The 51,519-nt window shown below is 54.4% G+C and carries 78 protein-coding genes (1 of these 78 only partly in view); 30 read left to right on the top strand and 48 right to left on the bottom strand.

All coding sequences use genetic code 11. The features are described from left to right. The 31 genes from B5F76_RS09310 to B5F76_RS09175 all read right to left on the bottom strand — a co-directional run. On the bottom strand, window positions 1-177 hold the 5' end (the start) of the coding sequence (locus tag B5F76_RS09310) for a DUF2612 domain-containing protein (RefSeq protein WP_087353610.1). It extends 600 nt beyond the left edge of the window; only the first 177 of its 777 coding nucleotides appear in the window; its start codon is at window positions 175-177; the stop codon falls past the left edge of the window. Window positions 178-179: 2 nt separating this feature from the next. Then, window positions 180-734, bottom strand: a complete 555-nt coding sequence (locus B5F76_RS09305) for a hypothetical protein (RefSeq protein WP_087353608.1) — start codon at window positions 732-734, stop codon at window positions 180-182. Next, the gene (locus tag B5F76_RS09300) at window positions 734-1,978 is read right to left on the bottom strand and encodes a baseplate J/gp47 family protein (RefSeq protein WP_087353606.1); all 1,245 of its coding nucleotides are present in this window, start codon (window positions 1,976-1,978) and stop codon (window positions 734-736) included. The genes B5F76_RS09305 and B5F76_RS09300 overlap by 1 nt, the downstream gene beginning before the upstream one ends. Next, on the bottom strand, window positions 1,965-2,279 hold the full coding sequence (locus B5F76_RS09295; RefSeq protein WP_144268448.1) for a hypothetical protein: 315 nt from the start codon (window positions 2,277-2,279) through the stop codon (window positions 1,965-1,967). Before B5F76_RS09295 ends, B5F76_RS09300 begins: the two co-directional genes overlap by 14 nt. 32 nt (window positions 2,280-2,311) lie before the next feature. Then, the gene (locus B5F76_RS09290; protein ID WP_087353599.1) at window positions 2,312-2,992 is read right to left on the bottom strand and encodes a hypothetical protein; all 681 of its coding nucleotides are present in this window, start codon (window positions 2,990-2,992) and stop codon (window positions 2,312-2,314) included. Beyond that, window positions 2,993-3,937, bottom strand: coding sequence for a baseplate hub protein (locus tag B5F76_RS09285; RefSeq protein WP_087353596.1), 945 nt, complete (start codon window positions 3,935-3,937; stop codon window positions 2,993-2,995). Between the two features lies 1 nt (window position 3,938). Beyond that, a complete protein-coding gene (locus B5F76_RS09280; RefSeq protein WP_087353594.1) occupies window positions 3,939-4,292 on the bottom strand; it encodes a phage baseplate plug family protein in 354 nt (117 codons plus the stop codon). A 10-nt stretch (window positions 4,293-4,302) separates the two neighbouring features. Then, window positions 4,303-4,866, bottom strand: a complete 564-nt coding sequence (locus tag B5F76_RS09275) for a phage baseplate protein (protein WP_087353592.1) — start codon at window positions 4,864-4,866, stop codon at window positions 4,303-4,305. Window positions 4,867-4,869: 3 nt separating this feature from the next. Beyond that, window positions 4,870-6,996 (bottom strand): hypothetical protein, encoded by a 2,127-nt coding sequence (locus tag B5F76_RS09270; RefSeq protein ID WP_087353590.1) that lies wholly within the window; start codon window positions 6,994-6,996, stop codon window positions 4,870-4,872. After that, on the bottom strand, window positions 6,993-7,142 hold the full coding sequence (locus B5F76_RS14910) for a hypothetical protein (RefSeq protein ID WP_162608789.1): 150 nt from the start codon (window positions 7,140-7,142) through the stop codon (window positions 6,993-6,995). The genes B5F76_RS09270 and B5F76_RS14910 overlap by 4 nt, the downstream gene beginning before the upstream one ends. A gap of 11 nt (window positions 7,143-7,153) precedes the next feature. Then, window positions 7,154-7,612, bottom strand: a complete 459-nt coding sequence (locus B5F76_RS09265; RefSeq protein WP_087353588.1) for a phage tail assembly chaperone — start codon at window positions 7,610-7,612, stop codon at window positions 7,154-7,156. A 10-nt stretch (window positions 7,613-7,622) separates the two neighbouring features. Then, the gene (locus B5F76_RS09260; RefSeq protein WP_087353586.1) at window positions 7,623-8,072 is read right to left on the bottom strand and encodes a phage tail fiber protein; all 450 of its coding nucleotides are present in this window, start codon (window positions 8,070-8,072) and stop codon (window positions 7,623-7,625) included. Window positions 8,073-8,084: 12 nt separating this feature from the next. After that, window positions 8,085-9,596 (bottom strand): DUF3383 domain-containing protein, encoded by a 1,512-nt coding sequence (locus tag B5F76_RS09255; RefSeq protein WP_087353584.1) that lies wholly within the window; start codon window positions 9,594-9,596, stop codon window positions 8,085-8,087. A 9-nt stretch (window positions 9,597-9,605) separates the two neighbouring features. Continuing rightward, complete coding sequence (locus tag B5F76_RS09250; protein WP_087353582.1) at window positions 9,606-10,169, bottom strand: phage neck terminator protein; 564 nt, start codon at window positions 10,167-10,169, stop codon at window positions 9,606-9,608. Beyond that, on the bottom strand, window positions 10,157-10,591 hold the full coding sequence (locus tag B5F76_RS09245) for a phage collar protein (protein ID WP_087353580.1): 435 nt from the start codon (window positions 10,589-10,591) through the stop codon (window positions 10,157-10,159). Before B5F76_RS09245 ends, B5F76_RS09250 begins: the two co-directional genes overlap by 13 nt. Next, window positions 10,588-11,070, bottom strand: coding sequence for a hypothetical protein (locus tag B5F76_RS09240; RefSeq protein WP_087353578.1), 483 nt, complete (start codon window positions 11,068-11,070; stop codon window positions 10,588-10,590). The genes B5F76_RS09245 and B5F76_RS09240 overlap by 4 nt, the downstream gene beginning before the upstream one ends. A 4-nt stretch (window positions 11,071-11,074) precedes the next feature. Next, a complete protein-coding gene (locus B5F76_RS09235) occupies window positions 11,075-11,491 on the bottom strand; it encodes a DUF4054 domain-containing protein (protein ID WP_087353577.1) in 417 nt (138 codons plus the stop codon). A 1-nt stretch (window position 11,492) separates the two neighbouring features. Continuing rightward, window positions 11,493-11,936, bottom strand: a complete 444-nt coding sequence (locus B5F76_RS09230; protein WP_087353575.1) for a hypothetical protein — start codon at window positions 11,934-11,936, stop codon at window positions 11,493-11,495. A gap of 418 nt (window positions 11,937-12,354) precedes the next feature. Then, window positions 12,355-13,371 (bottom strand): major capsid family protein, encoded by a 1,017-nt coding sequence (locus B5F76_RS09225; protein ID WP_087353573.1) that lies wholly within the window; start codon window positions 13,369-13,371, stop codon window positions 12,355-12,357. Between the two features lie 14 nt (window positions 13,372-13,385). After that, window positions 13,386-14,093 carry a structural cement protein Gp24 gene (locus B5F76_RS15145; protein ID WP_087353571.1) on the bottom strand — a complete coding sequence of 236 codons (708 nt, stop codon included), beginning with the start codon at window positions 14,091-14,093 and terminating at the stop codon, window positions 13,386-13,388. A gap of 11 nt (window positions 14,094-14,104) precedes the next feature. Continuing rightward, window positions 14,105-15,520: a DUF2213 domain-containing protein gene (locus B5F76_RS09215; protein ID WP_087353569.1), complete on the bottom strand. Its 1,416-nt coding sequence runs from the start codon at window positions 15,518-15,520 to the stop codon at window positions 14,105-14,107. A 1-nt stretch (window position 15,521) separates the two neighbouring features. Beyond that, window positions 15,522-16,319 (bottom strand): phage head morphogenesis protein, encoded by a 798-nt coding sequence (locus B5F76_RS09210; RefSeq protein ID WP_087353567.1) that lies wholly within the window; start codon window positions 16,317-16,319, stop codon window positions 15,522-15,524. Further along, a complete protein-coding gene (locus B5F76_RS09205) occupies window positions 16,312-17,826 on the bottom strand; it encodes a phage portal protein (RefSeq protein WP_087353565.1) in 1,515 nt (504 codons plus the stop codon). Before B5F76_RS09205 ends, B5F76_RS09210 begins: the two co-directional genes overlap by 8 nt. Window positions 17,827-17,882: 56 nt before the next feature. After that, on the bottom strand, window positions 17,883-19,379 hold the full coding sequence (gene terL / locus B5F76_RS09200; protein ID WP_087353563.1) for a phage terminase large subunit: 1,497 nt from the start codon (window positions 19,377-19,379) through the stop codon (window positions 17,883-17,885). Between the two features lie 4 nt (window positions 19,380-19,383). Further along, window positions 19,384-19,797, bottom strand: coding sequence for a hypothetical protein (locus B5F76_RS09195; protein ID WP_087353561.1), 414 nt, complete (start codon window positions 19,795-19,797; stop codon window positions 19,384-19,386). Window positions 19,798-19,807: 10 nt separating this feature from the next. Further along, window positions 19,808-20,653, bottom strand: coding sequence for a GREB1-related protein (locus B5F76_RS14535; RefSeq protein ID WP_144268447.1), 846 nt, complete (start codon window positions 20,651-20,653; stop codon window positions 19,808-19,810). 3 nt (window positions 20,654-20,656) lie between these two features. After that, window positions 20,657-21,421 (bottom strand): ParB N-terminal domain-containing protein, encoded by a 765-nt coding sequence (locus B5F76_RS09190; RefSeq protein ID WP_087353558.1) that lies wholly within the window; start codon window positions 21,419-21,421, stop codon window positions 20,657-20,659. Between the two features lie 12 nt (window positions 21,422-21,433). Further along, a complete protein-coding gene (locus B5F76_RS09185; RefSeq protein ID WP_162608788.1) occupies window positions 21,434-21,832 on the bottom strand; it encodes a hypothetical protein in 399 nt (132 codons plus the stop codon). Between the two features lie 268 nt (window positions 21,833-22,100). Continuing rightward, a complete protein-coding gene (gene lysC / locus B5F76_RS15585) occupies window positions 22,101-22,328 on the bottom strand; it encodes an Rz1-like lysis system protein LysC (RefSeq protein ID WP_446717632.1) in 228 nt (75 codons plus the stop codon). Further along, window positions 22,243-22,602 carry a hypothetical protein gene (locus tag B5F76_RS09180; protein WP_087353554.1) on the bottom strand — a complete coding sequence of 120 codons (360 nt, stop codon included), beginning with the start codon at window positions 22,600-22,602 and terminating at the stop codon, window positions 22,243-22,245. Before B5F76_RS09180 ends, lysC begins: the two co-directional genes overlap by 86 nt. After that, entirely contained in the window at window positions 22,599-23,183 is a 585-nt protein-coding gene (locus tag B5F76_RS09175) for a glycoside hydrolase family 108 protein (RefSeq protein WP_162608787.1), read from the bottom strand. The genes B5F76_RS09180 and B5F76_RS09175 overlap by 4 nt, the downstream gene beginning before the upstream one ends. A 245-nt stretch (window positions 23,184-23,428) precedes the next feature. Between B5F76_RS09175 and B5F76_RS14905 the strand changes: the two genes are divergently transcribed. Continuing rightward, window positions 23,429-23,593 carry a hypothetical protein gene (locus tag B5F76_RS14905; RefSeq protein ID WP_162608786.1) on the top strand — a complete coding sequence of 55 codons (165 nt, stop codon included), beginning with the start codon at window positions 23,429-23,431 and terminating at the stop codon, window positions 23,591-23,593. A 41-nt stretch (window positions 23,594-23,634) separates the two neighbouring features. Here B5F76_RS14905 and B5F76_RS09165 read toward each other — a convergent pair whose 3' ends face one another. From B5F76_RS09165 to B5F76_RS14895, 17 genes are all read right to left on the bottom strand, one after another. Beyond that, window positions 23,635-23,859, bottom strand: a complete 225-nt coding sequence (locus tag B5F76_RS09165) for a hypothetical protein (RefSeq protein ID WP_087353548.1) — start codon at window positions 23,857-23,859, stop codon at window positions 23,635-23,637. A gap of 536 nt (window positions 23,860-24,395) precedes the next feature. After that, entirely contained in the window at window positions 24,396-24,662 is a 267-nt protein-coding gene (locus tag B5F76_RS09155) for a DUF6378 domain-containing protein (protein WP_087353544.1), read from the bottom strand. 44 nt (window positions 24,663-24,706) lie between these two features. Next, window positions 24,707-24,880 carry a hypothetical protein gene (locus B5F76_RS14900; protein ID WP_162608785.1) on the bottom strand — a complete coding sequence of 58 codons (174 nt, stop codon included), beginning with the start codon at window positions 24,878-24,880 and terminating at the stop codon, window positions 24,707-24,709. A 9-nt stretch (window positions 24,881-24,889) separates the two neighbouring features. Next, window positions 24,890-25,156 (bottom strand): hypothetical protein, encoded by a 267-nt coding sequence (locus B5F76_RS09150; protein ID WP_087353542.1) that lies wholly within the window; start codon window positions 25,154-25,156, stop codon window positions 24,890-24,892. Further along, the gene (gene thyX / locus B5F76_RS09145; protein ID WP_087353540.1) at window positions 25,156-25,809 is read right to left on the bottom strand and encodes an FAD-dependent thymidylate synthase; all 654 of its coding nucleotides are present in this window, start codon (window positions 25,807-25,809) and stop codon (window positions 25,156-25,158) included. Before thyX ends, B5F76_RS09150 begins: the two co-directional genes overlap by 1 nt. Then, entirely contained in the window at window positions 25,809-26,132 is a 324-nt protein-coding gene (locus B5F76_RS09140; RefSeq protein WP_087353537.1) for a hypothetical protein, read from the bottom strand. The genes thyX and B5F76_RS09140 overlap by 1 nt, the downstream gene beginning before the upstream one ends. An 82-nt stretch (window positions 26,133-26,214) precedes the next feature. Next, on the bottom strand, window positions 26,215-26,595 hold the full coding sequence (locus B5F76_RS09135; protein ID WP_087353535.1) for a hypothetical protein: 381 nt from the start codon (window positions 26,593-26,595) through the stop codon (window positions 26,215-26,217). Between the two features lie 142 nt (window positions 26,596-26,737). Continuing rightward, complete coding sequence (locus tag B5F76_RS09130; protein ID WP_144268446.1) at window positions 26,738-26,989, bottom strand: hypothetical protein; 252 nt, start codon at window positions 26,987-26,989, stop codon at window positions 26,738-26,740. Continuing rightward, window positions 26,976-27,839, bottom strand: coding sequence for a hypothetical protein (locus tag B5F76_RS14530; RefSeq protein ID WP_144268445.1), 864 nt, complete (start codon window positions 27,837-27,839; stop codon window positions 26,976-26,978). The genes B5F76_RS09130 and B5F76_RS14530 overlap by 14 nt, the downstream gene beginning before the upstream one ends. Before the next feature lie 708 nt (window positions 27,840-28,547). Beyond that, complete coding sequence (locus B5F76_RS09120; RefSeq protein ID WP_087353528.1) at window positions 28,548-28,985, bottom strand: VRR-NUC domain-containing protein; 438 nt, start codon at window positions 28,983-28,985, stop codon at window positions 28,548-28,550. 19 nt (window positions 28,986-29,004) lie between these two features. Then, on the bottom strand, window positions 29,005-29,337 hold the full coding sequence (locus tag B5F76_RS09115; RefSeq protein ID WP_087353526.1) for a hypothetical protein: 333 nt from the start codon (window positions 29,335-29,337) through the stop codon (window positions 29,005-29,007). A gap of 177 nt (window positions 29,338-29,514) precedes the next feature. After that, window positions 29,515-30,258, bottom strand: coding sequence for a hypothetical protein (locus B5F76_RS09110; RefSeq protein ID WP_162608784.1), 744 nt, complete (start codon window positions 30,256-30,258; stop codon window positions 29,515-29,517). Between the two features lie 198 nt (window positions 30,259-30,456). Continuing rightward, complete coding sequence (locus B5F76_RS09105) at window positions 30,457-31,746, bottom strand: hypothetical protein (protein ID WP_087353522.1); 1,290 nt, start codon at window positions 31,744-31,746, stop codon at window positions 30,457-30,459. Further along, window positions 31,746-32,192 (bottom strand): hypothetical protein, encoded by a 447-nt coding sequence (locus B5F76_RS09100; RefSeq protein ID WP_162608783.1) that lies wholly within the window; start codon window positions 32,190-32,192, stop codon window positions 31,746-31,748. The genes B5F76_RS09105 and B5F76_RS09100 overlap by 1 nt, the downstream gene beginning before the upstream one ends. Window positions 32,193-32,249: 57 nt before the next feature. After that, window positions 32,250-33,587 carry a Rha family transcriptional regulator gene (locus B5F76_RS09095; RefSeq protein ID WP_087353518.1) on the bottom strand — a complete coding sequence of 446 codons (1,338 nt, stop codon included), beginning with the start codon at window positions 33,585-33,587 and terminating at the stop codon, window positions 32,250-32,252. A gap of 39 nt (window positions 33,588-33,626) precedes the next feature. Beyond that, entirely contained in the window at window positions 33,627-33,851 is a 225-nt protein-coding gene (locus B5F76_RS09090; RefSeq protein ID WP_087353516.1) for a hypothetical protein, read from the bottom strand. Beyond that, on the bottom strand, window positions 33,823-34,077 hold the full coding sequence (locus B5F76_RS14895) for a hypothetical protein (RefSeq protein ID WP_162608782.1): 255 nt from the start codon (window positions 34,075-34,077) through the stop codon (window positions 33,823-33,825). The genes B5F76_RS09090 and B5F76_RS14895 overlap by 29 nt, the downstream gene beginning before the upstream one ends. 96 nt (window positions 34,078-34,173) lie before the next feature. Here B5F76_RS14895 and B5F76_RS09085 point away from each other — a divergent pair, with 96 nt between their 5' ends. The 29 genes from B5F76_RS09085 to B5F76_RS08940 all read left to right on the top strand — a co-directional run bounded on the left by B5F76_RS09085 (window position 34,174) and on the right by B5F76_RS08940 (window position 51,276). Continuing rightward, entirely contained in the window at window positions 34,174-34,590 is a 417-nt protein-coding gene (locus tag B5F76_RS09085; RefSeq protein ID WP_087353514.1) for a hypothetical protein, read from the top strand. A gap of 128 nt (window positions 34,591-34,718) precedes the next feature. Next, window positions 34,719-35,810, top strand: coding sequence for a type I restriction enzyme HsdR N-terminal domain-containing protein (locus tag B5F76_RS09080; RefSeq protein WP_087353512.1), 1,092 nt, complete (start codon window positions 34,719-34,721; stop codon window positions 35,808-35,810). Between the two features lie 187 nt (window positions 35,811-35,997). Further along, window positions 35,998-36,432 (top strand): hypothetical protein, encoded by a 435-nt coding sequence (locus B5F76_RS14525; protein WP_144268443.1) that lies wholly within the window; start codon window positions 35,998-36,000, stop codon window positions 36,430-36,432. 381 nt (window positions 36,433-36,813) lie between these two features. Continuing rightward, complete coding sequence (locus B5F76_RS09070) at window positions 36,814-37,068, top strand: hypothetical protein (RefSeq protein WP_087353507.1); 255 nt, start codon at window positions 36,814-36,816, stop codon at window positions 37,066-37,068. Window positions 37,069-37,098: 30 nt separating this feature from the next. After that, window positions 37,099-37,536, top strand: a complete 438-nt coding sequence (locus B5F76_RS09065) for a hypothetical protein (protein ID WP_087353505.1) — start codon at window positions 37,099-37,101, stop codon at window positions 37,534-37,536. 4 nt (window positions 37,537-37,540) lie between these two features. Next, the gene (locus B5F76_RS09060; protein ID WP_087353503.1) at window positions 37,541-37,885 is read left to right on the top strand and encodes a hypothetical protein; all 345 of its coding nucleotides are present in this window, start codon (window positions 37,541-37,543) and stop codon (window positions 37,883-37,885) included. A gap of 204 nt (window positions 37,886-38,089) precedes the next feature. Beyond that, window positions 38,090-38,371 (top strand): hypothetical protein, encoded by a 282-nt coding sequence (locus B5F76_RS09055; protein ID WP_087353501.1) that lies wholly within the window; start codon window positions 38,090-38,092, stop codon window positions 38,369-38,371. Window positions 38,372-38,381: 10 nt separating this feature from the next. Next, a complete protein-coding gene (locus B5F76_RS09050; RefSeq protein WP_087353499.1) occupies window positions 38,382-38,633 on the top strand; it encodes a hypothetical protein in 252 nt (83 codons plus the stop codon). 89 nt (window positions 38,634-38,722) lie between these two features. After that, window positions 38,723-39,136: a hypothetical protein gene (locus B5F76_RS09045; protein ID WP_087353497.1), complete on the top strand. Its 414-nt coding sequence runs from the start codon at window positions 38,723-38,725 to the stop codon at window positions 39,134-39,136. 69 nt (window positions 39,137-39,205) lie between these two features. Continuing rightward, window positions 39,206-39,409 carry a hypothetical protein gene (locus tag B5F76_RS09040; RefSeq protein WP_087353495.1) on the top strand — a complete coding sequence of 68 codons (204 nt, stop codon included), beginning with the start codon at window positions 39,206-39,208 and terminating at the stop codon, window positions 39,407-39,409. Continuing rightward, window positions 39,409-40,170, top strand: coding sequence for an AAA family ATPase (locus B5F76_RS09035; protein WP_087353493.1), 762 nt, complete (start codon window positions 39,409-39,411; stop codon window positions 40,168-40,170). The genes B5F76_RS09040 and B5F76_RS09035 overlap by 1 nt, the downstream gene beginning before the upstream one ends. 23 nt (window positions 40,171-40,193) lie before the next feature. Beyond that, window positions 40,194-41,006 (top strand): DUF669 domain-containing protein, encoded by an 813-nt coding sequence (locus B5F76_RS09030; protein WP_087353491.1) that lies wholly within the window; start codon window positions 40,194-40,196, stop codon window positions 41,004-41,006. Window positions 41,007-41,094: 88 nt separating this feature from the next. Beyond that, complete coding sequence (locus B5F76_RS09025) at window positions 41,095-41,949, top strand: YqaJ viral recombinase family protein (protein ID WP_087353489.1); 855 nt, start codon at window positions 41,095-41,097, stop codon at window positions 41,947-41,949. Window positions 41,950-42,026: 77 nt separating this feature from the next. Then, window positions 42,027-42,230 carry a hypothetical protein gene (locus B5F76_RS09020; RefSeq protein ID WP_087353487.1) on the top strand — a complete coding sequence of 68 codons (204 nt, stop codon included), beginning with the start codon at window positions 42,027-42,029 and terminating at the stop codon, window positions 42,228-42,230. Window positions 42,231-42,809: 579 nt separating this feature from the next. After that, a complete protein-coding gene (locus tag B5F76_RS09015; protein ID WP_087353485.1) occupies window positions 42,810-43,265 on the top strand; it encodes a hypothetical protein in 456 nt (151 codons plus the stop codon). A gap of 26 nt (window positions 43,266-43,291) precedes the next feature. Then, window positions 43,292-43,972: a hypothetical protein gene (locus tag B5F76_RS09010; RefSeq protein WP_087353483.1), complete on the top strand. Its 681-nt coding sequence runs from the start codon at window positions 43,292-43,294 to the stop codon at window positions 43,970-43,972. A 45-nt stretch (window positions 43,973-44,017) separates the two neighbouring features. After that, complete coding sequence (locus B5F76_RS14520) at window positions 44,018-44,413, top strand: hypothetical protein (RefSeq protein WP_144268442.1); 396 nt, start codon at window positions 44,018-44,020, stop codon at window positions 44,411-44,413. Window positions 44,414-44,711: 298 nt separating this feature from the next. Next, window positions 44,712-44,915, top strand: a complete 204-nt coding sequence (locus B5F76_RS09000; RefSeq protein ID WP_087353479.1) for a hypothetical protein — start codon at window positions 44,712-44,714, stop codon at window positions 44,913-44,915. Window positions 44,916-44,923: 8 nt separating this feature from the next. Then, window positions 44,924-45,400 carry a hypothetical protein gene (locus B5F76_RS08995; RefSeq protein ID WP_144268441.1) on the top strand — a complete coding sequence of 159 codons (477 nt, stop codon included), beginning with the start codon at window positions 44,924-44,926 and terminating at the stop codon, window positions 45,398-45,400. Beyond that, window positions 45,327-46,322, top strand: a complete 996-nt coding sequence (locus B5F76_RS08990) for a DNA cytosine methyltransferase (RefSeq protein WP_446717631.1) — start codon at window positions 45,327-45,329, stop codon at window positions 46,320-46,322. The genes B5F76_RS08995 and B5F76_RS08990 overlap by 74 nt, the downstream gene beginning before the upstream one ends. After that, window positions 46,285-46,560, top strand: a complete 276-nt coding sequence (locus B5F76_RS08985; protein ID WP_087353472.1) for an HU family DNA-binding protein — start codon at window positions 46,285-46,287, stop codon at window positions 46,558-46,560. The genes B5F76_RS08990 and B5F76_RS08985 overlap by 38 nt, the downstream gene beginning before the upstream one ends. Window positions 46,561-46,635: 75 nt before the next feature. Then, entirely contained in the window at window positions 46,636-46,896 is a 261-nt protein-coding gene (locus B5F76_RS08980; protein ID WP_087353471.1) for a hypothetical protein, read from the top strand. Continuing rightward, window positions 46,893-47,126: a hypothetical protein gene (locus B5F76_RS08975; protein ID WP_087353469.1), complete on the top strand. Its 234-nt coding sequence runs from the start codon at window positions 46,893-46,895 to the stop codon at window positions 47,124-47,126. The genes B5F76_RS08980 and B5F76_RS08975 overlap by 4 nt, the downstream gene beginning before the upstream one ends. Continuing rightward, window positions 47,123-47,404: a hypothetical protein gene (locus B5F76_RS08970; protein WP_087353467.1), complete on the top strand. Its 282-nt coding sequence runs from the start codon at window positions 47,123-47,125 to the stop codon at window positions 47,402-47,404. The genes B5F76_RS08975 and B5F76_RS08970 overlap by 4 nt, the downstream gene beginning before the upstream one ends. Next, a complete protein-coding gene (locus B5F76_RS08965; RefSeq protein WP_087353465.1) occupies window positions 47,401-47,607 on the top strand; it encodes a hypothetical protein in 207 nt (68 codons plus the stop codon). Before B5F76_RS08970 ends, B5F76_RS08965 begins: the two co-directional genes overlap by 4 nt. Beyond that, window positions 47,604-48,665, top strand: coding sequence for a tyrosine-type recombinase/integrase (locus B5F76_RS08960; RefSeq protein WP_087353463.1), 1,062 nt, complete (start codon window positions 47,604-47,606; stop codon window positions 48,663-48,665). The genes B5F76_RS08965 and B5F76_RS08960 overlap by 4 nt, the downstream gene beginning before the upstream one ends. A gap of 30 nt (window positions 48,666-48,695) precedes the next feature. Beyond that, the gene (locus tag B5F76_RS08955; RefSeq protein WP_087353461.1) at window positions 48,696-49,130 is read left to right on the top strand and encodes a DUF4116 domain-containing protein; all 435 of its coding nucleotides are present in this window, start codon (window positions 48,696-48,698) and stop codon (window positions 49,128-49,130) included. 285 nt (window positions 49,131-49,415) lie between these two features. Then, window positions 49,416-50,459, top strand: coding sequence for an SMP-30/gluconolactonase/LRE family protein (locus B5F76_RS08950; RefSeq protein WP_087353459.1), 1,044 nt, complete (start codon window positions 49,416-49,418; stop codon window positions 50,457-50,459). 421 nt (window positions 50,460-50,880) lie between these two features. Beyond that, a complete protein-coding gene (locus tag B5F76_RS08940) occupies window positions 50,881-51,276 on the top strand; it encodes a MucR family transcriptional regulator (RefSeq protein WP_087353455.1) in 396 nt (131 codons plus the stop codon). Window positions 51,277-51,519 lie beyond the last annotated feature (243 nt).

Raw genomic sequence — 51,519 nt, 5'->3', positions numbered from 1 at the left:
CTCGCCCTGGAGGAGCATCCTCAGAGAGCGGGAATGCTCGTACTGGCTGATGACTGTCAGAGGAAAGCTGACGCCTCGGCGGATATTGCGGACTGCCCTGATGTTCCGACTCTTGCGGAAGCTCAGCCCCTTCCATGTGGAGGGCGTCCAGAGAATGAGGTCGCCTTCGACGGGCATGGCTACGCTCCTGCCACGGCCTTGCGCACGTAGCGCAAAGGTGTTGTCGCATAGGCAGACAAGTCAGGCGTGCCGTCTGTGCCGTCACACGCCACCCAGCCAGTAGGCAGATTGCCAGTCGTGTTCACAAGCGAGATGAGACCGTTGGGAGGCAGATTTGCATTCACAACGTCCAGCGTGTCCTGGATGTTCGAGATGCTGTCCTCTATCGTGTCAATGCTGTTCTCAATGGCCGTAATGTCCTGGTTAATGCCATTGATGTCCGAATTGATGGCGCTGATAGATTGGTCGTGCCCGTTTGCCCTTGTCTGCAGTTTCTGGATAGCAGCTTCGGCGTCATCCATGCGCACACCCAGGGAACCAAGCGTCGTGAGCGCCCCCTGCATCTGCCCTTCAAGATTGCCCAGTCGCAGGTTCACTTCGGCGATGGCGCTCGCGTACTGGCCGAGGAAGGCCGTGATGCGCTGGTCGAGATCGTTGAGAAAGGCCTCTGTCTGTGCTTCGAACTCGTCGCCTGAAAGCTCGCCCGTGCGGGGTTGATACTCGTAGGTTGCCATTATCGATCCTCCACTGTGATGTAGATGTCGTCGGTGGCGAGCGAGGGATACTCGTCGTTGGTCAGCTCCACCACATTACCCATCTCCTCGCCCTTGCGCCCGATAGTGATGCCCACAATCTGCTGCACGCCGGCAGACAGGACAGGGCAGTAGAAGCGACTGGCGTAGACGGTTTCTCCGATGTGGACGCGTTCACTCTCCTGGGTGTGCTGAAGCGAATTCGTGTTCTCGTACGCTTCCCCATAGAAGTCTGCGTAGACGTTGGCCGCGGCGGTGTCCAGGACAGTCGTGCTCGTGCTGGGTGTCCTGCGTACGTAGACATGTATTTCGAAGGCAACCTCGACAGGACGCTCAAAAAGAATGGTCTCCTGGGCGCCTGTCACTGGGTCCGCATACTCGTGTTCCGTGTTGCCGTTGTAGTCACAGCCTCCAGAAACAGAGTTGTACAGGGCTTCGGCAATTTCTGCATCCTTCCCGCCAAGTACAGCCACATACACAGAATGCGGCTTGAGTGTCACGCCGTTGTCCGTAATCGGCTCGCTGGTCCTGTTCTGTCGGGCCAACAGGTCGATCACTCCGTCAATGTTGCCCACCCTTGCGTACACGCTTGCCAGCATGGATCTGCTGTTGAGCGCCACGGACTGAAACCTTCGTTCCTCAAACTCCCGCTGGCTTTCCACGTCGCGACCGAGCACGCCGGCCGTCTCATTGGATACTGTGTCCCAGCCGGGTTGCGCCTGCACGATGGTGGTGACGGAGTTGGCTTCCACCTCGATGGGACCTGTCTCTACACAGGCAAAGGGCAGTACGATGGAGCCGCTCGCCGGGATGGTGCCGGTAGTCTGGCAGTAGAGCTCGATGCTGCTTTCCGTGCGCACGCGCGCGGGCTCGTCGCTCGTATCCGCACCCGCGATGATCACGCCTGCGAGACCTGTGCATGTGACCTGCACCACCGTTGGCATGGCCGCCTGCCGGTCAAGGAAGTAGATGGCAGCGAGGGCGTCCTGGAAAACACCTTCCGCCGTGGCAGGGTTGAACATGTTTGCCAGGTAAAGAAGCTGTGCATTCTTGTCCTGCACGATTGCGGCAAGGGACGCCATAAGCTGCCCCTGTGGCGTAGCCGGATCCAGGTTCAGGCGATTGTTGAAGGCCGCCTGCCATATCTCCTGCTGCGCCTCAAGGACTGTCTGGCTGTCAGGTGCGACAGGCCCCTGTGGCGTAAACTCGATACTAGAAGGACACATTGACCACTCCCCCGTCGTCGGTTGTGACCGCAATATCTCCATGCAGCACACGTCTGGCAAACTCGGTCAGCGTTGTGCTCGCGTCTGTCACACCGGGCACCTGCAACGCCCTCTCATTGGCTCGTGTTGTTACCAGCTCTTCCGGTGGCAGCGCTGCCAGCTCATTGTCGAGATATGGCACGCCGTCTTCCGCCGCATAGTACGGTTCACCGTAGAAGGTACGCTCGTAGCAGGCCACGTCCTGGGCAACACGTTCCGCGCCGGACACAATGGCAAGGCTGCCTCCAACCGTGAGCGCCAAATCCCAATCCTCAGTTAACTTCAGGCTGTCCATTACACAGGTCCTCCCGACGTATCCGGTCCGGCCTCGACACCGGTGTGCCTGTGGCTCTGCATGGAAATCTGTCCTGCTGTCATGTTTCCTTCTGCCCTGACCTGCCCTGTGAGGGTTGTTTCAGGCGTATCAATGGTCACACCGTTGGGCGCTGTGATTGTGAGCTTGCCGGCCTTCAGCTCAATCTTTCCACCTGCGCCGTCATCCAGTGTGATGCCCTCATCGTCGATCATGACATAACGACGGGGCTGCTTGCCGAGAAAACCGGAAAAGAAGAACCCGTCTCCCTTGGAATAGCGCCGTGCCGAACCGGGGTTGCAGGGAGAGCCGTCACCTTCCTTCATGACCTCTGTGTCCCGCATGGCGTAGACGTTGAGGCCAACATCCTCGGGCTTGGGGTCCACAATGAAAGCGTTCTCTCCTCCCTGGTAGCGAAAGTACGGGATGGTGAACAGCGGAGACTGCTGCATGCCCTCGCCTGTGCCGGTGACAAGATTGACAATGGGTGTGGCGGACACAGTGCCACTTTTGGCAACACCTCCACCGGAAACAGATCCGACAGTAGCAGGCTCCGCTGTGTTGATCTTGTTTATTTCCTGGCGGATGTGGAAGTTCTCCGCATTGTACTGGCTGGCATCCGTGTTGAAATCCTGCTGCCCTTTGACTATCTGCTCTGCCATCTATCCCTCCTTTGCCTTCTTGACCTTGGTTCCATCCTTGTCTTCCTGATTGGGGTATGTCGCCTTGAAGCTCGTCTCCCATTTGGCTGCCTGCCCGTGGTTGGCCTGCAGACTGTGGGAAAGCGAAGTCACTCTCCACAGGCCGGACGCCTTGGGAACAATGCTTTCGATGCGTACAGGGCCGCCTATCTGCAGCCTGGGTTCATAGTAGCAGCGGCAGGCAATGCCCTTTGCGTCAAAGGAGGGGAAGCCAATGAGGCCTGTGGCACGCTTGCCTTCCGACTCGCCTCGCAGCACAGGTGTCGAACCTTCGGCATCGTCTGAGCGCAGCTTGCCCTGAGGACCTATGATCATCTCGTCGTCGTCCAGAATCATCTGAATGCGCGCCGCTTCGGCAATCTCCTTGGCCTGCTCGTGGGCTCCACCAACAAAGGCCACATTACGAAGCTTGACGCCTTCCACGCCACGGTTCTTGAAGGTCAGTCCCATTTGCTGGGCAAGGCGTTGCAGCATCTGCGCCACATCCTGGCTGCCTTCACCTGTCAGAGTCTCCTTCGGTGTCACTGTAGCGACGTAACCCGTGATCGCCTGTATCTCGAAGATGGAGCTTGCGTCTCCGGAGAAGGAAGGAACAGCGCTTGTTATGTCGCCCTGGAATACCTGTGACATGGTAGTCCCGTCACCGGCCAGCAGTGTCAGGCGGTTCTTTTTCACAGCCAGAGGGTCGAAGGCCAGCGTGGTCAGGGTTTCCATGTCGGACAGCCGCATGTTGTAGATCTTCAGCGTGCACTTGTTCTTTTCCTTGCCGCCGGGCTTGGAAATCTCGGCATCCATGCCAAGGCGGAAAATCTTGGTGTTGACGCTCTGGCCCGTGCCAGGGTCGAAGCCACCTTCAGCCAGGGTAATCCTGGCCTCCAGCATCTTGACGGAAAAGCTCTGTGGCATATCAGCTCCTCCCCACATATTCGCCGCTGCGGTAGGCGTCGGCCTCTGTCTGAGTCAGATAAAGCAGGTTCCACCTGTCCCCGAGTCCTGTGTATTCGGGGTCCTCGCTGCCTTCCATGTCTACAAAGAGAAGACCACCTTCAAAGGCCATGTAGCCGGACAGAGGCAACAGCACGCCGTCCTTGCACAGGGCACCGTAAAATATGGCTGTCTCGCCCACATACAAATCCATGTAGAGACGCAGAGGACCACCCGCACGCTCTGGCCGTGTGTACAGCCGAAAGGAGCAGTCCTGGTCCCCAAGGACAACCTGAAAGCTCTGGTTCGCAATTGCGCTGACAGGAATCGTCTCCACTGTCTTCCTCCTACCCGAACAAGCCTGCGGCTATGCTCTTGCGGGGCTGCTTCTTCTCGGCTGTGGCCTCTGCCTTGGCGGACGCTCCATCGGTTGCCTTCTTGCCCGAACTCACGGTTTTCCCATCCGACGCGTTCTTGGGAGACTTGATCGTCTCGTTGGAATACTCGGAAGACACCTGCTTGACCTCGACAAGCCGCAGGTTGACCTTGAGACGGTCCACGCCATCGCCCACAGAACGGGTGTAGTCAAAGCTCTCAAGGGAGTAGTTCGTGAAGGTCTTTTCGGGCGTAACAACAGACAAAAGCTCGGTGCTTTTGGAAAGCTCTGTGAGCGCCTCAATGACAGCCTTGCGGTCTGCCGTTCCTCCAGACAAGCCAAGGGTCACGTTGATGACATTGGGAGACTGCACCTTGTTGTAGGCAAAGAAGCTGTTGGGCTCGACAGGGTATGTCGTAACCTTGCCATCCGCAGCCACGTCCAGGGAAAAGAACGTGTCGAAAGGCACAGCCTGAGCGCCATCAGACTTGTACAGGGACCAGTTTCCGTGAAGACTTGTCGCAAACAAAGGCATGCCCTAAACCCCTATGCCGGTGTCCGACTCTGTGGCGGTTGTCCGTGGATTGATGGCGTTGCTCGTTGCCTGAGCTATGCCATCCGGATTGTCCGACTGCGTAGTGATGTTGATGTTGTTGGTCTGGGTAATGGTCCGCTGATTGTTGTTCGTGGTCACGGATGTGCCACCCTTTGCAGCGGCCTGCCCGGCAGCGAAAGTTCTGCCTTCGCCCAAAGCCTGCTGCATGCTCCCGGTCTCTCCGGGGCGTGCTGTCAGCGTTGGCTGCGGAAGTGAAGCAGTTTTCTCCCTGTCGCTTGTGAAGGTTGGCCCGCGTCCGGAAGCCGCAGCCTTTTTGGACTGCTCAATCACATCGGTTTCAAGAGAATCCGCGTCCAGGCGTCTGCCTTCCTTGTGGTCGCCCGAAATCAGGTCTTTCAGCCAGTCGGGCACAAGGCCCGCCAGCTTGTCGGCAATCCAGCCAAAGAACTTGCCAAACGAGTCCATGATTTTGCCAGCAACGGCGCTCACAACGTCGCCAACAGCCCCAAGACCCTTCTTCACCGCGTCCAGGCCGGAAAGGACAGTGTTCCAGTCTCCGGTGAAGAGCCCCTTGAAAGCTGTCACCACGCCGCCAATGACTTCCACAAGCCCGCTGATAGTGCTCTTGACCAGCTCCCAATAGCCAAGGACGGCATTCGCCACAAGGCCGGCTACCTCGCCTACTGCATCAAAGGCCGCCTCCAGACCGGCAAGGGCCTGCTTCAGCATGGAGGAGACTTCTTCCGGCGTCCCAAAGAGCGACCAGAACTCGCCAAATGCGGACGTGCCACCCTCAAGCCAGACCATGAGGTCGTCAATGGCAACGCCGATTGCCATGATTGCGGCGGGTATGAGCGCAAAGGGTCCAAGGCTTGCCCACGCCGCAGCGCCCATGCGGACAAGCTTCGGGATGACAGCCGTGCTTATGACAGTGCCAATCGTGACAAAGATTGTCTGGACAGACTCGCCGTTTTCCTTGACGTACTTGAAGAACGCCTCGGACTTCTGTGAAATCCACTCTATGGCAGGCGCAAGCAGATCAAGGCCTGTGGCAGTGAGACGCTGGAACACACGGGTGACGTTTTGCCAGGCTGCCTGCAGCCTGGCGGAGTTCTCAAGGTCTCGCTTGTCGTAGACAGCCTTCTCCCTCATCTCCGCCACAAGGCCCTCGATGGCCTTGCGACCCTTGAGAATGAGAGAAATACTCGTGGCATCCACGCCCATCTGGGTCAGCCAGCCGGTGGCCTCGTCCGGTTTCATCCCCTGCACAGCATCAGAGAGGCGCAACAGGGCTTCCTGTGTGTCCACCATGTTGCCCTTTGCGTCCTTGAGGGACAGGCCGGTCTGCTTGGCAAAGTCCTTGAAGGGGCCGGAGTCGTTCTTGACCATATCGATGGTCCAGTCGCCCATGTCCCTGAATGTGTCATAGAGGTCTTGCGCCTCTATGCCCATTTGCTCGCCTGCCCCCTGCCATGCCTGCCACTGTTCGACTGTCATGCCCAGCTGGGAAGAGTACTGGGAAAGCTGCTTCGTCTGCTCGACAAAGTTCATTGCCCCGCCGACAGCAGCGCCAATGGAAAGCGCTCCAAGCAGAGTGTCCTTCAGGTTGTCCCAGGCGGAAGCGCCATCCTGCGCGGCCTCCTGAATCTGCTTCCCAGCCTTGTCAGCCGCGCTGCCGGCATTGCGCAGAGCCCTGGCTGCGCTGTCTCCGGAGTCACCCACCTCGCGCCCAAAGGAGTCCGCTGCCCGCGCCGCAGAAGTGAAGCCGCTGCGTGCCTGTCCTGTCGCCCTGTCAATGTCGGAACCTATCACCTGCAGTGCTCGCGACACTCTGGCAAGGGCGTCAATCAGGACAGCGACAGCATTTTGTGCCGTGCTTCCGAACTGGTCAAGTGCGGCAACCGGGCCGTTTATGTTTATGCCGTCCCATGCGCGCTGACTTTCACGGGCAGCAGAAGAGACAGCCTTGGCGGCGCTGCCAGACTGTGACTGCACCTCCTCGCTTGCACGCCTGATGCCTTCAAGCTGTGACTGCGACCTTTCCGCTTCGGACTTCAGGCCGGAAGCGTCAAGAAGCAGCTTTATGACCAATTCGCGAACGGTACTCACTTGAGCTTGCTCCAAAGATGGGCGTTGTAGTCGTCAACCTTCACAAGCTCCCAAAGGTCCAGGGCGTCACGCACCGAATAGACCGTTTCGAGCTCATGCAGGGTTGCCAGCCTGCGGGAGACAGGAACACCTATGCAGGCTGGCAAAAGGTAGTCTCTCAGGCCGCCGGGGCGCTTGCCTGTGTAAGGCGGGAGAACAAGCCACCTGCGGGAGCGAAAAAAGCAAAGTTCAGCTCCAGCACTTCCAGTCTCAGCCTGTAGAGCGTGCTCACTTCCTCAATGAAGTTGTCCACGTTGTCCGGCCTCAGCTGAATTTTGGCCTCGGGCTTGTCCGGCCTGGGCACAAAGGAAACACAGTCAAGCAGCTCGTCATAGAGCGGCTCCACTATCTTCCAGTCGAGTCCGGCAAGCACATGATTCAGCGCGGTAACAAGCGCCCCCGCATTGCTCACACGGGACGCTTCCAGGACAGCAGCCGGTACCTCTCCGGAGAAGGCAGCCACAAGGACACGCGCCGCCCATTTTTCCAGTCGGGACGCCGGCATTTCTGTCAGGAAGAAGGTCTTGCCCTTGTCGCGGCCTTCCCTGTCTATTGTGATTGTACGCGTTTCACGCATGGTCTGCTCCCTAGATGACGCTTGCTGTCCACTCGTCAAAGGTTATGGTGTACGTCGTTGCCTGTAGCGTCTGGGCAGCCGTAGGCATGGGCGTGGCCGCAGTGATTCCTCCACGCAGGCCCGTGTACTTGCGCCCAATGGCGGGCAGTGTGAACTCTGCGTTGCAAAGCACCACCTCACGAACGCTGTCCTGGTACGCAAGCCAGTCGTCAAAAACAGCCCTGCTGGGGGAGTCCGCCGCAATGGTAACGGTCAGCACCTTGTTGGTAGGAACCCAGCCGAAGCTTGTGTGCCCGTCCACACCCTTCTCTGCCACCACGGGGTTGATCTGTTCGGGCGCAATAGCGGCGTCCGTTCCATAGCGCTCAATCTTGACGGGCGTGTCATACAGCCCCGGGACGGTCAGGTTGAAGATGGAGTTCGCGGAAGTGATTGTGTTGTTCCCCATGTTGTCTGGCATAAGTCACCTCCTTTACTGAATGCAGGTAGCGGACATGATGACACGCTGAATGGAGCCGCCGTCCGTGTAATAGAAATAGCAGTTCGGCGTACCCCTCTGCGCACGCACTGTCGGGCCGGGGTCCGTGATCTTCATGTACCACCCTTGCGTCATCAGGGTCTGTGAAACGTCTGTGCCCAGCTCCTGCAAGAGCTGCACCTTCTGGGTATTCGAGAGCACAACGCCATTGCGGAACGCGCCGAACTCGCGGAAGCGGTTGATGGTGTCCAGGCAGGCTGTGCGGATCTGACTGTAGCCGTCTTCATTGTAGGGTATGGAGCGGCTTGCGGCGAACAGGTCCAGGATGTTGAGCTGCAGCTGGTCCTTGAGGCCAATGGCGTTGAGATAGGAATCCGCCCAGGCAAATTCACCTGTGACCTGTCCATTCCAGAAGAACTTGAAGTTGGCGGACGCCGTGGCGAAATCGGCGTAGCAGTTGTAGCCATTGTCAATGAGCGCGTTGCAGTCCTGGTCATTGTCGCAGGTAACTTCGACACCCTCAAACTGCCTGTAGGCAAGAGTGAGGCGCCCATTGTACTGCTGGAAGTTGATGCATGCGATTGCGCCCATGACGGCAGCCGCAAGCTGCAACGTGTTCCAGACAGCGATTGTACCGGACAACTCAAGCTTGTGCTTGATCTCGTACCCTGCGGATGCGGTACTCCCTGCCACGCGGGCGGCGTTGTCGGTATCCCACATGACATAGGCACAGCGTGTGTCATAGGAGGCGCACCACTGGGCAAGCTCAATCTTCTCGTCATGCTCAGGCTCGAAAATGGAGCTGAAGGATACCCAGTCACGGGCATAGCGCAGAATGTTGGTCATGCAGTCCGTGAGGGAAGACCCATCCGTTCCCACAGACTGCACGGCTCCTGCCTGTTCTGTCAGATGCAGCACGACAGCAAGGTCTGTGCCTGCGGAACCGGCAGATGCAAAGGACACAGAAGAACCTGCGCCAGTGGTGCCGGACGTGATCTGAAACGCGTTCGTCTGCGAGCTGAAGGAAACAACAGGATCGGTTGTCAGTGTTTCCACATCCGCAAGCGCGGTCTGAATCTTGGTGGCCACATCGGAGAAGCTGGTGGCAGAGGAAAGGTCGATACCGGTGACCGCTGCCTCCTGGCCGTCAATTTCCAGAGTCAGGGAACCGTCGGTAATGTCCTGCAAGTCCGCAAGTGCGCCCTCATACGCAGCTCCTCGCAGCCATGCAGCCGCAGCAGCGGAACGCCACGGGGCAATGTAGAGGGTGGAAGGCAAGTATTGTGTATTGGTGTAGCCGCCAAAATACACAACCGCAGCACGGTATTCATCGGAATCCGTTCCAAAATACGCACCTACGCCCTCGGATGAAGAGAAGGAAAGCACACGGTCGGTCGGGGGCAGTTCGCTCTTTGTCAGAAAGAGGCCACTGAATTTGAGTCCGCTTGTCCCTGCGCCCATGACACGGGGAACAATCTGGACAAGAAGGTCGGCATTCACAGCCATAGGATACTCCTATTCCTGCTCGTGCAGGGAAATGTTGACAGCGTTGAAAAACTCGTATTCCACGATAGAGCTTGCGAGTTCCTGCGAAAGCTGAATCTCAAGCTCCAGCATCCATCTCGGTTCCGCCTGCTCATTGCCCACCATGCCGGTCAGCTCCTGGGGAGCCGTGACAGTCAGAGGGGTGAGCTTGCGGTCCTTGAAGAAGTCACATCCAGACAAATCCTGAAAAATCAGCGCACAGGTTCTTGCCCGTGTCTCCGAATCAGGTCCGTAGAAATCCACCTGCACACGTCGAGAAGTCGAACGCCCGACGCAAAGACTTCCTCTCCCTGTGGGGTTGCCCTGCTCATCCAGCTCGGATGTGTAGGTTCTGCCTGTTGTCGAGTGCCATGTGGCGCTCATGGGAGTAATCAGCACATAGGGCCCGGACGGTCTGGAAGCGGCATTGGTCCAGCCACGCACGACAGGGATGTCCTCACCCACAACCCAGCGCACAAAGTCACCGATGGCGGACACCACAAGCGTTTCCACGCTCTTGGTCTTCGGCTGCGTGTCCCTGTCTAGCCTGGCCATGCTGTCACACCTCCGGGGCGTTCGGTCGCGCCCTCCTCTGGTGCCTCACACACACGCACCTGCACCGCGCGAACCTTTGTCCACCCCGCTGTCGCGTTCCATGCCTCAAGCACCTGGTCCACCTGCCACTCGTATCCCTCGAAATAGAGCATGTCGCCGCCTTTGGTGCTTGCCCTTTCAAGGCCATACACGGGGCCATACAGGTAGCAATCACGCCACACTGTGTTTTGCCTGGTCTGCAAGAGCCACTGCAGGGCCTTGTCGGGTGTGGGCTGCACCTGCGCCCTGACCTTCACAGCCGGAGCCCATGCGGGGCGCTGCTGGTAGGTTTCTACCACCTGCCCAGCGGACTGCAGAAGGATCACGATCTGGTCGGGATTGACTGCCGTGATGGCTCCTCTGACAAGAGCGTGCAAGTTCATCTGGACACCTCGTAGTTCACGGACGAAATCATGGAGCCTGTGTCAATCAGCGTGCCGGGGACATGCTTCTCACCTGTCTTCGCCTTCTTGCCCACAACCTTCTTTGTCTTGCGGGCAATGGTGGCGGGAGCGTTCGGCGGAGCCATGTTGCTGGCAATGGTCTCCACAATGTCATCAGCCATGCGCATGCCCAGCAGCTTCATGGCATCCTCCGGAGTGCGGCCCTTGCCTATCATTCTTCCAAGGCCTTCCACCCATGTGTTCGCCTTCTCGTCAAAGGTCTTGCGCATGAACGGGCGGCTGGGAATGTTGGCTGTGCCAAACTCATTGTAGGCGGCATAGGCTGCCACAGACTCGCCGGTCTCGTTGTTGGTGGCTCCTTCCAGGATACCGGCCTTCACGCTGATGCCCCCTGTCAGATTGGCAAGGTCTTCCAGCTCCAGCAGGCGAATCAGATCGATTTTGGTCCGGTTCTTCATGGCTCTATCCCCACGGGTGATAGTGTGCTGCGGCATAGTACCTGCCACCGACAAGGTACGGTTGCAGGGCTTGCCAGAGAGTCTGGCCGCAAGGTGTCTGGGCAAAGTACTGCCCATTGGCGTATTGCGGCACAGAGAAACCCACAGACACGCTGCCCTGTGTGGCGTTGCTCATGGGCCCTGCCTGCCCCGGTCCCCACAGGGCCAATGTGGCGAGATGACAGACAAGCAGATACAGAAGTGTGCGCCGGACAAAAATCTGTTTGTCTGGATCGTATGGGATGCGGCTTTGCCCCGTGTTGTCCAGCATGAGACAGGCCACATCAAAGGCCTGCTGCAACTGGGCATCAGTCAGAAGGTCTTCTGTGAAACGAGGATACGCCTCACGAAAGCTTGCGGGGTCAAAGACTACAATCGCCATGCTACTTCTCGTCTTCTTTCACGGGCTTTGTCTTGACGCCCTTGGTAGGCTCCAGACCGTGACGGGTGCTCTGCTTGTCCTTTGCCTGCGCAAGAGCTTCCTTGCGGGATGCGCTGGCAAAGATACGCCCTTGCTTGAACAGCGCGGTATCCTTGTATGTGGCTTCAATCTCTTCCCAGTCAGCACGCTTCACAACTGTCAGAGAGAATCCACCACCAATGTTCAGCTCTCCCATTTCCTTGCCGCGCAGGTGTGCGGAGTTGCCGGGAATCACGATCTCCCTGCCGTCACGCAGCTTGTACTTGATCCCCACGGGACGGTTCAGGCAGACAACTACCGTGTCACCCGTGTTGCTGACAGTGCCCTGCAGTTCCTGCTCAATGGCGTCTGTGGTGGTTGTGGTGGTCTCCTGGGTGGTCTGTGGCTTGCCTTTTCGCTGTGCCATTATGTCCTCCGTGTGTGACTTTTTTGCAGACGAAACTCGTCCGCATAGAAATTTTGGGAGAAGCGTACCACATTTTTACAGTTGCGCAAGTGTCTTTAAAGTTTGTTAAAACTGTTTAAAATCGTTTAAAACCGTTTCAAGTTTGTTGAAGTTTGTTAAAACCGTTTAAAATTTTGGCATTCCGCTTGCGTCCCCGGACGATATGGGACATACTTGCACCTGCCATTTCATCAAGATCTCCTCTATCTTTGTGCGTTTCTCGGGCATTCGTCTTCTTCCTGTAAGGGCCCCGGTGACTCTCCCGTGTCACTGGGGCTTTTCTTTTGCCCAAAGAAAAAGGCCCCACTGCGCAGGAACAGTGAGGCCGTGCCAGCCCGCACGTGGATGCGGTTACGGGCCAGCGGAAGGGTTGCGAGGATTACGCCATGCCGGTCATGCTGGCAAAGGCGAAAGGCATGTAAATAATCCCGCCGTAGGTCGTGCTGATGAACTTCTGTCGGAAGCTGGACATATCCGGAATCAGACGGCCAGAACGCATTTTTTCGCTGAATGCCAGCGTGGCGGACTTCTGTCCGGCCACTTCCGGGGCAATCAGGAAAATGGTTTCGTCTCCGTCCAGGGCGTGCAACTCGGGGAGAGGAACCACGTCAATCTTGGTAAAGTACTTCCTGAGCATGTCCCAGACAGACACGTTGAAGTCGGTAGCAGTGCCAAGGTAGCGATTCATCGCAGGACTGATGCACAACTTCAGCGGCGTAGTCTGGTCAATCAGTCCGTTGGACTGCTCTGCCAGCTGGGCAAAAAGTGCCAGGATGTCATTGTAGATCTGCACCGTGCTCTTGTTCTCCCACAGGGGGCTGTTGCCCGTGCCAGTGGAGGCAGCAGTGATAGACTCCGGCAGGTTCGGGTCGTTGAAGATGCCATAGATGCTGTGACCTGCAACGCCGGTCAGATAGAACTTGTTGGAGTCAATCTCAATGCGAGTGGCTGCAGCCCTCTGCTTGTCGGAAGCAAGAGACAGCTTTGCAGTAGACGCAAGAGCAACTTCCCTGTCGCCGTAGTTGATAGTCGTCTGGAACAGGTACTGTTCGCGACTCATCCATTCATTATTTACGTCAGAGGTGACACCGTTGGCGTAGTCGCTGTACTCCTCTGTTCCGCCTACCATTTCGGAGACACGGAACTTGGTATAGGGCGTAGTCCAGTCGCCTTTCTTCTCCTCACGGAAAATCTGACGGGCATTACGGGGAGCGGTCAGGATTTCGACAACAGTAGGGTCAATATACGCTCCAAACTCAACGGGTACGCCCATGTTGGGGGAGGTCACAAGGGCAGCGTCCTGCGCAATTGTGGTACGGTTTTCCGGGGTGTTCCACCCGCGTGCGCCGTCGAACACAAAGCCGAGGCGACGCACCTGTTCAATAGTCATAGGCATGATTGTTTCTCCTCCTATTCGGAAGCGGCAGCGCCAAGGTTTGTGCGTGCGTTTGCGGCGTCAGTTGCACCAGTGCCACCATTGGCAACAGGCAGCGGAGTATTCTGGGTAGCAATGTCACCCAGACCCAGAGCAGTACGGGCTGCTTCTGCGGTAGTTGCACCGGTGCCACCATTGGCAACGCCGAGAGTGCCGGTCACATTGGAAAGGTCAACAGGACCACCGGAACCGCCGCCGGTAGACCCAGCGGGCACGCTCCAGTTGCTGATGATTACCATGTCATTGGCAGAGCCTGCGGTCTTGAAGACCCAGCCCGGAGCGGCAATGCCGTTGGAGCCGGCAGCGGCAAGAATCTTGCCATTGGTCTTGTCCACGTAAACCTGGCCGCCAACGGTAGCGGCTTCGCTGGTCTGCACATAGTAGTCGCCACGCACAGCAATGGTCAGGCCCTGCCCTTCGCGCACGGTTTCGGTAGCGCCGTCCAGCACGTCATAGATGTAGGTGCTGATCACCCTCTCGACAAAACCAAGAGGAGCGGCTGTGCCGGTGGTGGTAGCAGTCGCTACGCCGGCTTCGGTGCCAGCCCAGCAAAAGGTTCCCACTTTCACGCCGTTTTCATCGGCCACATAATTGATGGGCGTGTACACGCTCTGATCAGGCGTGGCCTTCTGGCCTGCAACAGCAAGAGGCAGGTCGATATTCACTTGAGTCTGAAGAGCCATGGAAAGCCTCCTTAAGAGATCACGATTTCTCTGAGGTGTTCAAACGGGCCAGTGAAGTCATCGGGCTTTGCGTCCTGAGTGACCTGCCTGAAGCCGGACGGCTGCTGCATGAGCAACATGTCCACCATGCCACGCCATGCGGTACGGTCGTACTTCGCGGGATCGATACCCTTGACCTGCAGAGCGTGTTTGTACACGTTGTCAGCACTGTCAAAAGCCATCGGCTTGAGGGAACCAGTCAAAGGCTTCACTGCCTCGACTGCGGAAAAAAGATCCTGCATGTGCTGCCTGGTTTCCCTGACTGCCTGCGCCTTGATGGCGTTGGCGTCCATGGTCACGACAGGCTTCTTGGGCTGCTTCATGGTCATATCCTTGGGTTTTGCGTCATTGGCGCAAGTCGTGCCGTTTACCTTGTCGTCATCCTCCGCAGGGGCAGGAGCGGGTGCAGGTTCGAGTACCGCGTCTTCCTCCGGCTGCTGGCTCTGAGCAAACTTCACGCCCTCGGCAAAAGCTTTCTGTGCGGCCTCGTCATTGCTGTCCAGACCGCAGGCGTCCATTGCTTCCTTGTAGGGATTGGCCACGGGCTCCAGTTCGGCGTCATCCACAGGGGCAACAAGGCCGGCAAGGGCAGCTTTCAGCTTTGCCAGCTCTTCGGGTGCGAGTTTGCCGGCAAGTTCGCCCATAACCTCACGGAGTGCGCCAACCTTGCCCTCGTCCTCCTGCACGTCAACAATCTGGCCCGTAGTAGGGTCCACCCTGTGCAGGTCAATGATAGCCTGCGCAAGGTCTACTTCCTTCTGCTCGATAGCGGGATCGTTATCCTTCGCCATAGTCTTCTTGTTTGCCATAGGTTTTCCTCCCTGGCGGTCTTTCACGGTTTGATGGTCTGCAACCAATACGTCAGCACCCGCCCTGCCTTCCTCGACAAGCGCCACGTGGTTGCCTCGTATATTTCGCATGATGAAATCGTATGGCCTGCCCTCGTATGTGCCGGGCGTCCAGTCGGGGTCATACCGATACGCACAGGACAGTTCCCTGCATGTGCCGTTGTTGATTGCGTCAATGGCTGTCTGGTCCCATATGGTTAAGGGGGCGTCCACATAGGGCGCATTCCAGGTGATATCTGTGCCCACATTGCCCACACGGGTCATTTTTGCCGGCTCGTCTGCGCTGTCCTCATGGTGCCGGAAATGCAAGGGCAATCCTGCCCATGTGGTTAAAGCTTTCTGCAGCTCACCCGGGTCACGCAGGCCGTAGTAAATTTTGCCTGGGTCAAGGCCTTTGTCCTGCCAGCCTGGAACCTCGTTGCCATGGTAAGGGTCTACCTTGGCTTTTGTGATGTGGCTGTTGCCGACATGCAAAAAGCCGTTTTCGTCCACAGTGCGGACGCTTCTTGCGTCAAGTGCCAGTGTATATTTCCCTTCCATATCAATCTCCGAACTCTGGAATCACTGCCCGATAAACGCAGTTACAAGCCACTAATTCCCCGGGGAGTACCTTGCGCTTTACATCGGAGTCGTACAGGCCTTCATTCAGCTTGAAGCGCTTGCCATTCATCTTCATGTGGGTCTTGCGGCTCGACTTGGTGCCGGGCACATGGACCCAGATGCCTTCCTTGATGCCAAGCTGCTGGTTCTCCGCACGCTTGATTGCCTGAAATGCCTTGTTGTTCTGGTCACGGGCAATGAGCTTCGCCCTGTTGCGTGTGACTCCAAAGCGTCCCTGCAGCTCGTCCCGCAGGGTGGCAACGTCACGGCCCTGAATGATGGAGCGCTGTACAAGGCCCTCCACCTGTTGAAAGAACTGTTGGGGAATGGACCGAATCAAAGACACGTTCTCGGCAATGAGTGCCTTGACCGTATCGTTTAGCACCCGACTTGGATGCATCTGGACAGTGAACCCTGCTGCTTTCATGGCGGCAATGCTCTGGGCTTGGGATATGCTCTGGGAACGAGTGACAAACCACTTCGCAATCCTGTCGGCTCTGTCTCTCCAACGACGGAGCCAGCGGCGTTGCAAGCGTTTCAGTGCCCATGCCATCCACGACGCAGGGACTTGGGAAGGAGGTGCAGCGTCCTGGGCTATTCTTCCTGCATTTTGCCGGTACGCTGTCAGCAACCAATATTCTACCGATTGCTGCATTTCGTCAAGCAGTTTCAAAAGCTTGCGCTCGTACTCCCTGCGCAGGCCAGCGTTTGGACGCTGTGGACGCAAGAGTTTAGCCATGCGGCTCCTCCTCGATGTTGCCCGGCTGCAAGGGGTCTGTCTCCTGTCCCATCAGAGGATCTGGCACGGGAGGAAGGTCGTCGGCGTCAATGTTGGCATAGCCGGAATCAGGGTTTGCCGCCAAGGTCTGGCGCACCTCCTCTTGCGAGAGAATACCGCGGTCCAGGTAGACCGCTGCCGTGTCGGCGTGCATCTTGCGGGTCTCCGCCTGCACCTTCTTGTCCTCTTCACTGAGCTTGCGGAACTCGAAAGACAGAGTGGGGTCAATCTCTCCCCGCAAGTGCAGCTGCAGGCAATCCAGGATGACACGCAAGGCCGAAGCCATGATACTCTGCTGACGTGTGGCAACGTGATCGTAGTAGTTGCGCAGGTCGCTTTCCCCTGTGGCGTTGAATCCGGACGGCGAAATGCCCAGAAGCTTGACCGCGGGTGTGCGATTGATTGCTGCCAAAAATTCCAGCGCCTGGCGAACAATATCTGTCACCCCGGAAAGCGGCGTCTCGATCTTGATGATGTCCTCGTTTTCCTTGTCCACCACAAGACAGCCGTCATTATTCATGTGCTGGAGCATGTACTTGATGCGCTGGTCCAGCACGTTAGTCTGTTCCGGCATGAGCTGGTTCAGGGAGTTGAACATCTGGGTTTTGAAGACAGCAAGGGAGAACTTGCGCAGCAGTCTGTTCTCTGCATCCCGACACTGCTGGAAGTGCATGACATAATCCCAGAGGATCTGCGCCTGCGGAATGCCAAAGAAGTTGTAGGCAGGCTTGAGAAGGAACGGGACTTCGTTCCAGACAATGCGCAGGAGTCGGGATCTATGCACTTCCCTGCCTAGTACCCACCATGTTTCCGGCTTGAAGTAGTCTTCTCTCAACGGGTCAAGGCTGTTGTAGTTGCCAGGCGTGCAGTTCGCCGGGTCCACCACCACAAAGCGTAATGTGCGATTTGGCTGCAGCTCTGCGGACTGGGCAGACACGGAAAGAGGCACTGTCAGGTCCTTCTCGCCCGTGTCGATGAAGATGAAGGAGCCGCCTTCGTACCCTGCAAGCTCGATTGCCTCGGCAAAGGTTTCCTTGACGCGCTTCTTCTGCATCAGCGTGCCCAGCTCCTCAAGCAGGGAGTCTTCTGCCCCTTGTACGGCGTCGCCCGCACGCTGCAGCTCAATCCAGGAACGTGTCATGTCGTTGGAGACAGTGGACACGCAGGCACGGACAAGGCCGTTCTGGGCAATGGACTGCAGCATGCCGTAGCCCATGAACTGCGGAGGCATTGCCATGCCCATCTCGAAGGTGTGTTGCAGAAGCGTGTAGACGCCGGAATCCGCAAGAGCGGAATCCATTGCCATGCGTGTATCCTTCGTGCAGCCCAGAGTCTTGGGAGGGCCGTAGCGCTTGCGCACCTCGTCCAGTGGCATGGGGACTGTCGGCTGCGCAGGCTGCATCATCTCACGCATGAACTGCCAGGGTATCTGAGTCTTTGGTTTTTGCTGTCTGTTTCGTCTAGACATGTATCTGTGCCTCCCTCTCGGCAAGCTTTTTCAAAAGCGGACGGAAGTATTTGCGTTCACCATTTCAGGCCTCTCTGCTGCATGGCTCCCATGCGCACAACACTGGGGTCGATGTACATGGGCCGGCGTGTCTGCAAGTCAAAGACGGATTGGGTGGCGGCGTCCACCTGGTCGTCATGCGCTGCGCTGGGGAACGTTGTCAGCTCCGCCATGAAGTCGTTCACCCACGGGGCAAGAGACGGGTGCGGGATGAACACGTTGCCAGCCTCGAAATAGGTGGTCACGGCATGGGCACGGGCAACCTTGGAACCGCACGGCTCCACCGGAATAATGCCCGCCACAGTGTTGCGCAGCGTGTCTATGACTGCCGGACCGTTGGCCTTGTCCTCAATCAGGTGGCGGCGCACCATGGGCCACTTCTGGGCAAGCTTCTGGAAGTGATGCAGGGTCTCCGTGAACCCCCACCGGCCCCGTACCTGGTCCAGCAGGTAGAAGTTGGCTCCCGCTCTGCCCCACACCTGACCCACAACAAAGTCGTTGTCCGTGCCTTCCTTGAAAGTCATGTCCCATGAGGTCAACATCATGTCGAAGTTGGGCAGGTCCTTGGGAAGCCAGAAGCGCAGCCACTCCGCCTTGAAGATTGCGCCGCCGTCCGGAACAGGGTGCTGCTGGTAGAGCGCTGCCCAGTCACGGGAGCCAATTGCCTGTTTGATGGCAAGGAGCTGCTCCAGAGGGTAACGTTCGGGGTGGAGCGCCTCGCCTGCTTTGCGCATGAGGTGCCCGTTCCAATACTCATCCTGCTCCGCAATGGCGGGGAAGTTGATCACCTTCCAGTGGTCGCCCTCGCCTGCTCGTTCTGCCTCCAAAAGGCGGCCTGCAAGGTCGTCAGTATGCCATTTTGTCAGCATGACAATCACGCCACCACCAGGCGCAAGACGGGTGTAGAGGGTGGACGTGTACCAGTCCCAGATGTTTTGCCGAATGGTAGGAGAGTCGGCAGACATACGGTCCTTGATGGGGTCGTCAATGATTGCGATGGAACAACCCATGCCCGTGATACCACCACCCACGCCGGCGGAACGATAGACGCCTTCATGCCCCACAATCTCGAAAATGTCGGAATTGCGCAGGTAGGAGCCTTTGGCGGTTGTGCGGATGTTTTTCCCGTATAGCGTGACGCTTGGAAACAGGTCCGCATACAGATCGTCATCAATAATGCGCTGAACGTCCCTGTTCATCCTACTGGCAAGGTCTGAGCTGTAGCTTGCGGCAATGATAGAGAGATCTGGGTGACGCCCAAAGGCATAGGCGGGAAATCGGCGTGAGACAAGTTCCGATTTGCCGCTCCTCGGAGGCATGGTGATAATCAGCCGGGGCGACTTCTGTGCAATCACGTCCTCAAGAAAGCGTTCCATTTCCCAGCAAATGCGCTCGTGCACCCAGCCCATGAGATAGTTCGGCATGGTGTACAGCACAAAGGCTTGCAGGTTCTGCCTTGCAAGTCCTTTCTGCACTTCACGCAGGTCGGGAATGGACTTCTTGCGCCGTGCCATGTGCCTAATCCTTGTGCTCCAACCCAAAGGCTGCCCGCGTCAGCTCAAGCAGCTCTTCCTGTGTCTTGCCAGAGAAATCAATGGCAGGGGATGGGGACATGGATCCGTCGGAAGAGGTGAGATCCACCTTCTGGGTTTCACGCCACCCCATGCGAGTCTTACACCAAAATATCAGGGCGGTGGTGTCAGGTGGAATGCCTTTTTCTTGATTACCAATAGCTTTATTATATAAACACTGCGCTATCTTTGCATTTGCATTAGCAGCCCCTTTTTGCATAGCATCACCGTAAAGCTTGTATAGTATATCTTTAGACATACCAAGAGCTTGAGCTATTTGGGTATGTGGTACACCATATTGCGCCATTGACAACGCTATTCTTTCATCACGCTCATTGTATTTTTTTCTAGGCATTGCCATATAAATCACCTTATTTACGTAATGATTCTTTTAATATTTTAGGACAACAATATTTCCAATTTATTCTATGATGTATTCTAACATGTGATGTTCCAAGAACAGAAATTTTAACTGCAGATGGTGCCATCATGACTGTATAAAAGCTTTTCATATATGTACCGTTTTCACGATACATTTCTGTTAATCCGCCACTATTTTGCTGTGTAGGAGCCTGTGAAATAGCAATATCACCAATTGATAAAAATAAATTTCCTCTGTGCCCTAAAACAACATATGTATTAACGTCATCATTCATTCTACCTATAAATTTATATGGCCTATCTGTTTTACAAAAATATCCATTCATTGCTTTACGCATTATCAATGTTTTATTCCATGTTTTTGCGCCTCCCATTAAATCTCCTGTTTGAACAAAACAAACAGCTAATGCGTTACTGCAATCAAGAAAATCTAAAAATATATCAAAAATTTCATCTAAGTTATTAGGAATTTTTGATTTTAATATATTTTTCTCAGGATATCTATATTGAAAATTATTGTAGTCATCATCAAGTTCTAAAAAATATTCTAGACCTAAATCTTTGGCTATTTTATGGCACATGTTACGAGCAAATAAAACTGTATTTTTTTTATATATATTGTCACCTCTATCAGTTATTGATGCTGCATATTCTTTATCAAAAACAATTACTTGATCACCATAAAGTTCTTTATATTCACAAATAGTTGGGTCTTCATTATCAACAATTAAATAAATTTTTCCAGTATATCCTTGTTTCCTTAGTGATTTAAGAGTCTGTTGATTTTGGGGACGCCGATTGGTCAATACGAAGCAAGCAAATGAGGAATGGCGCATTAGTTATACCCCCCCACCCATAAGTTCTTGAATTCGTGAAGAAAGTTCTACATATCCAAGTTCAATAGCACGGTCTTTGTCTATTATAACAAGTCCAGACTCTTCCATAAGATGTTGCATAGTTGGACTTGCTTTTGATGCATAATACTCAGCTATATTTTCATAATTGAAAATTGCATGCCTTGTTGCTGCTGCTCGCAAAAAATTGCGTTCATCCTCTGATAAATCACTAGCGTTTTCTATTTGTATAAGTAAATATTTTTCTTTGTCACTATTCAAACAATCATCAAGATTTACTTCTTTTCCTGTTGGTTCATAAATTGGTGTTGCGATTTTATCTGTATAAATATTCTCTTCTTCTTTTTGTAGTTCTTCCTCTGGAAGCGGCACAATATCTGCATCAAAACCAATTATATCAGTATCAAAGCCTGCTTCTTTCAAATCTTTTAATTCTAGATTAAGCAACTCCGTATCCCACTCTGCCCAGTTGGCAGACTGGTTTGCCAGCAAACGAAATGCCTTGACTTGCGTATCGGTCAATTCGTCTGCCAGAGCTACAGGGACCTCTTTCAAGCCAAGCTTCTGGGCTGCCTTCAAACGCAAGTGACCGTCCACCACAGTGCCGTCGGACTTGGCGACAATAGGAATGCGAAACCCAAATTCACGGATTGCACCGCACATGCGGTCAACCTGCTCATCATTCTTACGTGGGTTGCGGGCATACGGAATCAGGCGGTCAATGGGCCATGTTTGAACTATCAAAGGCATAAAATTTCCTTTTTATACAGTCGATTTTGAATCAGGAGCCTTCCTGTGCGGGCATTGCAAGCACCGGCCTTTGCAGCGGTCTGGCGTGAACACGCAGGTATCAGCGTGCCGTGCTCTCTGTTCGGGGGTCATGGTCCTGCGGCACTCTTCTATGTCTTCGGGCTTTGCCAGGTTCGCCTTGCTCCACCCTTTGAGAAAGGTGATACCTATATCCAGAAACTTACTGCCCATGCCTGCAAAAACGCAGCCAATGGCAAGCTTTGTGTCCAGAGACAGGGCAAAGCCGAAATAGGCGGCGACGGCAGTTGCCAGAATGATTGCGGTTGGTCCTGCCGCAGCCCCGGCACAGGTAGAGCAAAGCAGAGCAATGAGGCGCTGGGTCCAGGTGCGTTCCTTGAAAGCGTCGGCCATGTGCCACAGCATACCGAACAAACCGCCAAGCCCGGCAATGTAGGCCCACCTCCAAGCCGTCTCCTTGACGGCTCCAATATCGGGCGTTTGTTGGGGGTCAATCTGCATCTGCATCACATGCCCCCAAGAAGCACCTGTAAAAGGATGCCCAAAATTCTGCCTGCCGTCTCCGGTATGGGCCTGCCTGTCGCTATGGCGTAGGCCAGAGATAGGACAAGAATCAGCAAGCAGAGCAGGACCACACGAAACGAGCGCTTGCGCCATATCGTCACTCCTCTGCCTCGGCTTGTACGCTCTCGGCATACGTCTGCATCGCGGCCTTGTCGGCGTTGCATTGCATCAAGGCCCTGTCTGTCTCTATCGCCCATCGCAAAAGCTCCTTGTTGGTTCGGGGCGTCCATTGCGGGGCGCTAGTCGGCTGCATCAAATCCGCCGGCGGAAGCACTGGAATCAGTTGAGGTGGAGGGGGAGTATGTCCACATCCGGACGCACTCATCAGGCAAAGGAGCATTGCCCCAACCAGAAGGCAACGAGTCAAGAAGCTTGTTTCTCTGGGTTGCCACATCATTGATCTCCTTCTCTGCCTGTTGGCGTCCACTGCGGGCCTGTCTTGCGGCGTCACGCTCAAGACGCAAGATCTCCATGTCACTGCGAGCAATGGTCAGCTCCGTGCGCAGGTCCTGCACCTCTTTGCGGTAGTTGTTGATTGCGTACAGGGAGCCCATGAAGGCAAGGGCAAGCAAGCCGATTAGGATATTGGACACACTCATGCGACCCCCAGGTACTTGCGCAAGGCGTCCACACGGTTCAGCCAGCCCTTCAAAAAGACTTGCTGGTTGGGACGGCTGGCAACAATGGCTTGATAAAAGTCCACACGGGCTTGCAGAATACACGAGAGGAGCTTGTCGGACTCATGGGACAGGGCTGTGCGGGTCTTGTTGCCCATGATTCCGTCATCCACGAGCTTGACGCCATAGACACCAACCGTGGCGTTGTAGCCACGCTGTGCAATGCGGACGGCATTGGTCCAGCCATGATTTACATGACAGTCGAAAAGGACCGTGGCGACACGCTTGGGGAAACTGTCGAGATCCACCTTGTCCCAATACTCGCGCTTGTAGATTGCCTCTGCCTGCTCCATTCTGAGGCGCTGCATGGTGGTAGAGGTCACGGGCAGGACAATGCCCAGGGACTCGACCCAAGCCTTGTCACGCTTGACAAGGCTTTGCAACGTGCCGATTGTGATACCGTAGTTGGTAGCGCCACCTTTGTCTGCGGGATGGTCGCTGTATCCGCCTTCCATTTTGAGCGTGAACTGAAAGGCATATGGGAAATTGCTGTTCTTTGCCATGATATGCTTCTCCGTTGGTTTTGGGGAGAAGCATAGCAGTCCGTTGCCTTTGGTGTCAGTCCTTCGGGGGAGTTTCTGGCATGTTTTTTTGTACTCTTGTCCAGAATCCAGACCCATTGCACTTGACATAGCGGACGTGAGCACCACAAGCCTTGCACTCGCACCACCGATTTATGCAATGCCCGAATTGCTTTGTACTGCGAACATACAGGGCCTCTGCGCCACACTCCGGGCACTGCTCAAACATGCGCGGCCTAGCCATGTTTGCCCCCTGCTACTCTCAGACTGGCGGCCTTGAGAGCGGCTGTGTGTGCGTCCAGCTCCTTGCGACTGGCCCAGACGGATTGCCCGTATGGGAGGGCAAAGACAGGGTAGCCACGCTGAATGATGACGTGGCGGGTCAAGCCTAGGTACTCGCAAATTGCGGTCCAGCCGTTCAGGGTGTCCTCGTTCATGCGTCCTCCTCGATGGGGGTCTTTGTGACCTTCATGCGGCACTCATACCTTGTGCCCTCGAAACTGACTTGCGACTCATAATGTGCGGCGTGCCACCTGCACAGCGTGCGGTGCATCTCCTCTCGAACAATGTCGCCCACTGTGAAGACTATGTGCACATCGAAATCGGCCTTGCGCCCGCACCATTTGGAGTCACAGAGCAAGGGTTGCTTCTGTTCCATGTCTCTCCCTCGTGTGACCCCTCTTCTTTGTTCACACTCCAGTTGGGACAACGGGAGTTGTTTACAAAAAAGAGGGGGTTCGTGTGAACAAACTAGCCGTGCTTCACTCTGTCCAGAAGCTCATGCTTCTTCGCATTGTTCCACCGGCCTACATCGCCCACCAGGTAGCCTGTGGTAGGATGCGGCGGATACGCTCAAACTTGACGTTCTTGCCTATCCACCGCTTGCCCTTGGATGGTTCTTCCTGCATAGGGCCTCACCTCCTTGTACGCAGCACCCTTGCGGGTGGTTATGGGTTGCCTGCCCATGTCAGCGCAGGGGTGTCCAGCACCTCCACGCAGCACTTTGGGCAGTATGGGATTGCGAGCTTTTTCTTGTCTTCGGTCACAACGTGGAGAATCAGGATTTGGTATTTGTCTTTCAATTTTCCGCACTTTGTGCAGGCAATGCTGTCAGCAAGGGCCAATGCAGCCAGGACAAAAAACAGTATGAGTACAACGAGAAAACCCAAAGCAAATTTTCCATCAACACTGTAATTACTCATTGCCTGCCCCCAGCTCCGCAGCGCATGCGGCATAGCCCGCAATGTCTACCAGGTTGTCGATGTGCCCAGGGTTCGCCTTGGCACGGGCAACTTTGAACAGAATCATCATCATTGCCACGTCGTGGGCGTTGATTGGCGTATCCAGGTAGACGCGCCACAAGCGGGCAATGGTGGCAAAGTTGTCCTCGGGCTTGCCGTACTCTTGCCCGCGTTCCGTCGTGGCCTTCAAGGCAGTTTCAAGTAGCTCTTTCCTTGTCATAGGTATCCTCATTGGCAGTTATTGAATATTGCTCAATAACTGAATCACAGGCTCTTCTTTGCGGCCTGCATGTATCGTTCAGCCTGAACCCGGACAAAATGCGCCCTGCACTCCTCGCACAGGTAGACGTGCTGGATCTTGTTGCTCCCTGCCCACACCGGACACATGGACAGGGAAGCAGTAGCCGGACGCTTGCCGCAGTGTTGGCAGGGTGTCATAGAATTTTATCATCCAAGCCGAATCAGGCTCTCAATCTCTCCTGTATTGAGGCCTTCGGCTTCATTGCGGGCATAACGAGCCCAGCACACGCCTATACGTGTAACCCATCCATTGCCATGCATCTTCGGGCACACTACCTCGTCCTCATCGGTTAGTCCCCCTTCACAAAAGGGTATTCTATCTTTGAACCCATAGCATTCAAACGGGCATCGTTCTTCCAAGTAGGCCAGCTTCATACCCAGGAACAGTTCGGTCGGTGTGAAGTTCTCTTCCATTACTCGCCCTCCCTGTGCCACACGTCGGAAATCAGAAAGACCTCATCCGGGAACTGCTTTGCGAAAGCTTCTGCCATAAGATTTGCTAAGATGCGCATCTCGCTCCACGCAGCCGGGGCAGTGCGCAGGTCGAGAAAGTGCCGGAACTCCCTTAAATTCATCTTGGCAAGCATGTTTGTAGCCGTTGCCAGGGGCAGGACAGTGCGGGCGTCTTCGGGCTTCTGTCCATGCTCCAAGAAGTACAGGTACACGTCGTGCGAGTCTCGCATCTGTGCACGCCAGAGGTCGGCTTCCAGAGTGCCCTTGATGGTAGCGGGCATGACAACTGGCAAGGCCTCATCATAGCGCACGTAGCGCTGGCTTAGTTGCATGTACGAGGCCATTCTGTGCCGTACCAGCTCGTTGGCAACAGCGCGGGAGGTGGTCAGGTAGAAGGTCAGGTCCACAAACTCGGAAGGTGTCCAGTGCCCCCGCTTCATGAGTTTTTGGACAAAGGCCTTGTTTTTTTCCACTTCACGGGGTTTTACGTTTTCCGCCTTTGCTGTGCAGACTTTTGCAACGCCAGTAATAACCGCGCTGAAAGGCCATTCATTTGGGGACCAGTACGAAAGCGTCGCCTCATGGTTCACAAGTTCTATCTTGGCTTCTGCCATTAGGCTTCTCCTTGAGTGGTTATTTCCATTTTGGAAATGACCACTTTCTTCATGGCTTCGGGGTTGGTGATATAGCGGATGGCCTTGCCCACGGTGCCATCCTTCTTCACAAGGGTCATTTTCGAGGCCTTGCTGTGCATCCAACGGTCGAAGATTCCGCGTTGGTCGTCGTACTCCACGAGGTCGCCGGGCTTGATGCCGGTCTCTTCTTCCATCATGGCGGCGTAAGCGACTTCTACCTGTTGCTTGAGTTCCCAGGCGCGGTCACACACCTTGCCGTACTCGGCTTTCAGGGCCTCGTACTTTGTTTTCAGTTCCGACATCAGCTCCTCCACACAGCCCAGCAAAGCAGGCCATAAGCGATGAAAACTATGGCAAACACAATGCCCAGTATGATTTCTACCATCAGGATTTCTCCATTTCCTTCTCTACTGCAAGGCGTGCAGTCATAAGCTTGCACCACCTGTTGCAGTAGCCCCGCCTGTGGGGGATATGCGGACACTCGCCGCCGGTTTCCTTCCAAGACATGTACGGATACGGCCTGCTGCTATCCAGGTACGCACAGGGAGGATCAAACATGGGGCAGCCATTGTGAACCAGCCAGAGCGCCACCCTCGCCTCAAACTCGGCAGCGTCCTTGTAGTCGGGTTCAGCCACGTCGAGATCAATCCATGCGCAGGTTGCTTCGGGGTGAAGTGTGTAGCCGCATGCCTTTCCGTGGTTGCTGCAATGCAGGCACAGGTTCTTGCGGCGCTCAAGCCATGCCTTTTCCTGTTCGGTCAGCATTGCCCGCCTCCTTTTGCACAGTCGCAGTCGGGGCGCTCGTGGTCGCCCCTAAGCATGCGCCAGGCGACAGCCGCTCGCGCTTGGCCATGAGACTGACCAGTTCGTGCGCGGACATAAGGTCCAGTGTCGTCATACCCCTCCATCAGAACCCCTCCTCACCCTGTATGTGGTCGCCGCGAAGAGTACGCCACGCTACAATAATGAGGTCAAAAAGCTCATCGCGAAAACGAGCATCCCCTTCATTTTTCGTCAGAGCGCGAACTACTTCTGAATACTCTTCTCCTATATACCCTAAAGCTTGGTATGGTCCTTCTGCGAAAAGAGGATGCTTTGCCTCAGCTTCAGTTAACCGTACTAGAAGCTCTGTGTATATTTCTTTATTACTTGCAGCCACGCTTCCACCTCCTGTTTTTATAGTACAGACTCTCTTTACATCTATCTTCATCGTATACATGGTCTACTAATCCAAGAGCTTCCTCTATAGGCCAATTAAGAAAGCGAAATCTACGGTATAGCTGTTCATATGGCACTTCATGCAAAACAGCTAAAACAGATAGAGCAACACCGCCGCATCGCACAGTATTCCTTCTATTCCTGCTTTGGTCCTTGGCAGGTATCCATATACAATTTTCAGGGCAATAATCTCCATTCACATCCACACGCTCAATAGTCAGATTATCAGCATACCCATTGGCCAAAGCCCAATCTCTAAAGGAAGTATAACTATTTTTCCATTCGTCACACATAGTTATGCCACGCATACCATAATACTTATAGCAAGGAGTATTAGGATTAAAACATCTCCTTTTTATCCCAGCCCAAATGTGATGCAGTTTGGTCTTGGTTTCGTTATGGATAGCGTTGGCCTTATTACGGTCGATAAGCATCTGTCTATGTACGCAGCCACAGCTAGTTTTTTTGCCCTGTATTAAATCTTGGCCACAAGCCAAGGTTATGTTGCCGCAATCGCATATACATTCCCATAAAATTTTCTTGCAAGAACGCTTTCCAGAATCCCCCAATACAGAGAGTTTACCAAATTTCTTCCCAGTCAAGTCATTACGCAAAGCGTTCGTGCAACCGCAGCTTTGCCTTGAACCAGACAAGAGTGCATGACTAATGACATCCACGTATTTCCCGCACTGGCACTTGCAACGCCAAGCCGTTTTTCCATGCTTCTTCCCTGAGACACCAAGCACAGTCAATAAGCCAAATGTACAACCTGTGAGGTCCACTCTTTTCATACTTACCCCTCCTCCCCAATATTCCCCAATCCCTGCGCTGCTCCTTCCGCAAAGACAGGGTGCTTGTTCTCGGCATAGGCTAGCTTCTTCAACATGGCCTCGAAAATCTCTTCGTTGGTCACGGTATTCCTCCTTTTCATAAGGTCGTTTCAAATATCTACGCAGTCTCCTGCGTGTTTTGCCCTGTACTTTTCCCAGCATTCTGGACAGCGGTAATTGTCTGTCGGGCGTTTGCAGTCATGGCACTTGCGTTTCGGAGCAAGGTAGCCTGTAGTTTTGCTGGACAACCTTTTGGCTTGTGGCTTCGGTGGCTCCATCTTCCGCTTACAGACATAGGAGCAATAGACAGGATTGGCTTTGCTGCGGAAAAACTCCTTGCCACAGCAAGGGCAAACAAGCACGTCTTCGGGATGTTCCTGTTTACGGCGCTCAAATTGTCGTTTTAGATATGCCTTGTTGTTGCATTCCAGGCTGCAATATTTGCCCTTGGCAGAAAGTGCGACAAACTCTTTCCCACAAAAAGCACATATCTTGGGGTGCATACCAAAACGGGGATGGCTCCTGAGCTTGGGTGCAGGTTGAGGTTCGGCCTTTTCCCTCTCCTTCTTCTTGGCACGGGTGGCCTTTTTCCGGCATGTGTCCGAGCAGTATATCCGGTCAGGTCGGTACGTCCGAAACTCCGTGCCGCAGACAACGCATTTCCTTGTCTCAGTCGCCATCAAACACCTCGCCCCAAAGCAGATAGGACTGGATTGCGTTGATTGCTGCCTCGCAGCCGTGGCACACAGTGCAGGCGTAGCCGTGGGAGCGCAGGCGCTGCATGACTAGCTTTTGCGCAGGTGACACGCGGCCACCGTTGCGTCGCTTGAGCTCGATATACAGACCGGCGTAGCCGTGGGCAGGGACGGCCAAAAAAATGTCGGGCACACCGGCAAGGACACCTTCAGCCTTGAGTCTTGCGCCGGTGATTGCGTCACGTCTGCCCCCGTTCGGGATAGCATACATGACGGGCGCGGGACGGTCCGGGCAAAGCTTTGGGCCGGCAAGAGCCCACCAGGCAAACAGGGCCTGTTGCTCCTGCGATTCGGAGCCTTGTCCTGCCGTGTTGGATTTTTTATGCGTGCAACGAGGCGCAAGGGGTGTCATGCGATTTGCTCCTCTGGGTTCATCTTTGCTTCCTGTGCTTTTTGCAATGCAAATGCATATGGGAGCATGCATTTGTATACTGTTTGCATATGCTCCTTGCATTTTCGAGCATTTCACGCTTCTTCCGTGCCTTGAGCATTTCGCCTTCGAGGCACTGGACAAGACCGGCAATGACTTCCAGACCGCCATTGATTGCGTCCAGTGCGTACATCACCTCGCGCTCATGGAGTTGGAGCTTGTGGGCGCCGCCGCACTGATAGGCCAGTACCATGAGGTCGTTGTAGAGGCTGTGACAGGTGTCACTGAGTGCGTTGCAGGTAGCTTCGAGGTGCTGGGCTTCGGTCTGGGTCATCGTGGTCATTCTCCCTGTCGTGTCTCAAAGTGTCATCTGTCAGTAGTGTGGACATGCCTCAAAATCGAGCGTGACGGCCCCTCTACGCTCTTTGCGTGCGATTTATGGTAAATCATACATGCCGACTCAAAACGTGGTCTTAGAATCGAAATTTGAGCGTTTTTCAGAAATCGGGCGCTAGGCTTGTGCCGCTCCCTGCTCTTGTCGGGTCTGTGCGAGGTCTGCGAGGAAGCTGCGCAGGCGCTCTTGCATTGCAGGATTTACATCCATTGTGGGCCTGTTGGGGTCGTAGAGGAGCAAGCCCAGCTGCGTGAGGCTGTCCCGCGTGTGGTGCTGCATGTTTTTGCAGAAATCAGAGCGGTTGCAGACACACGGGATGGCAAACTTGTGGCCGTCTCCGGGGCGCCATGCGTCGATGTAGCCGGAGCCACCGCACTCAGGGCATGTGCCGGCAAACACATCGTCCAGGCTGTCCGGGTCATGGTCGATGTGGTCGGGCTGGTAGACGGTCCGGGCGGGCCCCCTTCTTGCTCTTGTCGCCTCTGCATGCGCAGAGGCTTGCGGCCTGTGGCCGCTTTTCGGGAGAGCGTGAGGGCGTTCACCGGGAGGAAGAGCCGCGTCGATCTTGTACTGGGCTACGGCCTTGGCTCCTCTGCGCATGACTTCGGTTTTGCCGTGGGAAGAGGTCCAGAGGTCCAGAAAGTCCTTGTGCCGCCAGGTCAGGTCCTGCTCTGTCCAGCCGCATGCTGTACGCCAGCCGCCCATTGTGCGCAGGACGTACTCCGTGGTTTCCGACAGCAGAGGTTCATTGCGCACGCCGTTGGAGCGGATTGCTTCAAGCAGGTTGCCCCACTCGGCCTCCGCCATGGTCTTGAGCATGTCCTGTTTGCTCTTGTCGCCGTCGATTTCTTCCTGAAGCACGGCAAAGGGTGGCAGCGTTTTGAATTGGTACTTGCGAATCATACGCTTGATTGCCTGCAAGACTTCCTTTGCGGGGTACTCAGACAGCATTTCGAGCCACATTTGCATCAGTGGGTCAGGCATCTTTGCGTTGAAATTCATTGCCATCGCAATCAATGCCTGTGTAATGCAGCGTTCTTCTTCCGGTGCGAACATCGTCTACCCTCCAAACTGTGGCAGTCCTTGTGTTTCAGTGTTGATTACTTGTGCATCCATTGCGTTTTCATCGGGCAGTTCAAACAGTTTTTGGCCTGTTCTGTTCATGTGCACTCTGTTTGCAACCTGCATGTTGTAGGCCATTGTGTCCTCGATACTGCCCGGCTTGTATGGCGTTTGATACGGTGTGCCGTATTGTCCTTGAGGCTGCTGCCCTGAGAAAAATTGCTGTTGTGGTTGCGCAGGCATTGGGAGCTTGTCTTTCCAATGCTCCCCTCGCAGATAGTTGTCCGGGTCTTTCACATAGCCTTCAAGCCAACGTCTTGAACGCTTGTGCTCTTGAAGTGCATCCATCAGCACAGGCTGTTCAGGCAGCTTGCCTTGCTTGATTTTGCGTTGCCATTCCTTCCAGGCATCATCTTCGCTTGTCTGGTTTGGGTACTCGCCAAACCACTCGTCGAAGTCCTTGCGGCGGTAGTCCGTGCGCTTGCGCTTCGGCTTCGCCGGTTGCTCAGGGGAGAGCGTGGGCTGTTCGGGTTGCGGTGTGGCTGCGGTTGGTTCCGGTTGCGGAGAGGGTGCAGGCTGCTCTTGTGCCTCATGCTTTGCTTCTTGCACCTGCGCACTCACACCCGCCGGCGCGTCAGCGTCCGGCGTCTCCCCTTGGGGGGATATAAGGGGGGTATGATCTAGGTTTTGGATCTGGTTATGGTTATGGTTATGGTAGCATCCGTTTGCATTTTTTTGCATTGCATTTGCATCAAGCAAATTTTCGTTTGCATCCATTTGCATGCTGCTTTTGCATTGCATTTGCATGTCGTTTGCATCGGGTTTGCATTCTAAGTCACTAGGATTATTGACAGGGGGCAAATTGTCGCTGTTTTGGGCTCGTTGCTTGTCCCAACGCCGTTTTGCGGCATCTCTTCGCTTGTCAGAAATTTCCGCAGCCTTCTCTTGCGACTGCTTTTGAGCACGTGCACGCCTCTCGTTTGCATCCTTTGCATACGGTTGACGTGACTCCCAATTGTGTAGGGAGTAGGAACCGCTCTCATCGCAGTCGAGCCAATGCAGTTCCAGCAGGGTGTCAACGAACAGTTGGCTCTTGCCTGTCCAATCAGCAGCCATGGCGATGTACTCATAGGACTGCACGCCAAAGACGCCGTTGGGCCTGTTCTGAGCTGCCCATATCCAGAGCTTTTGCAGGCACAGGACACCCTTCGCCCCAAGCCGTTTCTGTAGCAGTTTGGTCTTGGGGTGTTGGAAGAAGTCTGTTGAAAGTCTGATGTCGAAGTTCATTATTTCTGTGCCTCCCGACCGTCGTAGAAGCGCAATTCGTCAATAGCCATAAGCCTCACCCCTCCCAACTCAGGGGCAGACACAACCACATATTGGCGTCCGTCTGCGCCAATCACACTGTCCTCGGAGACGATGCGGGCACAGCACGAATCAAGCTGCATGTGAAGGATGGGATCCTCTGGCCCGCAGTCCGCCCAGCATGGCTCCAGTGCATGGACCTCGCGCCTTGGTGGCCGTGCTCTTGTTGTGCCGTCCAAACAATCACGCACAAGGCTTGCGATATATTGAGCTACAGCCTTACTGGACCTGTAGGGAAAGCGCTTGAGATCGTCCCAAACCCCATCCCTGCGCAAGCGAAAATATCCTTTCGAGCCGTCAGCCCATTCAGTAGCAGGAAAGAGCTCTATTTTTAGAGATTTAGCGCTCTTCCCTGCTCCAAATTTCAAGCAAAAAGTGCCTATTTTTTGGCGTTTTTCGGCCATGTGATTGCTCTCTTTTGACGCCTACATGTTCCGCAGATTGGAGTTGTAGAAGCCCATGCTCTCCAGCTCTTTGAGGAAACGGGATGTAATTTGGATCTGTCCCACAGGGGTTACTATGAGCTTGGGACGGGAAAACACCCTGTTGCCCTTTTTGACAGTTCCGGGAACAAGTATAAGCCACCCCTTTTGTTTTGCCTCACCTTTAGGCTTGTAGTAGGTGATGCCGTTTCCGCAATCCACACAGTCTGCCAAATTATGCCGGACAAACAAGGCAAACATTCTGTTGCGACCCATTGGTTGACCGCTCTGAGAATGGTACGTCGCTGAAAACGTATCCACATCCATATTGACGCCGCCCATTTCCACAGATTTGGCAAACAAGACCTTGGGAGCGTCCAGTTTCCTGGCCTCTACTTCAAAGTCACGTTCTGCCTCCGCTCTTGCTGCACGCTGTTCTGTCTCTACCAGGGCAAGCTTTGTTTGTGCGTGCGCTTCTACCTCGTCGGCGTAGGCACGCAGAGCTTCTGGAAGAGAGCGGGGCATATCGAAGCCTGCATGTTCCTTGATGTGCTTCTCCATGGCGTTGAAGGCAGCGATGTAGCGCTCCTTGATGCGCATGGCCTTGGGAGATGTGTAGGACATGGCAAGCATGAGAAAGCCGTCCTTGGAAAGCACGTACATCGAACGTTCTTCACCTTTGGCATCAGCGTATGCAACCAATCCAAAGTTGGATGCGTTAAATGATTCTGAGCATTTAGCTATAGTTTCACGGATGTCTCGAATAACATGAAAGTGTTCTTTCTCGAAATATTCCGCGACCTTAAGGCTTGTCGTGGCGGGGCCTGTCTGGCCCCCAATATTTTCGACTGTCAGAGTGATTTCCGGCAGAGCCTGCACGGATTCAGTTTGTGCTGTCTGTGCGGGCACGGGCAACGTTTCCGTCTGGGCAGGTGTTTCCGTATTCCTCACGTAACGTTCCCTGCGCTCTTGTTTCAACTCACGTTCGAGCGGGTAATACCATTTCTTGAGAAGTGTAGCAGCCCGTTCTTTCCTGGTGGAGCGCACACCTTTCTTCGTGAGGATACGATACACGTCCTTAAAGACAAGCACACTTGTGGGCTTGGCTTCTCCTTTGAACTGATACAAATCCGACAATCGATTTTCGGAGAGATCATTTTCGAAGCACTTGTATGGGTTATCCCACTCCGCAAGACCAATTGCCTTGCCAAGATTCATAGCGCATACACGCCAACGAGCACCGAAGCGCACAATACGGATCGGCCCATAAGATGATTCTGTCACACGTTCTTCTAAGGCGTCTTCTGGTCTAAAAATTCTAGTAGCTCTGACTTTAGCCATATCAAACTCCCTCAAAGTGTCCTGCTTTCTGTGTTACAGCTATTTGTTTTGTGTGACTGACAGATCCTTTGCCTTGTCATACCCTTCAAGCATGGATGGGTTGCAGGAAAGCAAGGCTATGTACGTTTCAAGAGCACGGATGATTAGGTCCGTCCTCGTGATCTCGCATCCGGTAGCAGCAATGACAGCAAACAGCTTGTTGTAGAGCTGCACGGGAAGACGGATCGAGAAAGGTTCACTGCTCTGCGGCTGCTTCTTGGGCATTACAGCCTCCTGATGGCCCTAGATTCAGGATAACGCCGTACTCCTTGGCAATGCGAGACATGGCAAGGCGCAGGCGATCCTGGGAAGAACCGTAGAGGTTGAACCTTTTCCGCTTGATGAGGTTGCAAATAGTTGAGGCAGGTACGCCGGACTCCATAGCAAGGCGGCGCTGTGAGCACCCGGTCTTGTCAAGGAAATCCAAAATTTCAGTAGTGATATCGGTCATGGGTAAACAATTAGCACATGCTAATAGCGTTTGCAAGTTTGTTATTAGCAAACTCGTGTTGACAATTGCTAATATCTGCTTTTTTGTGGAGTGGTTATGGGTATCGAAGAATCAATAAAAGAATTGTTCAACCGATTAATTGCCCAGCATAGTGGCAACAATGCTGCTGCAGCGGCATCAATTGGTGTGAATCCTGTGACCTTTTGGGGCTGGATGAATAACAAAAGGGGCTTGAATCATACCCTCTGCCAAGCGATAGACCGCGCTGGTGGTATTCTCCTGATACCAGGTGACAGCGTGCCGGCTGGTGGGAGCACGCAACCCCCGACTCATGGACAACTAGAAGGAGCTTCACAGCGTGTCGTGGAGTTGGAGGCCCAGGTGAAAGAACTTGAAGCTCAAGTGCGTGCGCTTGAGGTCTACAAGCACAAATGGGAAGGCCACATAGAGGCCGTGCGTGCCCAGGGAAATGGTGGCTTTTCCATGCCAGTTGAAAAGAGGCGGAGCGCATAGACTGGACCCAGTTCTTTGAACTCATTGATGTTCAACGTGTGGGCCGGTGCTGTATTTGGATCATCCGCCCCAGGTAGGGAAGATTTTGGCCTTATTGGAGGCCGCGATTGAACAGGAAGGGAGGGATTATGGATTTTGCGGAACGCATTGCCGAGCTTTCCAAGAAGGTGAAAACGATAGGCGAAGCATTGGCTACGGAAGAGGCAACAAAGAACGCACTTGTCATGCCTTTCATTGCAGCTCTTGGATACGATGTATTCAACCCTGCAGAAGTGGTGCCGGAATTTTCTGCTCCTATTGGCGAATACAAGGATGCCCGTGTTGACTATGCCATCTTGTCAGAGGGGAATCCTATCATACTCATTGAATGCAAAGCCTTCGGTGCTGCACTTGATAGCAGGCAGTGCAATCAGCTGCAGCTCTATTTCCATGGGACCGACGCCCCTATCGCTGTCCTGACTGATGGCAACAGGTACATGTTCTTTTCTGACCTGGACGCAGCCAACAAAATGGATTCCAAGCCATACATGGACTTCACCCTGTCTGACATGGATGAAACTCTTGTGCCTGAGCTGCGCAAATTGGCAAAAGGACGCTTTGACAAGGAGGCTTGCCTGAGTGCTGCCAATGAACTCAAGTACAATAGAGAGTTCCGGCGCATTCTTGGGGAGCAGCTTGAGAAGCCACATGATGATTTTGTGCGCTTCTTCATCAGCCAGGCGTATGACGGCCAAATTACCCAGAAAGTCCGGGAACGCTTCACCCCGGTCCTGCTGGCAGCAATCGACCAATTCATCAACGACAGGATCAATGCCAGATTGAAGAATGCGATGCTGCAGCCGGAGGCAGCGGAGCCTGCGGCATCTACCCCACCTGCCACACAGGAACAGCCTGCGCAGCCTGCCAAAGGCGGTGTCGTTACCACGGAGGAAGAGAAAGAGGGCTACTACCTGGTCAAATCCATACTGATGGGTGTGGTGGACCTGGATCGCGTCAAGATGCAGGACTGGCAAGCCTACTGCAATATTGTCCTGGACACTCGGCGCAAACCGCTCCTGCGCATGCACTTCAATGAGAAGCCTTGGAAGATTGGCCTCTTTGATGGTGACAACAACGATGACAGGGTGGAAATCGAAAAACTGGAAGACATCTTGCCCTATGCTGACCGCATACGGGCCACAGTCGTAAAATATGACGAAGCTTCCCCAGCCAAGAAGTAGCTAAGAGAAAGCCCGCCCCACGCAGCATGACACGTGGAGGCGGGCTTTTGATATAGTGCTTCGGTTATCTTCATCGGCTCCTCCCCCACCTCCTAGGCCCCCGCTGGCAATGGACGAACAGCGAAAGAAGTAGACTTCGATGTCCAGGATACTGCCCCACTCCGGTGGGGCTTTTAGAGGTACTTCTATGGATTTGAAAGAATTTGTTTCCGATACCTTGGTACAGATATGCGAGGGAATCAAAGACGCCCAGGACAAGACAAAGGAACTTGGTGCATACGTGTCACCAATGTTGACGGCCAAAGGAACAGCAACTGCACACGGCGGCGATGCCACTGGTGTATCGAGGGTGCGCTTTGACGTGGCTCTTGAAGTGATTGACGAATCTAAGAGCGGGAACACATCCAAACACGGAGCAGGACTCAAGATTTTTTGTGCTCATGCCGGCCTCGATGGTAGCAATGAGAATCACACCACCGACAAGGAAACACACGTCTCAAGGGTCAGTTTTGATGTTCCTGTAGTGTGGCCTACTGTTCCGATTGGCAAGGAGATGCTTGGAGGCCTGCCTTATATTGATCCACGAGTTCTAAAACCTTCTCCCTATCAAAATAGACGCTAAATTTGAGGTTTTCTTCGCCTTCTTGCGTATAAACATCTCCGTCCAGACCATGTACTACAGATAACCTAAAAAAAACTTCGGCACCGTCATTCAGAAAAGGCTGCAGACTAGCGAGTACTGCAAGCACATATAATCTCAAAGGCATTTGTATTTCTCCTATATAGTGTGACCTGCCCCACCCTCTCCCCTGGTGGGGCTTTTTTGTTGCCTAGTCACCAGGCTCCGGGTGGGGGCGGTGGGGTGGCAAAAAATTTTCTACGGAAAAATATTAGAGAATGCAAATTTTTCTCTTGCCAGAGAAATTAGCAAGTGCTAATAGTTTTTCAACAGCAAACGGGAACCGGCACAGGGCCGGAGCCCACAACCCAAGGAGGTGAGGGGATGCTGGTGGATTTGGGTTTAGCGGAAGAAGATTGGGAGGAGGTCGACGACCTCGAACTCTTCACAGGTGCCTGCCCCTACTGCGGGGCCGAGATGGAGGTCATAGACCACGGCACCAGTGTGAGCGGAGAGGCAATGGCCCGATGGATATGCCAAGACTGTGGAGAAGAAGAACGACTTCTTGGTAGTGTATGGGTATATAATGCTGGAGAGAATGATGGTTTTGTAGTTCCAGATAGTGATCTTGGTAGGTAGTAAATCTAGGGTTTTATGGAGGTGAAACCCATGTTGAACATTAACACTGCTTATTTTGAGGACGCTGAAAGGTTCGCAGCCCTGACTGGGCTGAACCTTGAGAACAAGGACGTGGCCGACTTCGCCCGCACGATGGAGCTGGCTGGCTTCACCCGTGAAGGGCAAGAGGAATTCGAGGGCCCAGAAAAGGCAGCCAAGGGCTACCTGGCACAGGGCAGCCGGTTCTTCTCTGATTTTCGCAACAAATACGAGGCCGCTTTCGTGGTCGAGGAAGAGGCCAAGCTGGCTGACATGTCGGTAGACGTGGAAGCCGTCTACCAGCAGCTTGCCAAGGCCGTTGCCGAGCGTGAGGGCGCTGAAAAGATTTTCGCCCTTGCCCACCAGCTCGAAAACCTTGAGACCGACTACAAGGCCGAAGCCAAGTTCTTGGCAGACTTCAAGGCCACCTTGGCCGCTTGCGGGGAGTAGGAAAATGTCACACGCATCGCTTTTGGAAGAATTGCGCTTTGACGCCATGCAGGACACAGGGCGCTTGAGTGCCCTGCAAAGGCTCAATCTCGATGCAGAAGAAATCTATGCCCGCCTGGGGGCCGATGGACTGGACGAACCCTATAAGGGTGTCTGCCCTGGGTGCGGTGAGCCGATGGTACGCACGGATGAGGTCAAGCGCACGGCGTGGGGTTTCAAGGCCCGCCGCTATGTCTGCCCTGACTGCGAGACCCTTGAGGATCACGATCCCTACTGGGTCTATCAAGAGGGGCCGCTTGAAGGCTACTTCGTGCCCTTCTCTGGGGACGAAATCGAGTATCAAGAATAGAAAAGGCCCCATGTGCAAGCGGTCAACAAGCACATAGGGCCAACGTCAAAAAAGAGGTAAGGGCAAGCTCTCACAAAGGGGCTTGCCCGTCAAGGAAAAATCAAAGCGCAGGGAGTGGGGACTTTCTGTGCTACCCCCACCCGGAACGTCAACCCAAGTTGATGTGAAAGAAGCCGGGTGGGGGACCAATGGGGAGAGAAGGAAATGTGTTCAGTCGAGAAGCAGGCCAATGAGTTTGTACGCACGAGGGCAACGTCAACCTTGTGTCAGTTGTGGAAGACCTTTCATGATCACCTTTTGGAGCGCATGGAACTACACCATGAAATGCTCCGTATCGAAGAAGAGCTTGAAAGGCGCTTTCCTGAAATATTCATGGAATGGCAGTGCGCATCAGATACCGATTATGACAGGTACTGCAACCCCCGCAATTTCTTCACGATAGAGAATGCGGATGAGGTGAAGATACGCCCCGAAATCTGCTTCTAGGGAGGCAGCCATGAGAAGGCAGAACCCTCTGACTTTGAACGAGGCAATCAGCATCAAGGAACTGGTTGCCCCGGAACAGCGCCCCTTCTTGCACACGTCTTGGGTGGGCGTGTGCCAAGAGATCCTTGAGGCCCTGGAAGGCAGCGAGGATCACGATGTGGTCAGGATGGACGGGCGCAGAGTCATTTATCGGAACGGGTATGTTTACCCGTATTTCATCGAAGTAGGCGGCAGCTCTTTCGTCTGCCCCTCTTGGGGATAGAAATCACCCTGCCCCGCTCAATAAAAATACATTGAGGTTGGAAAGGTTATCGGGGCAGGGACCAAATTTTGACATATTGGAGGTGTAACATGACAAACGAGATTTCAGACCTTCTCAGGGAAGGCTACGCAATCAAGGAACGTATGGCGCAGGACAAGGAAAGGTTGGCAGCAATCAATGCCAAGCTTCTTGCAGCCGCCACCTTCCCCGTCAACGGCAAGACCGCCCACATGGCAGCCAATGGCTACGCCGTCAAGGTTCAACTCAGGGAAACCGTGAGCTGGGATCAAAAGGCCCTGCGCAAAGCGGTCAACGAAATGGGGGTCAAGGAATTTCAGAAGGCGTTTGACTACGAATACAAGCCCAAGTCGGCCAAGGATCTGAACACCTACATGATGGACCCGGCTACCCCGGACGAATACAGGGCGCTCATTAGCGCCGCCCGGATGGTTAAGCCCGGCGCCCCCACCGTGACGTTCGAACACATAGAGGCAGAAGCGTAGCAAACAAAAACGCCGCCCTGAGAGGTGTACGGAATCAGGGCGGCAAGTAACAAAAGGTGAGGTCAAATCATGGAATACCCTCATTTGATTGTCAAGGAGAACAAGGCAGACGGCACAATCGTTTCAACGTGCCAGCTTGCCCCAGACAACTTTGAAACCATTGCCGTCAAGAATAACTCCCTGAAGGCATGGGGCAACCCGGTACATCAGGTTTGGTCTACTTCTCTTGAGGAAGCAATGACAAAGCACAAGCAGTTTTTGGAGGGAAACTGATGGCACTTCAACGCATAACAGCCCAGTCGGCTGACAGGATATGCGCCCTTCTAATTGGCCCTGCCGGTATCGGCAAGACCTCTCAAATCAGGTGCTTGCTTGGGCAGGACTTTCAGGGAGGCCAATGGGTCCAGTCGGGTTTCCAGCCTGAAAAAGTCCTGGTTTTGTCGGCAGAAAGCGGCCTCTTGTGTGTCAGGGATCTTGTGGCAAGCGGACAGGTCGAAGGCTTCGAGGTCCGCAGCCTGGCAGACTTTCAGGAAGCCCTGCGCTACTGCCAATCCCCCAATTTTTATCAGGCTGGTTATCAGTGGGTATTTATCGACAGTCTCACGGAAATCGCTTCAAGGGTCGCTGAAGACTTGCAGAGAAAATTTCCGTCAAGTTCCGATACCCTGAAAATGTGGGGTGAATACTCGCAGCAAATGACGGACCTTGTGAAGGCATTTCGTGATTTGCCACGTGTCAATGTGGTGTTCACATGTCTGATTACAACAGACAAGGACAAGGCAACTGGAAGGATTTTTCCGGCTCCAGACATTTCGGGAGCCAAGCTGAAAGGTCGCCTCACAAGCTACTTTGACGAGGTGTTTGTGATGGATCGCATTACTTTGAACATGGGCAACCCCGAAGCACCCATGATGCAGGAAGTCCTGGTGTTCAACACAAGGAACCCAGTCGGATTGGCAAAGGACAGAAGCGGCAAGCTGGCTGAAACTGAGTATCCCAGCTTGTTGGCAATCAGAAACAAGATACTCAGCTAAACTCTATTTTGTGGAGAACTCACATGTACAACAACGGTTATGGTGGCGGATACGTGAACAACGGTGGTTATGCAGGCAACAGCTACGGTGGTGGCAGTTACGGCGGATATGGTGGTGGATATGGTGGTGGAGACGACTACGATGACATCGGTATGGACCTCTCCCAGACCGAGGAATACACCGGGACAACGCTTCTTCCCAACGGCGAATATCCCGTGTGCATCAAGAACGCAGAAAGAAAGCAGGGAGCAAAGAAGCCGTATCTGAATGTGACCTATGTGATCACGGAAGGGCAATACAGAGGTTGCCAGGTATACGAGTCCTTCTTCTTGTGGGCAGACAACCCGGAATACGCAAAGCAGCGTTTCAAGGCTCTCAGGCACGCCATTGGCCTGAACCCAAACGTTGGCGGCAAGATTTCAGAGCTTCCCGGCAAGGAATTTCTGGCAGGTATCAAGCAACGCCAGGTGCGTGACAGGGAAACAAAAGAGCTGACAAGCGAGCTGGGAAACGTTGTGTCAGCCTACTTTCCGCTGAATCCTCCCATGCAACAGGGAACCTATGCGCAGGGACAGCCCATGCAGGCAGCACAAGCCCCGCAGCCGGCACAGGCTCCGCAACCAGCACAGGCACCACGCCCCGCACAAGCTGCTTCTGCACCGGCAAGACCACAGCCCGCACAAGCTCCCCAGCGCCCTGCCCCGCAGGCAGCACAGACACAAGCACAGAATGTACAGCCCAGTGAGTACGCACAGGACATGCAGCAGGGGCCACAGCCGCAGGAAGCTACCTTCCCCACACCGGAGAAGGGCAGCATTGATGACACGCCTTTCTAGGCCGTCAAATTAATCCCTACCTCCCCCAAGGGTTGCGGGGACAGGCTGGAGGTGTTTACCTGTCCCCGCATAACAAAGAGGCAAAGCCATGAGTCAGGACACCTTGCAAATCGATGCAGTGGCAAGCGCCATGTACGAGGCAGCCAGCCGGGCGCTGCACAACGAGTCGGCCCGTGACTACCTTGGCATGTCCGGCATAGGCCACCCATGCGCCCGCAAGATTTGGTACGGGTTCCGCCAATACTCCCCCATGACTCAGGCGGGACGTGTGGAGATGATTTTCAGCCTCGGCAACGCAGTGGAGCAGGAGGTACTGCGCTGGCTCCAACTGGCAGGGTATCAGGTGGAGGGCCAGCAAACAGAGTTTAGCGCCCTCAATGGACTGTTCGGGGGCCACTGTGACGGCATTATTCACGGTGTTACACAGAGGCCGCACATCCTCGAAATCAAGTCAGCCAGCGCAACACGCTTCAAGGCTTTCCAGACAGGGACCATTTGCCAGGTAGCTCCCACCTACGCAGCCCAAGTGCAGTGCTACATGGGATATGCAGGGCTCGAAAGGGCATTGTTCGTCTGCATGAACAAGAACAACTGCGAGATCTACACGGAACGCGTCTACTTCAACCCGCAAGCGTTCCGGGAGCTGGAAGCCAGGGCAACCCAAATCATTGGCTCCAACGAGGCACCGGACAGAGCTTTCAGGGAAGACAGCCCTGAATGCCGAATGTGCGAGTACGCCGGGCATTGCTGGCACAGTCCCTATGTCCAGACAAGACAGACGTGTGGGACGTGCTGGGAACTGAGATTTTTCGGTCTGAAAGCCTACTGCGTGAAGCACAAGCGTTGGATCAAAAAGTGGGGCAAGGGCTGCCCACAGTGGCACTTTGCGGACCTTTTGGACCCCATGCCGTTCTACGCGGAACCCGAACCGGAAACAGCATAAAAAAAGAAGCCCGACTCCCCAAAATGGTTCCGAAAAGGGGAGTCGAGCAACTAAACGTGATGAAAGGAGAATAGGATATGAGACAGATAAATGCAACTGCAAATTTTATCAAGGAACGTGCGCACTTCCTGTTTCTTGAAGCAAAGGCATATCCCGAAACCGCAACCGTTGCCAGAGAGTTCTTGCTGAGGGCTACCCGCTGGGCAATCAGCAACGGCGAAAAGGTGTTGGCTGAAACAATCTCCGGCTACACCTTGGAGCTGGGAGAAGCACGGGAATAGCTTGCGAGGACCACGGCATGGTCAGGCGCGTTTCGGTAGGGTCTGGCGGGCTTAGGCTTGGCTCGGCCCGGTACGGCGCGGATCGTGGCAAGTCCCGGCTGTGCAAGGTGAGTCTAGACGGGGCTGGGCAGGGAACAAGGCAGGGCGGGCCCCGGTATGGTCTGGCGAGGTGGGGCAAGGATCTAGGTATGCAGACACAAAGACGAGGAGCATGATGACAACGATATGTTCCCGGTTGGCTTCGGCTCGGCTCGTTTAGGTCTGGCATGGTAGGCCGTGGCATGGAACGTGGCGCTGTGTGGTGAGGTCGGGCAAGGTACGTCCTGGCCCGGCGAGGCTAGGCAGGGAACATGGCAAGTCATGGTGCTGTACGGCCTGGTACGGTGGGGCTCGGCCGGGCACGGTTTGGTCAGGCACTGTTGGGTCCGGCATGGTTGGCTGCGGCAAGGAACGTGGTAACGCGTGGTTGGCTCAGGCAAAGCTGGGCTCGGAATTTGGCGGGGTGTGATTAGGCCCGGTCGGGTGTGGTACCGCCTGGCAAGGTATGGCGTGGAACATGGATAAACAAGGAGTAACTACATGGCAGATGTATCAGTCTTTCGGAACGGTGTTCCTACCGCTCCAGACGTGAAGAAACTCTTGGAGACCTTCCCGGTGCAAAGCATGCAGGAAGGGCAGGTCCTCACATATGTTGACGTAGCACAGGCAATCGGCGTGCATGTCCGCTCTTCCCGCTTCAAGACTGTGACGGCAGCGTGGCGCAAGACGTTGGAGCAAACAACCAATATCGTCCTGAAAACGCTCGCGGGAACGGGTTTCATGGTCGCGAACGACCGGAACAAGCTCGATATGGCAGTGGGCAAATACAATACTGCCACAAAGATGATGGCAAAGGCAGTGACGATCACCACCAAAATCGACACTGCAAAACTCGATTCGACCGAGCGGGAAACAATGACAAAACTCCAGAAGAACGCAGGCCTGATTGCTGTGACCAATGCAGCCAAGAGGCCGCCCATTCTTCCCGAACTGTAAACACATGGACACAAGGAGATCTAATCATGGCAGAAGCAAAGCAATATGAAATCATTCTGACTGGCGAATCCCCTCTTCTTCTCCACAGGGATAACCTGGAATTTTCCGAAGTGGTCAAGAAGTGGCAGAAGGCTCCCGAAAACAAGGAACTGTCACAGGCCGGCGATGACCGCTCCCCCGCCTGGACGTGGATTGGATGCCTGTACACAGACAAGAAGACCGTGGGCATTGATGCCGACTGTGTGATGAGCATGCTGCGCGAGGGTGGCGCAAAGCTGAAGACGGGGCGCAAGACAGAGACCTTCAAGAAGCAGACTCAGTACGGATTGAACCTGGACGTGATCCAGTTCCAGCTCTTCACCAATGGGCAGGAAGTCATGTGGGAAGATATCAAGACCATGAACGGCAACAACAATTTCGAGGAGCATATGGAGTTTGCCGAAAAGCATGGCTTTGAGCTGTTCGTGAAGCGTGCCCGTGTCGGCAAGGCAAAGCATGTCAGAGTCCGTCCACTGTTCCGCAATTGGACAGCAAAGGGCACATTGACGGTTTTCGATGAAGAGGAGTCCGGCCTGACGCAAGAGGTGTTGCAGCGCATCCTGGATCTGTCTGGCAAGATGGTCGGCTTGGGTGACTGGCGCCCCGGTGGTCCCACTCCGGGAAGCTATGGACGCTTCACAGCACAGCTTTTGCCCATAAGCAAGTAACTTCCCCCTCCCGTGGGCTGCGCATACGTCACCACGCAGAGAGGTATGACGATGAAATTTCCTTTTATTCTCCCCTGCCCTATCTGTGGGGAGACGCCGACGACTTATGAATGGCAACCAGGCGATACATGCAAAACAATTTGTTCAAATTGCGGATTTAATTTTGACTATGATTTTAATGATGAACCTGCAGATGCTTGGAATAATTCAATAAACGAATGGTATAAAAAGAATATTCCTCCCAAGAAGTGTCCTTCCTGCGGAAACACAGGGGAAGAGGATGATTACCTCACTGTTTTAAAAGGACCTTGCGGATACTTCGTATGTTGCGCGAGCTGCCAACATGTTGGGCTCTCTGAAAAGACCATCCCCGCCGCTCTTGTAGCCTGGAACAAACAACCGGAACCGAAGAGTGTTACCACGCAGGACAAGGACCAATAATGCGCAAAGCAATTCTACTCTTGGCAGTCATGGCTTTGCTTGTCACGGGCTGCAACGGGGGCAGTGATCAACGGGAGCTGTACACCCGTCCCATAAGAGGTGACAGAGATTTTGATTTGATATGTATCAACGGGTATCAGTACCTGCTTTACCGCAGCACCTACTACAATGCAGGCGGCCTGACACAGATGTGGGAGCGGACACCCAACGGCCCGCAGCCAATGCAATGCGAGCCGCAAGAGAAGTCTACAACGATAGAAGTTCCACAGCCCAGGAATACGCAATAGGAGCCAGAGCAATGCCAGTCTACAACGTGACAGTACTCCCCGACCCTCTGATTGAACAGGGCTACCGCATCAAGGCGGACAGCCCAGAGGAAGCCAAGGACGCAGCAACAGAGCTGTTCTACGGCCAATTGGGTGACATGATTTCCTTCACTGTCGAAGGCGAGGAAGCTCCAGAGGGCACAGAAGCGGAATACGATGCAAAGGACTATTTGTAGAGGCAAACATGAGAGTTTTGAACGGGAGCGCAATGAGCAACACAGGCTACAGGCTGCTTGTGTTCCGCGAAGACGGCGGCCTTGCCCCTGTCATTGCCTATCAGGACAAGGGCTACCAGACAGAGTGCGGGACCGTCCAAAAGGCAATGTTTGGCGACATAGCGGCGCTGAACATATGGGACAGCCAAGATCAGCGCTTGTACCTTGTGAAGGTGAAGAAGCTGAAGGACGTGCCCACCCTGGGCATCGGTTGCCCACGTCCGGACGCATGGGGTGAAGTGCTCTGGGAAGGACCGGCAGAAGCCGCCTTGTCCGGACAGCCGGGAGCGCCCGACTTGTCTGCCTTCTACGGCTTCTTAAACCGGACACTGACAAGGACAACCTCCTACTTGGACAGGTACAATTCCGCAGATGTGGACGGAAACAACTTCTACGCCACCGATCCGGATTGGATGCGCACATGGTGGGCAATGCCACGCCGCTAATGTCATGGCAGCCTACTACAATGAGATTGACCCCTTTGCCGCGGCATGGTTACGGGAGCTAATCAAAGCCGGCTGCATCGCTCCGGGAGAAGTGGATGAAAGGAGTATCGCAGATGTCCAACCTGCCGACCTTGCCGGGTTTACCCAGTGTCATTTCTTCGCAGGCCTTGGTGGATGGTCCCTCGCTCTGCGACAAGCAGGATGGCCCGATGAAAGGCCCGTCTGGACCGGCTCTTGCCCCTGCCAGCCCTTCAGTGCAGCAGGCAAGCGCCGAGGCTTTGCAGACAGCCGACACCTTTGGCCTGAGTTCCGCAGGCTCATTAGCCAGTGCCGCCCTCACACGGTCTTTGGCGAGCAGGTTGCATCCAGTGACGGGCTCCACTGGTTGGATCTTGTATGCGACAACCTGGAAGCAGATGGCTACGCCGTCGGGGCGGTTGTTACCTGTGCAGCAAGCGCGGGCGCGCCGCACATTAGACAAAGGCTGTACTGGGTTGCAGACCTTGCATCCGGACGGACTGGACAAGATTTTCACGTTGAAAGGATGGCCGACGCCAACGGCACGGATGGGGAAGGATGTGCCCTACATGCAGGCACTCCGACAGGACGGCAAGCCGAGACTGGATCAGGTATCGACCGTAGTGTTCGCACATTTTGGGATGCTGCGTGTTGGCTCGCAACTCCTGGACACGATCCGCGGTATGGAAGACCTATCGCACGCCCTTTCCCAAGTCCGCTTGAATCCGGATTTTTGCCGGTGGCTCATGGGATACCCGGCACAGTGGAGCAACTGCGCGGTTATGGCAACGCTCTCTGCGTCCCCCAGGCGCAAGCATTCATAGAAGCATTCATTGACTACACCCTGACAGGGGAAGGAGAAGCACATGATTCAAAGAGAGTTGATTTACAAGATTGCCAATAATATGGGCGTCAAGCCGGAAGAGACAAGGAAATTTCTGAAAGGCTTTACACAGGCCATCCTTGCCGCAGTCAAGGACGAAAAGACAATCAGTATGGAACTGGGTACATTCAAGGTAGTAGACCGCCCCGCCCACAAAGGACGAAACCCACAGACAGGGGAAGAAATAGACATCCCCGCCTGCAAGGTTGTCCGCTTTACGCCCGGCAAAGCCTTGCGTGAGGCAGCAAACAGCAAGTAGACACAAATCACCCGGCCCCTGCATCCCAGTAACCGGCTGCTCCGCAACGCAGGGGTCGGGTCCCCGGAGGGAAACATGGAAGACAAAATGTTTGCCCTGCAAAGACAGGTGCGAGAACTGGAAAAACAAAAGTCTGCCCTGTGCGATGAAATGGCACGGCTGGCAGGTGGCTTGTGTCCCTGGGAGTGGGCAGAAAAACACGGCATGAAGGACAAGCTTTGTAATCCGAGCTGTCGCAAACTGTTCGGGGAGCCCTGTCGGTTGGGTGGCGCATACCACGCAAGGGAACATTGCTGGCACGTGTCTGTCTTCATCTTGCCGGAGGACCTGCGATGAGAATGCACGATGAAGTCAGGTGGCGGGACACCGTGGGCGAGTTTGAGATCGTCACCGTCCGGCACAAGGCAGACAGCTGGACAAGCTCCATCTACCTACCCCGCACGGCTGCCAGTTCCGTTGCCCCTGTGCGCAGGCTCTACGCAGACAACGAGGCAGGCGCACGGGATGCGCACAAGCGCTGCGTCCATGAATGCAAACTTGCCTACAAGGAACAGGACAAGCGATGACCAATGACATGCTCTTGCGCTACGCATGTGACCTGTACGGCCTGCGCCCTCCTCTCAATCAGACCGCCCTATGCGCTCTCATGGGCCAGCTGCTGAAAGATTTCGGCGTCAGCTCCGTGTGGCTGTCCTACACGGTCACTTGCGAGGCATGCGCCCACTGGCAAAAGAATGAGTGCAAGAGACGCTGTACCATGACTGTGCGCAGGGCATGCAAATTTTTTCTCTCCTCCTCCGACGCTCTGGTTCTCATTGTCCAGCAAGGCGAGGTGACACAATGACAGAAGACAGCAATAAGCAAACAGAACTCAAACTGTTAGAAGAGAAGATCCTTGTCCTTGCCAAGAAGCTGGCAGCTCTCGACCTGCGCCGGGCAGAACTGTTGAGCAAAACCCCAGGCGACACAGGCAGTAGAAAAAGCCCCCGTGCCATGCTAAAGCGCAAGACACGGGAGCGGCTCATACTTACAGGGAAATCCGTATGAGTGTGAGTCAAAGAAATGACGGCCGATGGATCGTCAAGTACAAGGATATAGTATCAGGCAAGTGGCGGCAAGCCGCTTTTCAGACCGAAGAAGACGCAAGGAGGTTTGACGACGAAAATCAGTATGACAGGCAAAAAGAAACCCGGCTGACATTAGGGGCTGCGGTTGTGGACTATGTCCGCACTCATGATCTTTGTGATCGCAGGAAACAAATCTATTCCTTTCTAGTCAATGGCTACGATAGAAAGCGGGACGGCAAGCACACCGAAGGGCCTGCCGAGTTTCTTGCTGACAAATTCTGCACTGAGCTGAACAGGCGTGACTTGGAAAACTTCAAGTTTCGCCTTTTAGAGCGAGGCCAGAAAGGGATAACCGTCAACGAAAATATCAGCTGTTTGAAATCTGTACTCTCTTGGGCAGAGTCTGAAGACCTCATTCCTTTCGACCCCTGGAGAAAGTACAGGGTAAAAGTCAAAGACAAGGTACGCCACAAGAACGGTAGTTTCAGGGATTTCCAGGCAGTGTACACAACTCTTCCAGATTATATGCAGTGGGCATGCCGTACCTGTATGGCCCTCTGTCTCAGGCCGGGCAAGGAGCTTGTAAATCTGGAATGGTCCGCTTTCGATTGGGACACCCGTTCGGTGAAGGTTTACATGTCCAAGGTAGACCGTGACAAGACTGTGTATCCGCCGGAATCCTACCTGACAGAAGCATGGGAAAGGTATCAGACAGACAAGGCTGTTGGCCGCAAATATGTCTGCCATGGCAAGAGTACAGCACAGCTAAATTACCCGAGTTTCAAAAGGCGTTGGCGAGAAGTTTGTGTCAAGGTGGGAGTCAAGATAGCGCCCTATGCCATGCGACACCTTGTCGCATCCATGGCACTTGCCGCAGGCGCAGATCTTCCCGGTGTCTCAAAGCAGCTCGGGCACGCCAATGCAGGTATCACTGCGTCGGTCTACGCCAGCGTCGTGGCAGCCGCACAACAGCGCCGGGCAGCACAAGCAAATCCATTGGTGCAACTTGGTGCGGGATCTAAGCAAGAAAACAAATAATCACAGATAGATAGCTTAAAAACATCGCCCATGCGCACAAGCGGAAGCGCCCTCATCTTTGTTCCGGATGCCTGGAAGACGCGCGACATGTGCATACAGGCTGTGCAAAACTTTCCCTGGGCCTATCGTCACGTGCCGGACAGGTTCAGGCGCGACAGGGAGATTTGTTCTGCCGCAGTGCACGGCCACGGAAGCCTCATCAGGGACGTTCCAGGAGACGCCAGGGACGAGATCGTTCGCCGCGCTGCCCTCACAGCCGTACAGGGAAGTTCCGATGCAGTGGCCTTCCTGGACGCCGAGGCAAGGGCTGCAAGGGCAAACCTCGCAAAAAGGCAGGAAAGCCCGCAAAGGGCAAGGGGTCAGGACGCAAGGGTTCAGAGCGCAAGGGTTTTGCCAGCGCAAGCCCAGGGGCTTTTTTCCACCCAGTCCTGCCCCGCAGCCTCCTCTCCCTCGTGGTTTTCATGATATCGGGAAAAACAGGCTGTACTCAAACAAACAGCCAATGCTATTTTTGTGTCATACTCTGATATATTTTGGAAATTTCCTGACATAAAAAGGTAATATTTTGACAAATACATTGTCATGGCCCGAGAAAAGCAGGATATATTTTCAAATTTGCAAGCATTTTCCCCTGTTCAATCCTTGCTTTACGTTTTCCGATCGGATACACAACCAGTCCAGGCGATCCTTAAACAAGGAGGCGGCGCAAATCCCCGTGCACATGCAAGGCAATAGCGCCGAATACCACATATGAAACAGACTCTTCGACACGCAGGGCGCGTTCTTTTCTGCCTTGTCTTCGCCCTTGCCTTCCATTTCCCCTTCCTTGCCCCGGCATCTGCCCTTGAGTACACGGACGAGGTGCGCGGTCCCCTGCCCATACCTCCAGCAGAGAGGAATCTCGTCACCGAGAAGGGCAAGCTCTACTTTGACGTTTCTACCGACAACCGCATACTTGAGGCCGCAGTCTTTGACAGGGATGGCTCCCTGCTCTTTTGCGATGTGACAGGCAAGCGCATCATGCGCCTTGGGGCGGACAAAAAGCTCTCCGAAGTCTACGCCATGCAGGATGGCTATGCGCCCAGCGGCCTTGCCTTTCACAGGGACGGACGACTCTTTGTCGTTGCCAACAAAAGCGGCAAGGATGAAGGCGGCATCTTTGCCCTTGATCTTGCAAGCGGAAAACTTGAGACCATTCTCTCGCCTACCCTTGGCTATCGCCCGAACGATCTGTGCTTTGACAAGAACGGCGGCTTCTACTTCACGGACTTCAGGGGTTCTGCCACAGAGCCCCTTGGCGGCGCCTTCTACGCAAGCCCCGACTACAAGGCCATAACGCCTGTCATTCCCCATCTCGCCAAGGCCAACGGCGTGGCCCTCTCGCCGGACGGAAAGACACTCTACGTCACGGAATTCGCCCGCAACGTCCTGCATCTTGTCATGCTGGCAAGCCCCACAAGGGCACTGCCCACGGGAAGCTTTGTGGCCTATTATTTCACTGGCCCAGGGCCCGACTCCATGCGCGTGGACAGCGACGGCAACCTCTACATCGGCATTGTGCGCCAGGGACGCGTCCTTTGCCTCAACAAGTACGGCATTCCCATAGGCCAGGTGCTCCTGCCAGGCCGCGAAAAGGAGCGCCACATTCGCACAACCTGCATGGCCATCAAGCCAGGCTCCCGGAAGATGCTCATTCTCACAGGCTCGGATCGCGCAAATCATGTGGATGGCTCCCATATCTTCGAGGCAACTGCCTTTGCGCCGGGCCTTTCCCACCCTGTGAATTCCAAGTAAGTTCCTTGGGATCTCTTGACACCTGCTTGGAAAAATGTCTAGGAAAGCCCTTCCATTTGCGAGGCAAGATTCTGGCGCGATCTTTCCTTGGTCCCTGCCACATATATACTACACATTGAACGGAATGCGACAATTGCAATACAGGGCTTGCCATTGAAAAAGACAGGCTTTTCTGCACATTTTTCCCTGCACTCCGAAAAAAAACTGAGCGAACTTGGCAAAGCTTGAACCTGTCTTCTTGAGAGTGCTTTTTCACTCTTCTTGAAGTTCTTGCTTCTTCTCGTTCCATGCATTTTCCTTGGACTGACCGAGGCTGCAAAACAGGGATAAAGAAAATGCTCCTTGACAGTATGTAAGGCATGTGACACTATTCGCCAGCAATTTTTCTTCATAACCTTCCAACCGTAAAAGGAGTGCTATTATGCCAAATCAGGATATCATGCAGCAGGCTCTGGAAATTGCCCGTGCACAGGCGGGTGTCCGTCCCATGACTGCAGCCGAGGTTGCAAGCTACGTGTCCGAAGTTGCCCATGCTCTTGAAGCCACAATCGAGGGCGATGGCAGCACGACTGCTCCTGTTGTGGATCCCAAGCGTTCCATTGGCGAATCCTATGTGACCTGCCTTGAATGCGGCAAGAAGTTCAAGGTGATGACCATCCGTCATCTGAAGACCCATGGCCTGACCGCCAGGGAATACAAGGCCAAGTGGGGCCTGAAGAAGGACGTCTCCCTCACCGCCAAGGGTCTTGTTCGCATGCGCCGCAAGAAGATGCAGGAAATGCGTCTGTGGGAGCGCAGGGGCCAGAATATGGACTAGTGCCGGAAAGACGGCATCACTTTTCTTGTGCTGGCTACTTTTGCCAGACACAGCAAAAAACGAAGGGGATCTGCAGGCAAATGTTTGCGGATCCCCTTTCTTTATCAAGCGCGCCGTAAAACTTCTCCCTTCAGGGGGGAGGATATAAGGCGCCCCTAGCTTGGCAAGTTTGCCTTTAGTTGGGAGTTCTTTGGGATTCGATATACTGCTTAAGGACGGAGAGCGGCGCTCCACCGCAACTGC

This window comes from Desulfovibrio sp. An276 (genome assembly GCF_002159665.1).
GTDB lineage: Bacteria > Desulfobacterota > Desulfovibrionia > Desulfovibrionales > Desulfovibrionaceae > Desulfovibrio > Desulfovibrio faecigallinarum.
This window is presented reverse-complemented; position numbering and strand designations above follow the sequence as displayed.

Excerpts from the sequence above, each read along its gene's own strand:
- B5F76_RS09035 (WP_087353493.1), top strand. The coding sequence starts at position 39,409 with ATGGCACTTCAACGCATAACAGCCCAGTCGGCTGACAGGATATGCGCC.
- B5F76_RS08955 (WP_087353461.1), top strand. The coding sequence starts at position 48,696 with ATGCGCACAAGCGGAAGCGCCCTCATCTTTGTTCCGGATGCCTGGAAG.
- B5F76_RS08975 (WP_087353469.1), top strand. The coding sequence starts at position 46,893 with ATGAGAATGCACGATGAAGTCAGGTGGCGGGACACCGTGGGCGAGTTT.
- B5F76_RS09195 (WP_087353561.1), bottom strand. The coding sequence starts at position 19,797 with ATGGCAATGCCTAGAAAAAAATACAATGAGCGTGATGAAAGAATAGCG.
- B5F76_RS08950 (WP_087353459.1), top strand. The coding sequence starts at position 49,416 with ATGAAACAGACTCTTCGACACGCAGGGCGCGTTCTTTTCTGCCTTGTC.
- terL (WP_087353563.1), bottom strand. The coding sequence starts at position 19,379 with ATGGCACGGCGCAAGAAGTCCATTCCCGACCTGCGTGAAGTGCAGAAA.
- B5F76_RS09300 (WP_087353606.1), bottom strand. The coding sequence starts at position 1,978 with ATGTGTCCTTCTAGTATCGAGTTTACGCCACAGGGGCCTGTCGCACCT.
- B5F76_RS14895 (WP_162608782.1), bottom strand. The coding sequence starts at position 34,077 with ATGACCGATATCACTACTGAAATTTTGGATTTCCTTGACAAGACCGGG.
- B5F76_RS15145 (WP_087353571.1), bottom strand. The coding sequence starts at position 14,093 with ATGGCTCTTCAGACTCAAGTGAATATCGACCTGCCTCTTGCTGTTGCA.
- lysC (WP_446717632.1), bottom strand. The coding sequence starts at position 22,328 with ATGAGTGCGTCCGGATGTGGACATACTCCCCCTCCACCTCAACTGATT.
- B5F76_RS14535 (WP_144268447.1), bottom strand. The coding sequence starts at position 20,653 with ATGCGCCATTCCTCATTTGCTTGCTTCGTATTGACCAATCGGCGTCCC.
- B5F76_RS08960 (WP_087353463.1), top strand. The coding sequence starts at position 47,604 with ATGAGTGTGAGTCAAAGAAATGACGGCCGATGGATCGTCAAGTACAAG.
- B5F76_RS09185 (WP_162608788.1), bottom strand. The coding sequence starts at position 21,832 with ATGGCCGACGCTTTCAAGGAACGCACCTGGACCCAGCGCCTCATTGCT.
- B5F76_RS09025 (WP_087353489.1), top strand. The coding sequence starts at position 41,095 with ATGAGTCAGGACACCTTGCAAATCGATGCAGTGGCAAGCGCCATGTAC.
- B5F76_RS09045 (WP_087353497.1), top strand. The coding sequence starts at position 38,723 with ATGACAAACGAGATTTCAGACCTTCTCAGGGAAGGCTACGCAATCAAG.
- B5F76_RS09095 (WP_087353518.1), bottom strand. The coding sequence starts at position 33,587 with ATGGCTAAAGTCAGAGCTACTAGAATTTTTAGACCAGAAGACGCCTTA.
- B5F76_RS08985 (WP_087353472.1), top strand. The coding sequence starts at position 46,285 with ATGATTCAAAGAGAGTTGATTTACAAGATTGCCAATAATATGGGCGTC.
- B5F76_RS09150 (WP_087353542.1), bottom strand. The coding sequence starts at position 25,156 with ATGGAAGAGAACTTCACACCGACCGAACTGTTCCTGGGTATGAAGCTG.
- B5F76_RS09015 (WP_087353485.1), top strand. The coding sequence starts at position 42,810 with ATGGCAGATGTATCAGTCTTTCGGAACGGTGTTCCTACCGCTCCAGAC.
- B5F76_RS09000 (WP_087353479.1), top strand. The coding sequence starts at position 44,712 with ATGCCAGTCTACAACGTGACAGTACTCCCCGACCCTCTGATTGAACAG.
- B5F76_RS09305 (WP_087353608.1), bottom strand. The coding sequence starts at position 734 with ATGGCAACCTACGAGTATCAACCCCGCACGGGCGAGCTTTCAGGCGAC.
- B5F76_RS14900 (WP_162608785.1), bottom strand. The coding sequence starts at position 24,880 with ATGACACCCTGCCAACACTGCGGCAAGCGTCCGGCTACTGCTTCCCTG.
- B5F76_RS09260 (WP_087353586.1), bottom strand. The coding sequence starts at position 8,072 with ATGCCAGACAACATGGGGAACAACACAATCACTTCCGCGAACTCCATC.
- B5F76_RS08995 (WP_144268441.1), top strand. The coding sequence starts at position 44,924 with ATGAGAGTTTTGAACGGGAGCGCAATGAGCAACACAGGCTACAGGCTG.
- B5F76_RS09175 (WP_162608787.1), bottom strand. The coding sequence starts at position 23,183 with ATGGCAAAGAACAGCAATTTCCCATATGCCTTTCAGTTCACGCTCAAA.
- B5F76_RS09010 (WP_087353483.1), top strand. The coding sequence starts at position 43,292 with ATGGCAGAAGCAAAGCAATATGAAATCATTCTGACTGGCGAATCCCCT.
- B5F76_RS09245 (WP_087353580.1), bottom strand. The coding sequence starts at position 10,591 with ATGAACTTGCACGCTCTTGTCAGAGGAGCCATCACGGCAGTCAATCCC.
- B5F76_RS09070 (WP_087353507.1), top strand. The coding sequence starts at position 36,814 with ATGCTGGTGGATTTGGGTTTAGCGGAAGAAGATTGGGAGGAGGTCGAC.
- B5F76_RS14525 (WP_144268443.1), top strand. The coding sequence starts at position 35,998 with ATGGATTTGAAAGAATTTGTTTCCGATACCTTGGTACAGATATGCGAG.
- B5F76_RS09255 (WP_087353584.1), bottom strand. The coding sequence starts at position 9,596 with ATGGCTGTGAATGCCGACCTTCTTGTCCAGATTGTTCCCCGTGTCATG.
- B5F76_RS09290 (WP_087353599.1), bottom strand. The coding sequence starts at position 2,992 with ATGGCAGAGCAGATAGTCAAAGGGCAGCAGGATTTCAACACGGATGCC.
- B5F76_RS08940 (WP_087353455.1), top strand. The coding sequence starts at position 50,881 with ATGCCAAATCAGGATATCATGCAGCAGGCTCTGGAAATTGCCCGTGCA.
- B5F76_RS09205 (WP_087353565.1), bottom strand. The coding sequence starts at position 17,826 with ATGTCTAGACGAAACAGACAGCAAAAACCAAAGACTCAGATACCCTGG.
- B5F76_RS09275 (WP_087353592.1), bottom strand. The coding sequence starts at position 4,866 with ATGCCTTTGTTTGCGACAAGTCTTCACGGAAACTGGTCCCTGTACAAG.
- B5F76_RS09135 (WP_087353535.1), bottom strand. The coding sequence starts at position 26,595 with ATGCTGACCGAACAGGAAAAGGCATGGCTTGAGCGCCGCAAGAACCTG.
- B5F76_RS09155 (WP_087353544.1), bottom strand. The coding sequence starts at position 24,662 with ATGACAAGGAAAGAGCTACTTGAAACTGCCTTGAAGGCCACGACGGAA.
- B5F76_RS09215 (WP_087353569.1), bottom strand. The coding sequence starts at position 15,520 with ATGGAAGGGAAATATACACTGGCACTTGACGCAAGAAGCGTCCGCACT.
- B5F76_RS09050 (WP_087353499.1), top strand. The coding sequence starts at position 38,382 with ATGAGAAGGCAGAACCCTCTGACTTTGAACGAGGCAATCAGCATCAAG.
- B5F76_RS09020 (WP_087353487.1), top strand. The coding sequence starts at position 42,027 with ATGAGACAGATAAATGCAACTGCAAATTTTATCAAGGAACGTGCGCAC.
- B5F76_RS09235 (WP_087353577.1), bottom strand. The coding sequence starts at position 11,491 with ATGGCGATTGTAGTCTTTGACCCCGCAAGCTTTCGTGAGGCGTATCCT.
- B5F76_RS08990 (WP_446717631.1), top strand. The coding sequence starts at position 45,327 with ATGTGGACGGAAACAACTTCTACGCCACCGATCCGGATTGGATGCGCA.
- B5F76_RS09065 (WP_087353505.1), top strand. The coding sequence starts at position 37,099 with ATGTTGAACATTAACACTGCTTATTTTGAGGACGCTGAAAGGTTCGCA.
- B5F76_RS14520 (WP_144268442.1), top strand. The coding sequence starts at position 44,018 with ATGACGATGAAATTTCCTTTTATTCTCCCCTGCCCTATCTGTGGGGAG.
- B5F76_RS09190 (WP_087353558.1), bottom strand. The coding sequence starts at position 21,421 with ATGCCTTTGATAGTTCAAACATGGCCCATTGACCGCCTGATTCCGTAT.
- B5F76_RS09115 (WP_087353526.1), bottom strand. The coding sequence starts at position 29,337 with ATGACCCAGACCGAAGCCCAGCACCTCGAAGCTACCTGCAACGCACTC.
- B5F76_RS14530 (WP_144268445.1), bottom strand. The coding sequence starts at position 27,839 with ATGAAAAGAGTGGACCTCACAGGTTGTACATTTGGCTTATTGACTGTG.
- B5F76_RS09105 (WP_087353522.1), bottom strand. The coding sequence starts at position 31,746 with ATGAACTTCGACATCAGACTTTCAACAGACTTCTTCCAACACCCCAAG.
- B5F76_RS09165 (WP_087353548.1), bottom strand. The coding sequence starts at position 23,859 with ATGGAACAGAAGCAACCCTTGCTCTGTGACTCCAAATGGTGCGGGCGC.
- B5F76_RS09040 (WP_087353495.1), top strand. The coding sequence starts at position 39,206 with ATGGAATACCCTCATTTGATTGTCAAGGAGAACAAGGCAGACGGCACA.
- B5F76_RS09250 (WP_087353582.1), bottom strand. The coding sequence starts at position 10,169 with ATGGCCAGGCTAGACAGGGACACGCAGCCGAAGACCAAGAGCGTGGAA.
- B5F76_RS09285 (WP_087353596.1), bottom strand. The coding sequence starts at position 3,937 with ATGCCACAGAGCTTTTCCGTCAAGATGCTGGAGGCCAGGATTACCCTG.
- B5F76_RS14905 (WP_162608786.1), top strand. The coding sequence starts at position 23,429 with ATGCGCGGCCTAGCCATGTTTGCCCCCTGCTACTCTCAGACTGGCGGC.
- B5F76_RS08980 (WP_087353471.1), top strand. The coding sequence starts at position 46,636 with ATGGAAGACAAAATGTTTGCCCTGCAAAGACAGGTGCGAGAACTGGAA.
- B5F76_RS09030 (WP_087353491.1), top strand. The coding sequence starts at position 40,194 with ATGTACAACAACGGTTATGGTGGCGGATACGTGAACAACGGTGGTTAT.
- B5F76_RS09265 (WP_087353588.1), bottom strand. The coding sequence starts at position 7,612 with ATGCGTGAAACGCGTACAATCACAATAGACAGGGAAGGCCGCGACAAG.
- B5F76_RS09120 (WP_087353528.1), bottom strand. The coding sequence starts at position 28,985 with ATGACACCCCTTGCGCCTCGTTGCACGCATAAAAAATCCAACACGGCA.
- B5F76_RS09240 (WP_087353578.1), bottom strand. The coding sequence starts at position 11,070 with ATGAAGAACCGGACCAAAATCGATCTGATTCGCCTGCTGGAGCTGGAA.
- B5F76_RS08970 (WP_087353467.1), top strand. The coding sequence starts at position 47,123 with ATGACCAATGACATGCTCTTGCGCTACGCATGTGACCTGTACGGCCTG.
- B5F76_RS09140 (WP_087353537.1), bottom strand. The coding sequence starts at position 26,132 with ATGTCGGAACTGAAAACAAAGTACGAGGCCCTGAAAGCCGAGTACGGC.
- B5F76_RS09210 (WP_087353567.1), bottom strand. The coding sequence starts at position 16,319 with ATGGCTAAACTCTTGCGTCCACAGCGTCCAAACGCTGGCCTGCGCAGG.
- B5F76_RS09090 (WP_087353516.1), bottom strand. The coding sequence starts at position 33,851 with ATGCCCAAGAAGCAGCCGCAGAGCAGTGAACCTTTCTCGATCCGTCTT.
- B5F76_RS09080 (WP_087353512.1), top strand. The coding sequence starts at position 34,719 with ATGGATTTTGCGGAACGCATTGCCGAGCTTTCCAAGAAGGTGAAAACG.
- B5F76_RS09225 (WP_087353573.1), bottom strand. The coding sequence starts at position 13,371 with ATGCCTATGACTATTGAACAGGTGCGTCGCCTCGGCTTTGTGTTCGAC.
- B5F76_RS09055 (WP_087353501.1), top strand. The coding sequence starts at position 38,090 with ATGTGTTCAGTCGAGAAGCAGGCCAATGAGTTTGTACGCACGAGGGCA.
- B5F76_RS09085 (WP_087353514.1), top strand. The coding sequence starts at position 34,174 with ATGGGTATCGAAGAATCAATAAAAGAATTGTTCAACCGATTAATTGCC.
- B5F76_RS09230 (WP_087353575.1), bottom strand. The coding sequence starts at position 11,936 with ATGGCACAGCGAAAAGGCAAGCCACAGACCACCCAGGAGACCACCACA.
- B5F76_RS09060 (WP_087353503.1), top strand. The coding sequence starts at position 37,541 with ATGTCACACGCATCGCTTTTGGAAGAATTGCGCTTTGACGCCATGCAG.
- B5F76_RS09180 (WP_087353554.1), bottom strand. The coding sequence starts at position 22,602 with ATGAGTGTGTCCAATATCCTAATCGGCTTGCTTGCCCTTGCCTTCATG.
- thyX (WP_087353540.1), bottom strand. The coding sequence starts at position 25,809 with ATGGCAGAAGCCAAGATAGAACTTGTGAACCATGAGGCGACGCTTTCG.
- B5F76_RS08965 (WP_087353465.1), top strand. The coding sequence starts at position 47,401 with ATGACAGAAGACAGCAATAAGCAAACAGAACTCAAACTGTTAGAAGAG.